Raw genomic sequence first — 57,381 nt, forward strand, 5'->3', positions numbered from 1 at the left:
CGCAACGAGAAGACCGCCTGCGTACGCACGTCGCGGCTCTTGGTGATCGAACCCGAAGCCGAATTACCCTCGGTGATGAAGATCATCGACTGTTCGGCCAGCTCATGCTTGTCGGTGCGGTGTATCTTGCAGTCGCGCAGTTTCTTGTTGTTGAGCGACACCTTCTTGGCCGTCTCGCGGGCCTTCTTCTGGATGCCCGAAATCGCCTTGCGCTCCTTTTCGTTCTCGACGATCTTCTTCTGGAGAATCTGCGCCGTCTCGGAGTGCTTGTGCAGGTAGTCGTCGAGGTGCTTGCCCAGAAAGTCCACGACGAAGTTGCGCATCGACACGCCCGGCTCGATCTCCTTCGAACCGAGCTTGATCTTGGTCTGCGACTCGAAGACCGGGTCGGTGACCTTGACCGAAATGGCGGCGATGATCGACGTGCGGATGTCCGAAGGGTCGTAATCCTTGTGGTAGAACTCCTTGACGGTCTTGGCGATGGCCTCGCGGAACGCCGCCTGATGCGTGCCGCCCTGCGAGGTGTACTGGCCGTTGACGAACGAGAAGTAGCTCTCGCCGTAACCCGTGCCGTGGGCGATCGCCACTTCGATGTCGTCGCCCGAAAGGTGGATCGGCGGATAGAGCGGCTCCTCGGTCATGTTTTCGTTCACGGATCATCTGCTCGACGTATTCGAGGTTGTAGGCGTACTGCCCGAAAACCTCCTCGTCGACGCGGAACGAGATGAAAGTGCCGTTCTTCTCCCTCACGCCGCTCTCCCACGTATCGCTCTGTTCGAGTCCCTGCGCGAAGGTCACCGTGCGGGCTTCGCCGTCGCGGACCGAACGGGCCGTGAATTCGCTCGAAAGCATGTTGACGGCCTTGACGCCGACGCCGTTCAGGCCGACGGTCTTCTTGAAGGCCGAGCCGCCGTACTTGCCGCCGGTGTTCATCTCGCTGACGGCCGCCGCGAGCGACTTGAGGGGAATGCCGCGGCCGTAGTCGCGCACCGAAACCACGTTGTCGGCGATCGAAATGTCGATCTGACGGCCGACGCCCATGATGAACTCGTCCACCGAGTTGTCCACGACCTCCTTGATGAGGACGTAAATGCCGTCGTCGGCCTGCGCGCCGTCGCCCAGCTTGCCGATATACATACCGGGCCGCAGGCGGATGTGCTCCCGCGGCGAGAGGGTGACGATGGCGTCGTCGCCGTAATTGTCGTTCGGATTCGTATTGAGTAAATCTGCCATAGTCTATTTTTTGTTTCGGATCTCGGCGAGGGCCGCGCACATGGCGTCGTGCACCTCCTGCATCAGTTCGTGCGTCTCGGCCGCGGCGACCCGCCCGGCGGAGACGGGGGGCAGCACCCGGATCGTGATCCGGTTGCCCCAGTTGAACAGCGCGTTCTTTTTGATGAGCGTCTTCGTACCGTCGAGCACCACGGGAAGAATCTCCACGCCCGCCTCCTTGGCCAGCGTGAAGGCCCCCGCCTTGAAACGGTGAATCTCGCCGTCCTTGGAGCGCGTACCCTCAGGGAATACGGCCACCGAAGCGCCGCGCGAAATCCATAGTTTGCCGTCGCGGACCATCTGCTCCAGCGCTTCGGAAGCGCGACCGCGGTTGATGCAGATGTCGCCGTGCAGGACGAGGTACTGCCCGAAGAAGGGGGTCTTGAAGACCTCGCGCTTGGAGACCCAGCGGAAATTGAGCGGAATGTAGTAAAGCGTCGGGATGTCGATCACCGTATTGTGGTTCAGCACGATGACGTAACTCTTCTTCCGGTCCACGTACTCCCGGCCGATCACCCGCTGCCGCCACCGGGGAGGCACGGCGAAGAAGATGCGGACCAGAATGCGCGACAGTTCGTGCACCACGCGGCGGCCCTTGTCGAAAGGATAGCATACGACCAGAGCGACGGCCGACAGCACCATGAAAAAGGTGCAGAGGAAGACCAGAAAGATATAGTAAACTGCGCTTATCATAAAATCAGTCTTTAAGGCCCGGCCGCCACACCCCGCCGCACCCGTCCGGACGCCGTATCGGGCGGAAAACGGCATAGCGGAGCGTTCGGAATAACATCAGGGGACAATGAGCCATAATAATTCAATCTGCAAATTTAGGAATTATTCGCAGGAATCCTAAATCGGGGAGCAACGATTTTTCAACAAAATATTCACGATGACCGTCGGGCCGGACCTTTTTTTCGCAGGCCGCCGAAAAAAATAATGCGAAACAGTTGACCCGCCCCCAAGGTCAGGGTGTATCTTTGCCGCATGAACACTGCGCAGAGTTTACGAAGACAACGAAAATCAAATTCAAAATCGGAGAATTTTCCAAGCTCAACCGGGTTACCGTCAAGACATTGCGGCATTACGAAGAGATCGGGCTGCTCGTACCGAGCCAAGTGGACAAGTGGACCGGATACCGTTATTACGACGTATGCCAGCTGGGAAGGATGAACACGATCCGCGACCTCAAGGAGCTGGGATTCACGCTCGAAGAGATCGGAGAGCTGTTCGACGAGGGGCGGACGCGCCCGTCGCCGGAGCTTATCGCGGCCACTTCGGCTGGAGCGGCGCATGACGGAGCTGGAAAGGCTGGGAAAAGAACTCGCAAAACCGAAGAAAATGGAAAAAGCATTTATCAAAGAGCTGCCGGCGGTCGTCGTCGCCAGCCACCGCCGGGTCGTCAGGGGCTACGACGAACTGTTCGACCTCTGCCCCAATGTCATCGGACCGGAGATGGCGCGGCTGGGTTGCGAATGTTCCGAACCGGGCTACTGCTTCACGATCGACCACACCTGCGAATTCAGGGAACGGGACATCGACATCGAATACTGCGAAGCGGTGACCGAACGGAAAGAGGAGTCGGAGCTGATTGAATTCAAGGAGCTGGAGGCCGTGCCGACGGCCGTGTGCATGTATCACCGCGGAAACTACGACACCCTGCCGCAGACCTTCGCCGAGCTTTACGCATACGTCGAAAAAGAGGGATACAAGCTCGCGGGAAGCCCCCGGTTCAGCTATATCGACGGCATCTGGAACAAGGACAGCGAGGAAGAGTGGCTGACCGAAATTCAGATTCCGGCAGGCAGGTAACCCCGCCGTCCTACCCTTTCGGACCTCCGTACCCTGCCGGTACGGAGGTCTTATTTATATATGTATCAAAATTTTCTGCAAAAATACAGTACTATGCATTGCAAAGTATAAACATTTTTACATATCTTTGCCACGTCAACTAAAATGCTACGCAGATTACAATTAAACGCAGAATATTATGAAAAAACTTATCCTCCTTATCCTGCTGCTCGCAATGGCTGCGGCGAACGCAACAGCGGCCCGCATGTATCCGGCCGGAGGCCGCGTCGTGGACGCGCAGGGACAGGCCGTGGAGTATGCGACGGTGGTACTGCTCAGGGGCGGCGAGCAGGTGGCCGGCATGGCGACCGACGACGCCGGACGTTTCGAGCTGAAGGTCCCGACGGGCGAATACACCCTCTCGATCCAGTATCTGGGTTTCGATCCCGTCCTGCGGCAGGTGCGCGTCGATGCGGACAACGATCTGGGCGACATCGTGCTGAAAAGCTCCTCGACGCAGATCGAGGGCGTGGTGGTCAAGGCGCAGCTGATCCGCCGCGAGGCCGACCGCTTTGTCGTCGATGTGGCCAACGCCCCGGCGGCGATCGGCAAGGATGGCATCGAACTGCTGGAGCGCGCTCCGGGCGTATGGGTGGACGACGAGAAGATCTCGATCAACGGCAAGAGCGGTTCGAAGGTGTACGTCAACGACCGCGAGCTGCGCATGGAACCGGCGCAGCTGCTGACCTACCTGCGTTCGCTGCGCGCCGACGACATCCAGAAAATCGAGGTCGTGCCCACGACCGGCGCGGACTACGATGCGGATTCGTCGGGCGGCATCATCCGGATAACGCTCCGCAAACGCCGCGAAAACGGCATGGAGGGGTCGCTGTCGGTCGATTCGCGGCTGGGCCGCTGGGTGCGGTCGGTCAATCCCCGTGCGCGCGTCAACTACCATTCGGGACGGCTCGACCTCTACGGGCTGGCGTGGTTCAACCTCGAAACCGACGAATTCGAATCGGACGAAAACACCCGCTACACGTCGGGGAGCAACAGTCTCGAAGCCCACTCCGAAAAATTCGAACGCGACCGGAATTTCGGCGCGAGCTTCGGTTCGGTGTACGAGATCAATTCCCGCCAGAGCGTCGGCGCGGAGTTCGAATACTGGCGCAACCGCGAAAAAGGTCCCAACGACTCCTACACGGACTTCACGGCCGAAGAGGGGGTGACCCGCACCGACAGCCGCTATGACAATTTCACAGCGCGCAACAACTACTCGCTGACGTTCAACTACATCTGGAAGATCGACTCGCTGGGTTCGACGCTCAAGGTGCTGGCCGACTACAACCGCCGCACCACGGACGCCGAGAACGACAACTTCAGCCGCATAACCGCTCCGGCCCCCGCGCCCGCCGCAGACTCGGCCTACCGCGACAATTCGGTCTCGGTCTACAACGTGACCACCGCCACGCTGGCCTTCGACAAGAAATTCTCGCCCCGCTGGTCGCTGCGGGCCGGCGCCAAGTACACCTACAACGACATGCACAACGACGCGCTGTACGAATACCTGAAAGACGACGCATGGGCGCGCAACGACAACCAGAGTTTCACGATCAACTACACGGAGAACATCGCCGCGGCGTACGGCATCGCGTCGGCCAATCTCGGACGCTGGAGCTTGGTGGCGGGAGTGCGCGGCGAGTACACCCGCACCGAAGGCAAAGGGCACGGCATCGCGCAGAATTATTTCAGTCTGTTCCCCAACGCCAACGTCTCCTATGCACTCACCAAGGACGGCGCCTATTCGCTGATCGCACAGTACGCCCGCACAATCGAGCGGCCTCGGTTCTGGACCCTCAACCCGCAGCGGTTCCAGATTTCGGACTACACCTATCAGACGGGAAATCCGGAACTCGATCCGGCCTACAAGCACGACGCGAGCCTGACGCTGGTGCTGAAACACAAATACACGCTTACGGGCGGCACCGTCGTCCAGACCGGCGAAATACAGCAGACGATGCGTCCCGACGCCGACGACCCGAAGCGGCTGTGCATAGCGTGGGTCAATTACGACACGACGAAGAGTTATTACGTCTCGGCCAATGCGCCGTGCCAGTTCGCCAAATGGTGGACCATGAACCTCAACGCCACCTACATCCGTCAGGGCCAGCGCGTCGACCAGCATACGCCCGAAGCGCATTACAACTTCTATTTCGCGAACGCTTCGACCACCTTCACGCTCCCCGCGAAGTTCTACATCGACCTGTCGTACCGCCTTCAGGGCCGCATGGACTTCGGCAACTGCTGGGTAAAACCGCTCCATTTCCTGAACGCAGGGATCAAGAAGCGTTTCGGCGACAAGTTCACCGCCGCATGCTCGGTGCGCAACCTGATCGACCGCCCGCAGCACGTCGGCGCACGCGGCGAAGGATTCGTCCGCAGGGTGGATGTGTCCCAGCAATGGAACTGCCGAGAATTCCGCATTTCGCTGAGCTACAACTTCAAGTCGGGCAAGGCCTTCAAGCGCAGGGCCGTCGAGGCGGGTTCGGCCGACGAGAAGAGCCGGGTGTAGATCGTCCGCGCGGCAACCACCCCTGACGACCATGGCGGACAGGAAAAAGAGAACGCGGCTTAATGCCGCATTCTCTTTCATACTCCGCCACTACCCTACCGCGCCCGGCGGAACCGCAGGTGCGGGAAAGGAATGTGCAATGACCGACCGGCGATGATGAGCGTCACGGCAACCAAAATCAGCACCACGCCCAGCACGATGCGCAGCGTGAGCCGTTCGCCGAAGACCACGACGCCGAAAAAGAGGGCCGTAAGGGGTTCCAGCGCACCGAGGATCGCCGTGGGCGTAGAGCCGATAGCGCGGATGGCGGCGGCCATCGTCACCAGCGACACGATCGTCGGAAAGAGCGCCAGCGAGACGGCGTTGATCCAGAGTCCGGGCGTGGGGATCGCCTGCAGGTCGGCGCAGAAGCGCAGGCGCACGACATAGACGCTCAGGCCGAACAGCAGAGCGTAAAAGGTGAGTTTCTCGGTCGGCAGGCCGCGCAGCGACGAGCGGTTGACGCCCACGATGTAGACCGCATAGCAGAGCGACGAGAGAAAAACCAGCGCGACGCCGAGAAAGGAGAGCGGCTCACCGCCGCCTTTGTAGAGCATGGCGATGCCGGTGAAGGCCAGCAGGATCGAGAGCATGGTGATCCGGCTCACTTTCTCGTGGAAACCGACGGCCATGATGACCGCGACCAGCACGGGATAGAGGAACAGGATGGTCGAAGCGATGCCCGCGTCCATGTGGTTGTAGCTCTCGAACAGGAAGAGCGACGAGAAAGAAAAGAGCAGTCCCATGACCGCCAGCGGCACAAGGTCGCGGCGGCGCACGGCGAACGACTGCCGCCGGACGAGCATCAACGCGCCCAGCATCGCCGCAGCCAGCAGATAACGGTAGAAAAGCACCGAATCCACTCCCATGCCCGCCCCGTAGAGGGGCAGCGTGAAGAGCGGATTCAATCCGTAACTGGCGGCGGCCACGGCACCCAGCACGCAGCCGCGCGACTTAGCGTTCGCCATTTCCTTTAGAACTGTACCTGCGGCGCGGCTTCGGAGCCTTCGGCCGACTCGAAGTAGGGCTTCTGCTCGAAACCGAACATTTTGGCGACGAGGTTGGCCGGGAAGCGGCGCACGGAGACGTTATAGGTCCGGGCCACTTCGTTGAACTGCTTGCGGGCCACCGAAATACGGTTTTCGGTGCCTTCGAGCTGCGCCTGCAGTTCGAGGAAGTTCTGATTGGCCTTCAGGTCGGGATAGCTCTCCGACACGGCGATCAGGCGGCCCAGCGCCGAGCGCACCTGCGCCTGCGCCTGCTGGAACTCGGCCAGCTTTTCGGGCGTCAGGTCGTCGGCCGACAGGTTGATCGAGGTGGCCTTGGCGCGGGCTTCGGTCACCTCGGTAAAGGTCTGCGTCTCGTGGGCCGCATAGCCCTTGACCGTATTCACCAAATTGGGAATCAGGTCAGCGCGGCGCTGATACTGCGTCTCGACGTTGGCCCATGCGGTCTTAACGCCCTCTTCCTTGTTGACGAATCCGTTGTACGTTGCATAGAAGAAGATCACCACAAGGGCGGCGACTCCAATCCAAATCCATTTTTTCATAACAAACTGTTTTAATAAATAATCAACTCATTTCGTTCCGGACCGCCATATCCGCGGCCGACAGCCGCGCTTAGAAGTCCGCCCTGTGCGGCATCATGCAATTGCCTTTAAACACCCCGTTACCACCGCGATCCGGCGCCTCCGCCCCCGAACGACCCGCCGCCGAAACCGCCGAAACCGCCGAAGCCGCCGATGATCGTCCCGCCGCCACCGCCGAAATTGTCGTCGCGCAGATTTTTGGCCCGCCGCTTCACCACGGCCCCGCAGTTGGAGCAGACGTAGGTGTACTCGACCAGCCGGTAGCTGGGAGTCACCTGCAAAATACGGTTCGACTGCTGCCGAAGCGTCGGTTTGTGGCACTTCGGGCAGCGTTTGCGGGCATAATAGCCGAGCATGACGACGCCCAGCGGCAGGACGACGAATCCGACGACGATCAGGAAGACGGCCCACGACGGAAGCTCCCCGTCCGCGGTATCCGTACCGCCCAGATCCAGTTCGCTGCCTTCGAGCAGCTGCGCCGCGGCTTCGACGCCCGCGACCATGCCGCGGCTGTAGTCGCCCTCGCGGAAGGCGGGCAGCATGTATTTCAGCTGAATCCGCTTGCAGACGGCGTCGGGAAGCACGCCTTCGAGCCCTCCGCCCGTGACGAAGCGGATTTCACGCCGGTCCCTGACCAGCAGGATGCCCAGCCCGTTGTCGTTCTCGGCGCGCCCCACGCCCCACTGCGTAAAGAGATCGACGGCGAAATCGAAGACGTCGCCGCCCGCAATGTCGTCCACGGCCACCACGGCCACCTGAGCAATCGCCCGGTCGCGGAGCGCCCCGCAGACCGAGTCGATACGCGCTACGGCGCCGGGCGAAAGGATACCGTCGGGATTCGACGTACGGTCGGCGCGCTGGACATTGGGGATATCCTCGGCGCGGTAGCTCCGGGCCTGCGCCGCAAGGCTCGCAAAGAGCAGCAGGCAAAGAATGATAAAGCGTCTCATATTCATCGGCAAAAATAACAAATATTCCGGAACCGGAACGGATTCCGGCAGGAAGTTACCGGACAAAATGCAAAAAAAAGGCCGCCCTGTCGTGCGGCGGTCTTTTTTCGGCGGCGCAGAAGCGTCAGCGGGTCAGGATGCGGTAGCTCCACGGCGCCATATCCTCCTCGACGTGGCCGCGGAGTTCGCCGGGACGGCCCGTCATGGCGTCGGTATACATGCCGGCGTAGATGCCCGTATAGTAATCGGCATGGATCGCATAGGGCGAGAGGTTCATGACCGCGACGACGCAGTTGCCCTCCGCCTCGCGGACCGCAATCATCAGGCAGTCCTCGGCGTTGTTGCGTATCTCGATCATCTCGCCGCCCCGTTCGCCCGATGCGAGCGCCGGATTGGCGTGCCGCAGCGCCGTCAGACGGCGGTAGAACTCCGAAAAGGGATTGGAGCCGTAGGCGGGAAGCGGGTCGCGGTCGAAGAAGGCGAACGAATGGTCGTAGCCGATCTCCTGACCGGTGTAGATCAGCGGCAGGCCGCGCGGCACGACGAAGGTGAAGACAGCCATGATCTCGCGGGCGGCGCCCATGCGGGCGAACTCCGAGCCGTTCCACGAATTCTCGTCGTGGTTGGAGGTGAAGGCCAGCCGCATGGCCGAACGGGGATAGCGCCGGCGGTCGGCATAGATGTAGTCGCGCAGCGACGTGACGCGGACCCTTTGCTGCGCCACGTCGTTCATCAGGTGGTGCATCTCCCACGCATAGCAGGCGTCGAAGGCTCCCCCGTCGAAAAGGTAGGTCTCCTCGGCTTCGGCCAGCATGAACAGATCGGGCTTCACCCGCCGCAGGCGTTGCGCCGTCTCGTTCCAGAATTCGATCGGAACCAGCATCGCCATGTCGCAGCGGAAGCCGTCCACGCCGTGTTCGCGGACCCAGAATTCCATGGCGTCGCCCTGCGCGCGCCACACTTCGCGTTCGGCATAGTTGAGTTTGGCCGTGTCGGTCCAGTCCCAAGGCACGGCGGGCGCTCCCGAAGCGTCGCGCTCGTACCACGAAGCGGGCTTCTCGGTCACCCAGCGGGCGTCGCGCGCCGTATGGTTGGCGATCCAGTCCAGCAGCACCTTCATACCCAGCCGGTGCGCTTCGGCGACGAAGGCGTCGAAATCCTCCATCGTGCCCAGACAGGGATCGACCGCACAATAGTCGCGGACCGAATAATAGGAGCCGAGCGAGCCTTTGCGCCCCTCGACGCCGATCGGATAGACGGGCATCAGCCACACGGCGTCGATGCCCATGTCGCGCAGGAAGCCCAGTTTCGCGGCCGCGGCGCGCAGCGTGCCTTCGGCCGTCAGCTGGCGCACGTTCATTTCATAGAGCACGGCCTGATAACTCCATTCGGGATGTAACATTTCCATAGCTTAAATAAAAAGGTCGGTTTTCGGGGTGTCAAATGTACGTTTTTTTCCGGACAAACGCTCCGCCCCGATCAAAAACAGGCATAATTCGACGGAAATAGCTGACTCAGGGCGCATTTATTTCATGGAAAATTCTTACCTTTGCGCACGATTATAAAAACGCCTTAATCAAATATGAAACATTTACGTCTCCTTATGCCGGTCGTACTGACGGCTCTACTCGTCACGTCATGCGCCTCGCAAAAGCGTGCATGGTACCTGCAGGATGCCCAGCCGTTCACGCCCGAACAGATCGCAGAAAACGGCCAGATACGCATCAAGCCCCTCGACAGGCTGACGATCGTCGTCAACAGCAAGGACCCCGAACTGGCCGTGCCGTTCAACTCGTCGTCGTCGCTGAGCTCCCTGACCGGAGCGACCAATTACGGAAGCGCCACCAACCAGTCGCTGCAAATCCGCACGGTGGATGAAAACGGACAGCTCGAAATGCCCGTGATCGGAAAGATCGAGTGCAAGGGCAAAACCCGGAGCGAACTGGCGCAGGCCATAGCCGACAAGATCGTCGAGGGCGGGTATATCAACGACCCGACGGTAAACGTGCAGTTCGCGGACATGAAGATTTCGGTAATCGGCGAGGTGGCACGTCCGGGACACTACGACGTCACGCGCGACAAACTCTCGATCTTCGACGCGCTGGCCATGGCCGGCGACCTGACGATCTACGGTATCCGCACCGACGTGGCTGTGGCCCGCGAAGTGGACGGCGTGCGCACCATCGAGTACCTCGACCTCACGTCGAAGGAGCTGTTCAACTCCCCCGCGTTCTACATCCAGCAGAACGACGTGATCTACGTCAAACCCAACAAATACAAGGCGCAGACCGGTGAAATCAGCCAGAACCGAAACTTCTACCTTTCGCTCGTGGGTACGGCAATTTCCGTGGCGACGCTCATCATAACCCTGACCAAATAAGACCGGCCATGACAGAACAGAACATCAATCCGCATCTGCTGAACGGAGAGTCCGAAAACACGAACGGCATCACGCTCCACGACCTGATTCAGATGGTTCTGGCCAACTGGTACTGGTTCGCGCTCTCGGCGATCATCTGTCTGGGAACGGCCTATTACTATCTGGCAAGCACCCCGAAAATATACAGCCGGACGGCGACCATCCTCGTGAAGGACAGCCGCAAGGGCGGCGACACGGATCTGGGCGCGTTCAGCGATCTGGTGGGATTCCAGAACCGCCGCAACGTAGACAACGAGGTCTATATCCTCCAGTCGCACCGGCTGATGTCGGAGGTGGTCAAGCGCCTCCACCTGACGGTCAACTACTCGGTGCGGGAAGGGCTGCGCACGGCGGACCTGTACGGCCGTTCGCCGATCGAAGTCGATTTCATCAACGACAACTCCAAGCAGAAGCTTTCGCTGGAGGTCACCCCGCTCAGAAACGGCAAGATCGAGCTGACGGACTTCGAGGACAAGTTCGTGACGCGGCAGGAGACCAAGCGGGTCATTCTGGCCGAATACGGCGATACGGTCGCCACGCCCGTCGGGCAGGTGGTCGTGCACAAGACCCTGTTCATGGACTCGACCTATCTGAAAAAACCCATCACCGTAATCAAGAATTCGCTCGCGGCGACGACCAACGCCTACCGCGCCGCCGTGAAGAGCGACGTGGCCAACAAGCAGGCCTCGATCGTGACGATCTCGATGAACAATTCGGTGCCGCGCCGCGCCGAGGACGTGATCAACACGCTGATCGCCGTCTATGAGGAAGACGCCATCGCCGACAAGCGCCAGCTGTCGGTGGTGACGGCCGACTTCATCAAGGAGCGCATGCAGGTAATCGGCCGCGAGCTGGGAGACGTGGACCGCGACATCGAGGACATCAAGAAGAGCAACAAGATGATCGACATCACCTCGGAGGCGACCCGCACCATCACCGAGAGCACGCGCTACAAGGCCGAAAGCCTGACGATCGAGAATCAGATAAGCGTCGCCGACTTCATCCGCGAATACCTCAACGACCCGTCGCATGCGGGCGACCTGATCCCGATGGTGGCCTCGATGACCAACAACGGCATCGTCGCGCAGATATCGGAATACAACGAGGCCATCCTGCGGCGCGAGAAGCTGCTGGAAAACAGCTCGGAGCGCAGTCCGGTCATTCAGGACCTAGACAACGGGCTGGCCGCCGTGCGCCGCTCGATCATCGCCTCGCTCAACTCCCATATTTCGACGCTGGAGATACAGCTCGAAACCATGCGCAAGGAGGAGGCGCAGGTCAACCGCCGCATCTCGACCATGCCTTCGCAGGAGAAGGTCATGCTCGACATCATGCGTCAGCAGAAAATCAAGGAGGAGCTGTTCCTCTACCTGCTCAACAAGCAGGAGGAGACGCAGCTCAACTACGCCGTGGCCGAGAGCAACTCGCGCACGATCGACATGGCGTACGGAAGCGCACGCCCCGTATCGCCCCGCTCGACGATCATCCTCGGCATCAGCCTGCTGGCAGGTCTGGCCATTCCGTTCGGCATACTCTACCTGATCGGCATGCTCGACACGACCATCCGCGGCCGCAAGGACGTGGAGGAGAACCTCAGCGCACCGTTCCTCGGCGACATACCCTTCCTCGAAGGGGACAACAAGGGCGGCGTGGTGGTCCGGGAAACCGGACGCGACGCGCTGTCGGAGGCGTTCATGAACGTCTCGTCGGGCAAGGAGATCAAGTGCGTGCTCTTCACCTCGTCGGACCCCCATGCGGGCAAGACGTTCGTGGCGATGAATCTGGCAATGACGCTGGCCATGGCGGGCAAACGGGTCGTGCTGATAGACCTCGACCTGCGCCGTCACGCACTCACGACGCACTTGGGACGCAGCAACAGCAAGAACGGCATGTCCGGTTATCTGGCCGGAACGATCACCGACATCGACCAGCTGGTGACGAACATGGGCTTCCACGAGAACCTCGACGTGATCTGCGCCGGCATACAGCCGCCCAACCCCACCGAGATGCTGCTCTCGAACCGGCTCGACAAGCTGGTAGAGCAGTTGAAGGAGCGTTACGACTTCGTATTCATCGACAGCACGCCGGCCATGTCGGTAGCCGATGCGGTGATTACGGACCGTCTGGCCGACCTCTGTATCTATATCGTGCGCGAAGGCGTGCTCGACCGCCGTCAGTTGCCCGACATCGAACGGCTCTACCGCGAGAAGAAGTTCCATAACATGTGCATCGTGCTCAACGGCACACGCACACGCCGCCATGGCTACGGGTACGGATACGGCTATGGTTACGGGTATGGATACGGTTACGGATACGGCTATGGCGACGACCATCAGGAGGTAAGCTACCGCAAGCGGATCAAACTTTTCTTCAGCAAACTCGCACGTAAAGTAAAGAAATAATATGGCTATACACAATGCATTGATCGCCGTGGATTTCGACGGCACGGTGGTAACGCACGCCTACCCCGAAATCGGGGACGATGCAGGCGCGGTTGCCGTACTCAAAGAACTCACCGACAACGGATGCCGGCTGATACTCTACACGATGCGTTCGGGCGCACTGCTCGACAAGGCAGTCAAGTGGTTCAGGGACCGGGAGATTCCGCTCTACGCCATCAACGAAAACCCCTCGCAGCAGCGCTGGACTTCGTCGCCGAAGATTCATGCGGACCTCTATATCGACGACAGCAACTTGGGCTGTCCGATCCGGTTCGTGGACGGCGTGAAACGGCCGGTGGCGGACTGGACCAAGATCAGGGAGCAGCTGGTACGGGAGGGATTTCTGGACTGACCGGCCGGCCGCAGGTTGTTCGACGGCTGCGCAACAGGTTCCCAACAGTTGTTAACCAAAGATAAAAACAGGACTTTTCGGAGTCCTGTTTTTTTATTTTGCGGAACGGATGAAAGGTACGGAAGGTCCTGCCCGGACGGAATGGCGCCGGAAAAGGCGGCGGGATAACAGCTGCGAAAGAAACAGCAGACGAGAAGCGGCAGACGGAAAGCGGCAGAAAAAACGGCAAGACAACCGCGGACAAAGACAACAGGGACAGGCAGCCGAAAAGACGTCGGAAAACAATAGGACAATGCGGGACAAAAGATAAGGGGCGGCTTTCGGGCCGCCCCTTATTATAACGCCGGGAACTAAGCCCAGAGATTGCGGGGGTATTTGCCCTCGGCGATCATCTTCTCGATCGAGGCCATCAGCGCGGGTTTGTCCTCCTTGTAGGTGACGCCGTGCCACTGGGCCGCCGAACGGAGCACGCGCAGGGACGCCGCGCCCTCGCCGATGAGTTTGTTGACCATCGTCGGGATGTAGAACTCCGATTTGAGGTTCTCGCGGTTCTCGGCGAGCCACGTCTTGAAATACTCCTTCGAGTAGGCGAAGAAGTCGGGCGTGAAGCCGAAGAGGTTCATCGAAACGGGGGTATCCTCGGCAAGCTCTTCGTCGGCGCCGCCGTCGTGGAAGAGAATTCGGCCGTCGGGCATGCGCTCGATCTGCGTACGCTCGACCATCGACGTCAGGTTGCCGTCGGCATCCACGCCGCAGACGCCGCGCGATACGGTGCCGTTGTCCGAAAGGGTCCGGTTCAGGTCGTAAGCGACCATGCAGTAGCGGTTTTTGCTGTCACCGAGCTGCGAAAGGTAGTCGCCGATGGTCTGGTAGGCTTCGGCGCCGTAGAAGTCGTCGGCGTTGATGACGGCGAACGGCTCGTGCACGGCGTCGGCAGCCATCATCACGGCATGGTTCGTGCCCCACGGCTTGACGCGGCCTTCGGGAACCGAAGCGCCTTCGGGCAGATAGTCCAACTCCTGAAAGACGAACTCGACGGCGATGCGGCCGCCGAAACGCTCGGCCGAAAAGACCTCGCGGAACTCCTTCTCGAAGGAGTGGCGAATGACGAATACGACCTTGCCGAAACCGGCGCGGATCGCGTCGTAAACCGAATAATCGATAATGGCCTCGTTATTGGGGCCGACCCCGTCCATCTGCTTGAGCGAGCCGTAGCGCGAACCCATGCCTGCGGCGAGGACCAGTAATGTAGGTTTTACCATATTTTTTATCTGTTTTTGGCGTTAAAATCAAAACGATTACAAAGTTAAAAAATTCACCGCGTTCCGCAAAGGTTTTCTATGAAATTGGTTATCTTTGCATGGATAATTGCAATGGTTTGATGAAATTTTTAAAGAACATACGGGCATGGCAGCGCAGCTTTTTCCGCAAACGCCGCTTCAACATGCTCAACGCTACGGACAACAGCGAAGAGTGGCACATGCACCTCTCGCCGGCCAGCATCTTCGCAGCATTCGTTTCATTCGCACTGCTGCTCTTTATCCTCATCCTCACGCTGGTGGCGTACAGCCCCGTGCTGGAATTCCTGCCGGGCTACCGCACCGAAGCCGACCGCTCGCGCGAAAGTCTGGTGCAGAACATCATCCGGCTGGACTCGATGGAGCGCATGATGAACGACATGCTCACCTACAACCAGAACATAGCCCTGATCATGGAGGGCAAGACGCCCGTGGCGCGGGTGCTCGCCAATTCGGACAGCACGCGGGCCACGAAGGTGCTGGTGATGCCCTCGCCCGAAGATTCGGTGCTCAGGGCGCAGATGGAGGGCGACGGCGAGTACGCTGTCACGGGCCGCAGCGGCGGCTCGCGGCGCTCGGTGCGTGAAGCGATCGAGCTGGCGACGCCCGTCGAAGGCATCATCACCGACCGGTTCGACATCCGCAACGGCAACTTCGGCATACGTATTGCGGCGGCGGCCAGCGACCGCATAGCGGCCGTGGACAACGGCACGGTGGTGCTGAGCCTCTGGACCCCCGAAACGGGCTACATGGTCGAACTGCAGCACGCCGGGAATCTGCTGTCGGTCTACAAGGGACTCTCGCAGTCGCTGGTGACCAAAGGGCAGACCATCCGCGCGGGCGAGCTGATCGGCTACAACGCCGAAGCCGAGCAGGGCGAGGTGAGACTCTTCGAATTCGAACTCTGGAACAACGGCAAGCCCGTCGATCCCGAAGGATATATCGTCTTCCAATAGATCCGCATGAAACAACGATTGGCAATACTGGGTTCGACCGGTTCGATCGGCGTGCAGACGCTCGACATCGTACGCGAGAACCCCGATTTTTTCGAAGTGCGCGTGCTGACGGCCAACAGCAACTGGCAGCGGCTGGCGGCGCAGGCGCGGGAATTCGACGCAGACACGGCGGTCATCGCCGACAAACGATATTACACCCGGCTGCGTGACGCGCTGGAGGACACCGACGTCAAGGTTTACGCCGGAGAGGAGGCCGTGGCGCAGGTCGCGGCGGGCGGCGACACCGACGTAGCAGTCAATGCGCTGGTCGGCTACGCGGGGCTGGCGCCCACGGTGGCCGCGCTCGGAGCGGGCAAGAAACTCGCGCTGGCGAACAAGGAATCGCTCGTCGTGGGCGGCGAATACGTGATGCGGCTGGCGGCCGAGAAACGTGCGCCGATCCTGCCGATCGACTCGGAGCACTCGGCGATTTTCCAGTGTCTGGCGGGCGAACAGGCCCCCGTGCGGCGGCTGATAATCACCTGCAGCGGCGGCGCGCTGCGTGACCTGAAGCGCGAAGAGCTGGCCGGAGTGACGGCCGAGCAGGCGCTGCGCCATCCCCAGTGGGAGATGGGCGCGAAGATCACGATCGACTCCTCGACGCTGGTCAACAAGGGGTTCGAGGTGATCGAAGCCCACTGGCTGTTCGGCACGCCGGCCGAAAAAATCTCGGTGGTGCTGCATCCGCAGTCGATCGTCCATTCGATGGTCGAATTCGAGGACGGGGCGATCAAGGCTCAGCTCGGAACGCCCGACATGCGCATGCCGATCAGTCTCGCGCTGATGTATCCCCGACGGGCGAACCGTCCCGGCGAGCGGTTCGACTTCCTGAAGCATTCGCAGCTGACATTCGCCGAGGTGGACCGGGTGAAATACCCGGCGCTGGACATCGCCTACGACTGTCTGCGGCGGCGCGGCACGGCGGCCTGCACGATGAACGGCGCCAACGAAGTGGCCGTCGCGGCGTTCCTCGGCGGCAGGTGCGCATGGCTCGACATCGTGCGCGCCATCGAACATGCGCTCAATCGCGCATCGTTCGCTGCGGCCCCCACCCTCGCGGACTATGCGGCGGCGGACGGCGAAGCACGCCGGCTGGCCGCGGAATTTTTAGCCTTGTAACCAAAACACGAACATGGATATTATCATCAAGATCATTCAATTTTTCCTCTGCTTCACCATTCTGGTGGGCATTCACGAACTGGGACACTTCCTCATGGCGCGGGTCTTCAAAATCCGCGTCGACAAGTTCTATATCTTCTTCGACCCGTGGTTTTCGCTCTTCAAATTCAAGCGCGGCGACACCGAATACGGGCTGGGCTGGCTGCCGCTGGGCGGATACTGCAAGATCGCCGGCATGATCGACGAGTCGATGGACAAGGAGCAGATGAAACTGCCCCCCAAGCCCGATGAATTCCGCACCAAACCCGCATGGCAGCGTTTTCTGGTGATGATAGCCGGCGTGGTGATGAACGTTCTGCTGGCCATCTTCATCTACATCGGAATCTGCTACACGTGGGGCGACAACTACTTCTCGAACGAAGATGCGCGCTGGGGATACACCTTCAACGAAGCGGGCCGCAAGCTCGGATTCCAAGACGGCGACAGGATCGTTTCGATCGACGGCGAGGCGGTGGACAACGTGAACAAGATCGTCAATGCGCTGATTATCACCGAAGGCGAACGCCGCGTGGTGGTGGAACGCGAGGGCCGGCAGGTCGAGCTGACACTGCCACTGGGCGAGCTGATCGAAATGCGCCAGAACAAAGGTTACGAAGACCTGCTGGCGCTCCGCATGCCGTTCCTGATCGACAGCGCGGTGTACGAAACGGCGTCGGCGCTCAGGCGCGGCGACGAGATCGTGGCGATAAACGATGCGCAGGGGCTGGAATACCCCGCTTACAGGGAATACCTGAAGGCCCATGCGGGAGAGGATGTGACGCTGACCGTCAAACGCGAAGGCGACATGCTGCTGGAGCTGGTCGTTCCGGTGTCGGACGAGGGAAGACTGGGCGTGACGGCGCTCAATCCCTACAAGCTCCGGACGCAGAAATACACCTTCTGGCAGGCGATTCCGGCAGGAATCAGCAAGGCGGGCAAGGTGATGTCGTCCTACTGGGAACAGCTGAAGATGATCGTACAGCCCAAGACCAAGATGTACGAGGAGCTGGGCGGCTTCATCGCCATCGGCAGCATCTTCCCCGGAGACTGGAACTGGGAGGATTTCTGGATGAAGACGGCGTTTCTGTCGATCATCCTCGCCGTGATGAACATTCTGCCGATACCGGGACTCGACGGCGGGCACGCCATCTTCACGTTCTGGGAGATGATTACGGGCCGCAAGGTGAGCGACAAGATACTGGAGGGCGCGCAGTACGTGGGGCTGTTTATCATCCTGCTTCTGCTGTTGTACGCCAACGGCAACGACATATACCGGTTTTTCATAAAATAAGATGAAAATAACAAATTGCGCAGATGCCTTGCGGCGGCACCATTTCGAGGTTGAGACGGTCCGGGACACGGACGAAGCTTTCGCCGTAATAAAGGCCGCCGTCGAAACGGAGCGGCCGGAAACGGTATCGTTCGGAGATTCGATGAGCATGCGCGCCACGGGCGTCATCGAATGGCTGCGCGGCGACGAAAGGTACAGGCTGCTGGACGGATTCGACCCCGCGATGACGTACCCGCAGCGGCTCGAAATACGCAGGCAGGCGCTGATGTCGGACCTCTTCATAACGGGCGTGAACGCCGTGACGGCAGAAGGCACGCTCCACTGGCTCGACAAGGTGGGAAACCGCATCGCTCCCGTGGCGTTCGGCCCCCGCAAGGTGATTATCGTGGCGGGACGCAACAAGATCGTCGCAAACCGGGACGAGGCCGAAGAGCGCATCCGCACGATCGCGGCGCCGCAGAACATAGCGCGCCACCCCGGATTCCGCACGCCCTGCGCCAAGACCGGCGTATGTTCGGACTGCAATTCGCCCGACCGGGTATGCAACACCCGCATGGAGATGCTGCGCTGCTGGCCGGACAAGCGCGTGCTGGTGGTGCTGATCGACCAAGATTTGGGACTTTAGCGATAATACGGACTATGGGAAAACTGAAAATACTGACAGCGCTGCTTCTCGCAGCCGCACTCACGGCCTGCGGCGACGATTCGGACGTCTTCTACACGACCTCCTACCCCGTCGCCCGGATCGAGATATCCGTAAGCCTGAGCGAACCGGAAAAGCCGGATCCTGAAAACCCTGATCCGGAGAATCCGAACACAGGAACTTCGCAGACGGAAGAGCCGGAGAATCCGGAAGAACCGGAGAATCCGCTGCTGGAGGAGATCCGGAACGACGCGCTGGCCAAGGCTCCCGTGCAGGCGGGCGGCGGCTACCGGCTCGACTTTACGCACCACAACGGCGGTCCGCTCGTCGTCCGGCCTGCGGCCGACGCCGAAACCGTCACGGGTACATTCATAAAAGAGCCGGACAAACCGGAGGAGCTGCACTTCACGTTCGGAGAACAGGCCTACACCTGCAAGGTTTCGGGCTATACGGACACCGACGACCTACGCAAAACGCTGTTCAGCGTCGATCTGACCGAGGAGTACAAACAGCTCTATCCCGATGCGGGCGTCACGCAGGTGATCCGGAAGGAATACACGTCGCACCCCTATTAACCGACACGCGATGGCAAAAGTCAAAAAGGCATACTTCTGCAAAAACTGCGGATTCGAAGCCCCCAAATGGCTGGGGCGCTGTCCCTCGTGCGGCGAGTGGAACACCTTCACCGAGGAGATCGTCGCCCGCGAAAGCGGCTCGGTGCCGGCCAATGTCGCAGGCTCCCTGCCCGCAGCCAAGCCCCAGCGCGTACGCGACATCCGCGAGAGCGAACACCGCCGCATGGACCTCGGCAACAGCGAGGTGAACCGCGTATTGGGCGGCGGCATGGTGCCGGGGTCGCTGATTCTGCTGGGCGGAGAGCCGGGAATCGGCAAATCGACCCTTTCGCTGCAGCTCGCGCTGGCGGCGAACGGACTCAAGACGCTCTATGTTTCGGGCGAGGAGTCGGCCGAGCAGATCAAGATGCGCGCGGGACGCATCGGCATCGGCAACGACGAATGTCTGATCTATCCCGAAACGCTGCTCGAAAACATCGTCAACCAGATCGGCGAACACCGGCCCGATCTAGTGGTGATCGACTCGATACAGACCATCTACACCGACCTGCTGGACTCGTCGGCGGGAAGCGTGTCGCAGATACGCGAATGCGCGGCGACGCTGCTCAAATACGCCAAATCGACCGGCACGTCGATCTTCATCATCGGCCACATCACCAAGGACGGAACCATCGCCGGCCCCAAGATTCTGGAACATATCGTGGACGTGGTGCTGCAGTTCGAGGGCGACAGCAACAACATATACCGCATCCTGCGCGGCATCAAGAACCGTTTCGGCGCAACGTTCGAAATCGGGGTTTTCGAGATGCTCGACAACGGACTGCGCGGCGTGGACAACCCGTCGGAGATTCTGCTCACGCACTACGAGGAGCCGCTGAGCGGCATCGCGGTAGGCGCTTCGGCCGACGGCGTGCGCCCCTACCTGATCGAAGTGCAGGCGCTGGTGAGCGGCGCGGCGTACGGCACGCCGCAGCGTACGACCACGGGCTACGACACCAAGCGCATGAACATGCTGCTGGCCGTGCTGGAGAAGCGCGTGGGAATGAAGATGTTTCAGAAAGACGTCTTCCTGAACTTCGCCGGAGGATTCAAGGTCGCCGATCCGGGGCTGGACCTCGCGGTCGTGGCGGCGGTGATCTCCTCCTACTATGACCGCCCCGTGGCCGAGGGCGTCTGCTGCGCGGGAGAGATCGGGCTTTCGGGCGAGGTGCGCCCCGCACCCCGGACCGAACAGCGCATCAGCGAGGCGGCACGGCTGGGTTTCAAACGCATCATCGTCTCCGGCTACCTCGGCAAGGGCGGCAAACGTCCCAAAGGAATCGAAATAGTCACGATAAACAGCATCGATCAGCTGCCCCGCGCGCTCTTTGTGGAATAGATTTTGCTCTGTACTCCTGCAAAAAGGAGTAAAAGATGCAAAAGCGAATTGTCATATTGGGCGGAGTGGGATTTATCGGCACACACCTCTGTCTGCGCCTTCTGGAAGAGGGCCACGAAGTGTTTTGTGTCGATATCCGCGACGCCGTGAATTCGCCGCTGCTGCGCAGCGTACTGCAGCATCCGCTGTTCCGGTACGTCCACCACAACATCATCAATACATTCGGAATCCGCTGCGACGAGATTTACAACCTCACTTCGTCGTCGCGCGTGCGCTACAACAAGGCGCTGCCCGTCGAGACGCTCCGGATCAACATGCAGGGCACGATAAACGCCCTCGACACCGCGCGCATGGAGCATGCGCGGATATTGTTCGCCTCGTCGGGCTGCGTATACGGCGCGGGATACCGCGATCCGGCGACCGATCCAGCGGCGGGATATTCGGGGCAGTACATTCTGAGCGAAGGCAAGCGCGCGGCGGAAGCCTTGCACCGGGCCTATCAGGAGGAGCTGGGCGTGGACGCACGCATCGCACGCATCTTCAACACATACGGAAGCGGGGCCGACATCATGGACCAGCGCGTGGTGATGAAGATGATCGTGGCGGCGCTGCAGAACCGCGACATCCCGGTCAACGGCAGCGGCGAACAGATGCGCACCTTCTGCTGGGTCGAGGACATGGTGGACGGACTTGTACGGATGATGGAAGCCACGCCTTCGGAGCAGACCCACACCTTGGATCTGGGCAGCAACCACGAAATCTCGATACGCGCGCTGGCCGAAAAGATCATCTCCCTGACGGGAAGCCGCTCGCGGATCGTACACCGGGCGGCACGTCCGGACGATGCGCGGCGGAGGATACCCGACATTTCGGCCGCACGCCGCGAACTGGACTGGACGCCCCGCACGCCGCTGGCCGAGGGGCTGCGCCGCACGATCAGCTATGCAGAAAAAGAGTTGACAGACAAGGTCTACACGGAGCTTACATGGGCGGAAATGAACTAAACACGACAAATATGACAGCAACGGATTTTGACAAGATTATCTGGCGGGACGCACTGACGTTCGTGGATTTCTTCGCAACATGGTGCGGGCCGTGCCAGATGATGCACCCCGTCATAGACCGGTTTCAGGAGAAGATGAACGGCCGCGTGGATGTCTACAAGGTGGACATAGACGACCGGGACATGCTCGAAATCGTACACCGCTACAACATCATGTCGGTACCGACGCTGATGTTTTTCCGCCGCGGCGAGGTGCTGTGGCGCGAAAGCGGCCGCATCGGCTACGACCATCTGGCGAACGTACTCAGGGAGTTGGAACAGCGCGAGCAGGTGGGGCAGCGCTGACAGGCGGAAGCTATGCTTCCAGACGCCAAGTAAGCTCCTCGTGGACGTAGTCTTCGGCAGGGAGCTTACCCAGAGAACCGGCTGCGCGGAGTACCGCCTGCCGGTTCTCCTCGTTCAGGCCGCCGACGGCAGACAGCAGCGCGACGGCCCCCTGCGCGATCAGGCGGGCGGCCGAAGATGCGGAAAGCGGAGCGGCGGCAGGCTTGGAGAGGGATTCGGCGGCGCATACGGCGGCGCGGCGGACCGCTTCGACGGCGGGCGCGATCCATGCCGCCGTAAGAAGATCGCTGCGGGCGGCGGAGTGCAAGGCGGCGTATCGAAGCAGCGGATTCGGGTCGGCGATCCATGCGTCGAACAAGGCCGGAAGCGCTGCGGAGCGGCTCAGGAAAGCGAAAGCGGCTTCTTCGGCGACTTCGGAATTGACGATCCCGGCCGCCCATGCCGGAAATTCATCGGGCGTAAGCGATTCGGGCCGGGCGATATGCAGCGCCGCAAGGCGCAGTTCGCGGACCTCCTGCAAATAAAGATAACGGGCGAAATCGTGGTCGGGAGTCTCGGCGCGCGCGAGTTTGCGCAGCGTCGGCAGGCTCACGCCGTAGTTGAGACCGTACGGTGCGCCGTAACAGCGCATCGCATCGGCGACGGCGCCGTTCCGCTCGCGGCGCAGCTCGCCGAGCAGCGCCACCATACGCGACGTGAAGTCCATGGACGGGATTATTTGCGGCGGGGAAGCGCCACGTTGATCGTACGGCCGAACTCGAAGAGGGGCAGCACCGCACGGGCATATTCGCGGCCGCCGGCGATGACCGTGCAGACCGAAGGATCGGCCACGCGGCATGCGACGACGTTGGTCTCCTTGGCCGAAGCTTCGAGCGCATTGGAGGTGTTGCCCGAAGGTTCGATCTGCAACAGCACCATGTCGCCCGAAAGATCGCTCTCAGGGAGCAGACCTGCGGCCGGGCTGAAGCGGCAGACGATATACTGCTTCTTGTCGGCCTGAGGATAAACCACATAGCGGCGCGTTTCGGTGGTCACGATGCGTTTGCCGAGAAACAGCTCAAGATAGCTCTGCTCCAGACGGTCGATCTCCTCCAGCGCGGCCTTCAGGCCCTCGCCGAAGACGTTCTCGCCCGCTTCGCCCGTGACCAGCTCGATGCGGTGGCGGCGCAGCGAGAAGATTTGCGCGGCGGCGGTGCGCGCGGCGTCCTCCAGCGCGGGCGTCGTCATGTCGGTCTTGTCCGGCTGCAAGCGCGCGAACTTGTTTTCGGAGGCGGTGTGCGACAGCACGCGGGTCGAGGCCGGAGCCGGAGCCGCGGCATTGAGGTAGGTGTCGCCGTCGAGCAGGGCGATCTGCGCCCCGGTGACGCTCCACACGGTCTTGTCGGTGAGCGGAGCGCGCACCCCGAGGTATTTCTGCGCATAACGCGCATAGGGTCCGCTCAAGGTGACGTCGTGTTCGACGGTGACGTCGACGGCGAGGATCGTGCGCGGCTGGGCGACGGTAAGGCCGCCGGCGGTTTCGTTCGCGCCCTGAAGGGAGATGTATGGGTTCTGGGCCGAGACGCCGCCCGAAAGCAGCAGGGCAAATGCCAAAAGTCTGAATTTCATGGTCCGAAAATTTTATTGCGGTTTCACAAATGTAGCTTATTTTCGCGTGCCGTCAAAATTTCAGGTAAAAATCACGGGTCAGGGCGCGGTATTCGGGCGTGTAGCATTCGTGCTCTCCCGTGCCGACGACCAGTTCCGAGACCTCGGGCACGGCGGCGGAACAATCGGCAGAACAATCGGCGGGGCGGTCGGCGGAACAATCGGCGGGAGGGTCGGCGGGGCGGTCGGCGGGAGAAGCGGCGCGGACGAACTCCATCAGCGCCCGTTTGGCCGGGCGGCGGGGCGTGGTGCGCACGTCGGTGCGGCGCACGAGGGCCAGTCGTCCGGCACAGACCGCGAGGAAACGCTCCGCTTCGGCCGTGGGAAGGATGACGGCAAACCGGCCTCCGGGAGCCAGCAGGCGGAGGACGGCGTCGCGCAGGTCGCCGAACGGCAGGTGCACGGCATGGCGGGCCGCGGTGCGCCCCCGATCGGGGCAGGTGAGCGAGTCGACGAAAAACGGCGGGTTGGAGACGATCAGATCGAACGGCTCCGGGGTCTCGAACTCCTGCACGGGGCATTGAGCGAACGCCACCCTTCCGCTCCAGGGCGAAGCGGCGGCGTTCTCGCGGGCCTGCCCGACATCGTCGATGTCGACGCCCGTGACATGCGCCTCCGGGGCGCGCTGGGCCAGCATCAGGGCGATCAGCCCCGTGCCCGTGCCGATGTCGAGCATCCGCCGGTCCTGCGGCCGCACCGCGGCCCATGCACCCAGCAGAACGCCGTCGGTCCCGACCTTCATCGGGCAGCGGTCCTGACGGACCGTGAATTGTTTAAACCGAAAGATAATTGTGAATTTTGAATTATGAATTGTGAATTATTCTCGCAGATAGCCGTCCATGCCTGCGCCGAACAGCGAAAAATCGTACCGCGCGGGGTCCTCCGCATCGAATGCGCGCAGGGCGTCCGTCAGCTCCTCGACGGCCCGCCAGTCGTTCTGGCGGCGGCCGAGCAGTCCCAGCGCACGCGCCGTCTCGCCGACATGGACGTCCAGCGGCAGGTAGAGGGCCGACATCGGGATACGCCGCCACAGACCGAAATCGACACCCCGGTCGTCGCGGCGCACCATCCACCGCAGATACATGCACAGCCGCTTGCAGGCCGCGCCGCGCTCGACGGACGAAACATGCTTCTCGCAGCGCGGAGCGTGCTCCCCGGCGAAAAACTCGCGCCGGAAGTCGGCCAGCACGGCGGGCATGCTCTGCGCGGCCTCATAGCGCGTCTCGAAGAAATTCCCGATGCCGCCGTGACGCTCCTCCATACGCCGCAGGGCCAGCACGAAATCGCGCAGGTCCCCGCCGTTGAACGTGCGGTGGACGTAGGACGAAAGCAGCGCCAGTTCGCGCTGCGAGGCGTTGCGCACGAAATCCGCCGGAGCGTCGTCCATGAAGTGCATCATGCGGTGGCCGCTGCGGACAATGGCCTTACGGTTGCCCCAGGCGATGGTCGCGGAGAAAAATCCCGCGATCTCGCGGTCGGCGCGGTCCGTATAGCGGTGCGGTACCGAAATCGGATCGTCGGCGATGAAGTCGGGGCTGTTGTATTTGTCGTGGAGCGCGTCGAGCAGCTCCTTCAGATCGGTGTTCGTCATGGCGTGCGGAGCATTCGGAGCAAGACATCGGTTTGCGGGATGCCGTAACCCAGTTCGCAGCCGGGAGCTGCGGCCCGCGTGCCGGAAGCGTGCAGCAGTCCGATGAGTTCGCCGCGTTCCATAGGACGGTATTCGAGCAGGCAGGCGCAAAGCCCCGCGATAACCGGCGTCGAAAACGAAGTTCCCAACGACGAGGCTCCGGCGACGAAATCGGGCTTCACATAGCCGGCATCTTCGCGTCCGACACCACTGGAGCGGGAGCGGGAAACACCGTCGGAATCGCACGAACCGACCGTGATGACCTGCCGGACATCGGCCGGAAAGGAGACATTGCGCCACGCCTTGTCGCCCTCGTTGCCGGCGCTCTGCACGAAAACGAGCCCGGGACGCGCCGTGAGCAGGCTGTCGAGGTAGCGCGAGAGCGTCGAGGTGCGGCCGTCGAGCATCGCGGGCGTATAGCCGCTGAAATCGTCGAACGTCGTATAGCCCAACGACGAGGAGATCACGTCGACGTCATGCGCCAGGAGCCACTCGATGCCGCGGATCAGCTGCCGCTCCTCGGCGCGAGGCTCCACTTCGGCGCGGTCGGTTTTCGCAAGATAATACTCCGCGCCCCATGCCAGCCCGCGGATCGTATCGCCCGAACGGCCTCCGAGGTTGGTGCAGACCCTCGTGCCGTGATCTGTGGCGTCGTCGAAGAATGCCGTCTCGTCGCCGCCCGTGAAATCGCGCCAGGCGGCGACGTGCAGCCCCCGCGTCCAGCGGTCGGTGCGGAAGCCCCCGAAACCCGCGTCCAGCACCCCGATGCGGACGCCCCGTCCGGAGAGGTTCAGCGAATCGAACGCCCGGGACATCGTCTGCCCCACGGCGCGCGAATAGGTCCGGGAGTAGTCCGAGGTCCACGTCCCGCGCACCTCGCGCACGAGGTCCCACGCACCGTAGGCGGCAAGAGCCGGAAGAAGCAGCCAAAGCAGTTTTTTCATGTTACCGGACCGTTTCGCAGCCGAGGATCAGACCGTCGGACATGGTGATCTTCCGGTCGGCCATTGCGGCGAGGTTTTCGTCGTGGGTGACGATCACGACGGTCTGGCCGAGCCGTTCGCGCAGGTCGAAGAACAGGCGGTGGATCTCGTCGCGGTTGTGCGAGTCGAGGTTGCCCGAGGGTTCGTCGGCCAGCAGCACGGCGGGCGAATTGACCAGCGCACGGGCGATGGCCACGCGCTGCTGCTCGCCGCCCGAAAGCTGTCCGGGCTTGTGGTCGCGCCGCGCCGCGAGGCCCATCATGTCGAGCAGTTCGGAGGCACGGCGTTCGACATCGGCGCGCGGACGCCGGCCGATCAGCCCCGGAATGCAGACGTTCTCGAAAGCCGTGAACTCCGCAAGCAGGTGGTGGAACTGGAACACGAAGCCGATGCGCTCGTTGCGGAACTGCGACAAGGCCCGATCGCCCAAGGCCGAGACATCGCGGCCGTCGATCTCCACGCGCCCGCCGTCGGGACGCGACAGCGTGCCGATGATCTGCAAAAGCGTGGTCTTGCCAGCGCCGCTGGCCCCCACGATGGAGACCACCTCGCCCTGCGCCACGTCGAGCGAAACGCCTTTCAGCACCTCCAGCGTGCCGAAACTCTTGTGTATGTCGGTAACCCGTATCATTGGCGGAACATATTGAACAGTTTGACCGTGTCCACAGCTTCCCGCACGTCGTGGACGCGGAGTATCGCCGCACCCTGGCGCAGGCACTCCCAGCCCAGGGCAACGGTTCCGGCGAGCGATTCGGCGGGAGTGGCGTCGAGAACCTTATAGATCATCGACTTGCGCGAAAGCCCCGCCAGCACCGGGTAACCCAGCGCGCAGAGGCGGTGCAGACCCGCGAGCAATTCGTAGTTCTGCTCCGTGGTCTTGGCGAAGCCGAAGCCGGGGTCGAGGATGATGTTTTCACGCCGGATGCCCGCGGCGAGCATCTCGTCGGTGCGGCGGCGGAAATAGCCGACGACCTCGGTGACGATGTCGCGCCGGTAGTCGGTCTGCGACTGCATGGTTTTCGGATCGCCCTTCATGTGCATGGCGATGTAGGGTACGCCGCAGTCCGCAACGACGGAGAGCATCGCGGGGTCGAGTTCCCCGGCCGAAATGTCGTTGACGACGAGCGGCCCGAACGTTTCGACAGCCTTCGCCGCGACTTCGCTGCGGAACGTGTCGACCGAGACGGTCATGCCGGGCGCCAGCCGACGCACGGTCCCGACGCCCAGCCGGACGCGACGCCACTCCTCGTCGGCGGGGACTTCGTCGGCCCCGGGACGCGAGGAGTAGCCCCCGACGTCGATCAGCTGCGCCCCTTCGGACACGGCTTCGCGGACGCGGCGCTCGACGGATTCGGCCTCCGGAGTGCGGCTGCCGGCATAGAAAGAATCGGGGGTGACGTTAAGAATCGCCATCACCTGCGGCGAGGAAAAATCAATGTTCATGGGCTTCATGGCTGAAAATTCGGTGCAACTCCGCGACAGCGGGTTCAAGGTCGGATTCGAGGATGTTGACAAGGGTGTAGTCGGCCTTCGCGCTCAACGTATCGTCGTCCGTCTGGGCGGCGATGCGGAGGCGGACCTCCCCGGGTGTGCGCCCGTCGCGGCGGCAGGTGCGTTCGATGCGCAGCGCCTCGGGGGCGAGGACGGCAACCGTGCGGTCGACGCAGGCATCGAACCCCGCATCGAAAAGAAGGGCGCTTTCGAGGATCACGTAGTCGCCCTCCTGCTGTTCGGCCCACGCCGCGAAATCGGCCCGGACGGCCGGGTGGACGATGGCGTTCAGGTCGGCGAGGGCCTGCGCCTCGGAGAAGACCCGCCCGGCAAGGTAGGTACGGTTCAAGGTCCCGTCCGCATAGGCTTCGGCCCCGAAACGGTCCGTGATGCGCCGGCGCAGCTCCGCATCCTCCGTCATCAGCCGTTTGGCCCCGGCATCGGAGTCATAGACCGCGACGCCCAAACGCGCGAAAAGACGGCAAACGGTGCTTTTGCCGCTGCCGATGCCGCCTGTGATTCCGACCTTCATCATGGGTTACGGGGAACGTCGATTTCGGGAATGTCCCCGATGGAAATGATCTTGATGTCGCTGAACCGCGGCGCAAGGGCGTTTTGCAGCGACTGGGGGTCGATGATGAGTTTACCCTCGTGCCCCTCCTCATACGAACGCTTCGTCTTGAGTTCCGCAAGCGGAATGCGCAGCGTCTTGTTCATGTAGACCCGGTAGCCGAAAAGGTTCGTACCGACGCCCTCGACCACGCAGGTAACCTCGAAAGGCTGTCCGTCGACACTCACCCTCACGGTCTGCTCGGTGGTGTACGTATAGCTCAATTTCGCGATATACCAAAGGATGAACGACGCGACGAGCAGCGCCAGAAAAACCGGCGACACGTAGCGGTGCATCCATTTCAACCAATTTTCCATCATGGGAACCTATAATATCCGTATGACAAAGATAGTGCAAGGCGGGGCAATATCAAATTTATTTTGCACATTGCCGAGCCGCAGCCTGCCCAAGCGGGCGTCTGCTTGCCCGCAAAGATAGTGCAAGCCGGCCGCAATGCCAAATTTATTTGAAAAAACGGACCGCACCTCTCGGTGCGGTCCGTTTTTGTCGGATCGGGAGTCTATCCATTACTTCTCCACGTCGGTCTTGGCGCGCTTCGTCATCAGATCGTAAGCGATCGGCGTCGCGAGGAAGATCGTGGCGGCCGTACCTACGACCACGCCGATGATCAGCGCGAAGATGAAGCCGCGGATCGTCTCGCCGCCGAAGAAGAAGATGGCCAGCAGCGTCACGAGCGTCGTGCCCGAGGTGTTGATCGTACGCGACAGCGTCGAGTTGATGGCGTTGTTCACGGTCTCCTTCAGGTTGCGCTTCGGGTAGAGACCCAGGTACTCGCGGATTCGGTCGAAGACGACCACCGTGTCGTTGATGGCATAGCCGATGATCGTCAGGATCGCGGCGATGAACGCCTGGTTGACCTCGAGGTTGAAGGGCAGCAGACCGTAGAACATCGAGAAGATGCCGATGATCAGCAGGGCGTTGAAGGCCAGGGCCGCCGTGGCGCCCGAAGCCCACTGCCAGCGCTTGAAGCGGAACGTAATGTAGAGACCGATGGCGATGAGCGAGAAGAGCACCGAATAGATGGCGTTCCACGTCATGTCCTTGGCGATCGAGGGACCGATCTTGTCGGCCGTCAGGATACCGTTGGCGTCGGTCTGCGTATTGCGGAACTGCTCGAAGGTGATGTCATACGAGTAGAGCGGTTTCAGAGCGTCGTAGATGATCTGCTCGACCTCCGAGGTAGCCTCGTCCGACGTGTCGTCGTAGCGATACTGGGTCACGATGCGCATCTGGTTCTCCTTGCCGTACTGCTTCACCTCGGAACTGATCGACGAAGCGTCGGCATCGGCGAACTGCGAGAAAGCCTTCTCCACATTCTGACGAACCTCTTCGGCCGAAACGGGCTTGTCGAAACGGATCACGTAAGCGCGGCCGCCCGTGAACTCGGCGCCGAGGTTCAGACCGCGGGCGAAGAACGAAACGCACGACAGAACCATCAGGGCAACGGCGATGCCGTAAGCCAGTTTGCGCTTGGCGATGAAGTCGACGCGCGTGTTATTGAGGAAGTTCTCCGACCAGCGGCGCGAGAAGGTGATGTGACCCCATTTGCCGACGATCCACTCGATCAGCAGGCGCGTGATGAAGATGGCGCAGAAGAACGAGGTGATGATACCGATGATCAGCGTCGTGGCGAAGCCCTGAACCGGACCGTTGCCGAAGATGAACAGCACGATACCCGTGATGATCGTCGTCAGGTTACCGTCGATGATGGCCGAATAGGCCTTCGAGAAACCGTCCTTGATGGCCAGCGAAAGACCCTTGCCGCCGCGAAGCTCCTCCTTGATACGTTCGTAGATGATCACGTTCGCATCGACGGCCATACCCATCGTCAGCACGATACCCGCGATACCCGGAAGGGTCAGCACGGCGCCGAACGACACCAAAACGCCCATCAGCAGGAAGACGTTCGTGAGCAGCGCGACGTCGGACATCCAGCCCGCCGTCTTGTAGAACAGACCCATGTAGAGCAGCACGAGGATGAAGGCGATCACGAACGAGATCATACCGGCGTTGATCGACTCCTGGCCCAGCGAAGGACCTACGACCGTATCCTGGATGATCTTGGCCGGAGCGGGAACCTTACCCGAATTGAGCACGTTGGCCAGGTCCTTGGCCTCCTGGATGGTGAAATCGCCGGTGATCTGCGACTGTCCCTTGTCGATCTTCGAGTTGACGCGGGGAGCCGAATAGACGTAGCCGTCGAGAACGATGGCGATGCACTTGCCGATATTTTCGCCCGTCATGCGCGACCACTCCTGCGTACCTTCGGCGTTCATGGTCATCGAAACCTCGGCCGTGGCGCCGCGCTGGGCGTACTGCTCGGTGGCTTCCGTAACGACCGAACCGTCGAGCGGAGCCTTGCCGTCGGGCGTAGAAACCTTGATGGCGTAGAGGTAGAAACGACCGTCGATCTTGTCGTCGCCCTTGACGCCCCACTTGAACATGATGTCGGCGGGGAACAGCTCGCGGACGGCCGGCTGGGCGAGGTACTCGTTGACGGCTGCCATGTCGGCCTTGTAAGCGGCTCCGATGGAGGCGCCGCCTGCGAAGCGGGGATTGAGGACTGCAAAGAGCGGGTTCTGCGAGTGGTCGAAGTTGCCTTCCTGAACGGCGGTCTCGGCCGTGGCGGTCGAATCGGCGGCGCCGACCTCGGCGATCAGGCCCTCGGCCTCGGCGGCGGGAGTCCCGGCGGCAACGGCAGCCTCGGCGGCAGCGGTCTCGGGCGCAGCGGCGGGAGCCTGCGCCAGTTCGGCCTTGATGAGTTTGTCGGCAGCGGAAAGCGCGGGGAAGATCTCATTGGCGTCGTAGGTGGTCCAGAACTCCAGCGAAGCGGTTCCCTGCAACAGGTCGCGGACGCGCTGCGGCTCCTTCACGCCCGGAAGCTCGACCAGAATGCGGTGCGAGTTCGGGAGGCGCAGGATGTTGGGCTGCGTAACGCCGAAGTGGTCGATACGGCTGCGAAGCACGTTGAACGATGCGCCGATGGCAGCCTCGGTCTCCTTCTTGAGGATCTTCTCGACGTCGGCGTCCGAGCTTTCGAGCGTGATGTCCTTGCGGTCGGGGCTTACGAAAAGCTCGGCGATGGGACGGCCGTTCGAAAGGCGCGAATACGCCTTCACGAAGTCGGAAATATAGTCGGTCGAAGAGCCTTGCTTCATCGCCTCGTTGGCCACGCCGATCGCCTCGATGAAAGCCGGGTCGTTCTGGCTGTCGCCGGCCAAAGCCTTCACGACATCCTCGACCTGCACCTCCAGCATGACGTTCATACCGCCCTTGAGGTCCAGACCCAGGTTCAGCTCCTTCTCCTTACACTCCTTGTAGGTGAACTTGCGGAAGCCCAGGTTGTAAACCGGCAGGTTCTGCACCGAATCGAGGTAATGCTGTTCGGCCTCGCCCTGCTGGTCGAGGGGGAACTGCGCGGCATAAGCGGCCGCCTGCTTCTCTACGCCACGCGTCTTGAACGTAAACGAGAGCTGATAAACACACGCGAGAGCCAGCAGGACCGCAATGAGTTTAATAAAACCTTTACTTTGCATTTGAGTGAAAAATAGTTATTGTTATTTGTTGTAATTATTGTCATTACGCACAATAGCACGCAAAGATAGAAAAATAAAGTGAAAAGTGAAAGGTGAAAGGTGAAAAGTAGTGCGCCGGCGCAAAAAAATCCGTATTTTTGGAGCCGTATGATAAAATATACGGAATACAAATACCACCTCGCGGCGTTGTTCACGGTGACCGTATGGGGCGCGACGTTCGTTTCGACGAAGGTCCTGATCGCTAACTCGCTGACTCCGGCGGAAATTTTCCTGCTCCGGTTCGCGATGGCATACGTCTGCATCCTGCCCTTCGCCCGCGGGCGCATGTGGGCTGCGAACCTGCGCGACGAACTGCTGCTGGCGGCCGCGGGGTTGAGCGGAGGGTCGCTCTATTTCCTTACCGAAAACATGGCTCTGGAGTACGCCCCGGCCTCGAACGTTTCGCTGATCGTCTGCACGGCGCCCGTGTGGACCGCCGTGGTGATGAGCCTCTTCTATCGCGGCGAGCGGATGTCGCGGCGGCAGATCGCAGGCTCGGCGCTGGCATTCGCGGGGATGGTGCTCGTGGTGCTCAACGGGCATTTCGTGCTCCGCCTCTCGCCGCGGGGCGACATGCTGGCGCTCTCGGCGGCGATGCTATGGATGGTTTATTCGCTGGTGATCAAACGCCTCGGAGGCCACTACCCCGCTATCTTCATCACCCGGAAAGTCTTTTTCTACGGACTCGTGACGATCCTCCCGGTCTTTGCGTTCCGGCCTTTCGGCGCGGACTGGGAAGTGCTGTCGCGGCCCGTCGTATGGGGCAACCTGCTCTTTCTGGGCGTCGTGGCCTCGATGCTCTGCTACGTGCTCTGGAACGCCGCGATGCACCGTCTGGGAGCCGTCAGGACAACCAACTACATCTATTTCAACCCGCTGGTGACGATCGTCGCGGCGACGCTCTGCATCGGCGAGCGGATCACCCTCGCCGCTTTGGCCGGAGCGGCGCTGATCCTCTACGGGATGTGGCGGGCGGAGCGGGCCTAATGCACCATCTTCAGGCCGACGATGCCGACGAAGACCAGCGACAGGAAGAACATCCGCCAGAAGGTCACGGCGTCGTGGAAGAAAACGATGCCGAGGACCACGGTTCCCACGCCCCCGATACCGGTCCAGATCATGTAGGCCGTACCCATCGGGATCGTCCTCTGGGCCACGTAGAGCAGCCAGCCGCTCACGCCCATAGACACGACCGAAAGGGCCAGAAAAAGAAAATGGTAACGCGGGCAGAGGTTAGCAAGTTTGAACCCCAGCGGCCACCCCATCTCGAAAAGTCCTGCCAGAATCAGATACAGCCAAGCCATCGGAAACGATTTTTACGGACGAAGATAGCAAATTTTACATCCCGGGCAAAATAAAGAGCGCGACTCCCGCAGGAATCGCGCTCTTTCGCGTCGAATTAATTCTTAATTTTTAATTGGCGAAGCCCTACTTCACCTCTTCGAACTCCACATCCTCGGGCTGCCCGTCGCCGCCGCCCTGCTGGCCGCCGGCGTTCGACTGCGACTGCTGACCGGCATCGGCTCCGGGCTGTGCGCCCTGCTGTGCCTGCTGCTGCGCGTAGATGTCCTGCGAAGCGGCCTGCCATGCGGCATTAAGCTCGGCCATCGCCGTGTCGATGGCGGCCACGTCGGCGTTCTTGTGCGCCTCCTTCAGCTTGCCGAGCGCCGTCTCGATGGCGGCCTTCTTGTCGGCGGGAAGTTTCTCGCCGTACTCCTTGAGCTGCTTCTCGGTGGTGAAGATGTTCGAGTCGGCGGCGTTGATCTTGTCGATGCGCTCCTTCTCGGCCTTGTCCTTCTCCTCGTTGGCCTTGGCCTCGTCGCGCATGCGCTGGATCTCCTGCTCGGTAAGGCCCGAGGAGGCCTCGATGCGGATCTTCTGCTCCTTGCCCGTGCCCTTGTCCTTGGCCGAAACGTTCAGGATGCCGTTGGCGTCGATGTCGAACGTAACCTCGATCTGCGGAACGCCGCGCGGTGCGGCGGGAATGCCGTCGAGGTGGAAGCGGCCGATCGACTTGTTGTCGCGGGCCAGCGGACGCTCGCCCTGGCAGACGTTGATCTCCACCGAAGGCTGGTTGTCGGCAGCCGTCGAGAAGGTCTCCGACTTGCGCGTCGGGATCGTCGTGTTGGCGTCGATGAGTTTGGTCATCACACCGCCCAGGGTCTCGATACCCAGCGACAGCGGCGTAACGTCGAGCAGCAGCACGTCCTTCACCTCGCCCGTGAGCACACCGCCCTGAATGGCGGCGCCGATGGCCACGACCTCGTCGGGGTTGACCGAACGGTTCGGGGTCTTGCCGAAGAACTCCTCGACGATCTTCTGGATCGCGGGAATACGCGTCGAACCGCCCACGAGGATCACCTCGCTGATCTGCGAGGCGTCCAGACCCGCGTCACGAAGCGCCAGCTTGCAAGGCTCGATGGTCTTGCGGATCAGGTGGTCGCACAACTGCTCGAACTTGGCGCGCGTGAGCGTCATCACCAGGTGCTGCGGAATGCCGTTGACGGGCATGATATACGGCAGGTTGATCTCCGTGGTGGTCGAGGACGACAGTTCGATCTTCGCCTTCTCGGCGGCCTCCTTCAGACGCTGCAAGGCCATCGGGTCCTGACGCAGGTCGATCTGGTGCTCGGCCTTGAACGACTCGGCCATGTAGTCGATCAGCACGTGGTCGAAGTCATCGCCTCCGAGGTGCGTATCGCCGTTGGTGGACTTCACCTCGAAAACGCCGTCGCCCAGTTCGAGAATCGAAATATCGAACGTTCCGCCGCCCAGGTCGTACACGGCGATCTTCTGGTCGCTGGACTTCTTGTCGAGACCGTAGGCCAATGCGGCGGCCGTCGGCTCGTTGATGATGCGGCGGACCTTCAGACCAGCGATCTCGCCCGCCTCCTTCGTAGCCTGACGCTGCGAGTCGGAGAAGTAGGCCGGCACCGTGATCACGGCCTCCGAAACCTCCTGGCCCAGATAATCCTCGGCCGTCTTCTTCATCTTCTGGAGGATGATGGCCGAAATCTCCTGCGGGGTGTACTGACGTCCGTCGATGTCCACGCGCGGGGTGTTGTTGTCGCCCTTGACGATGGCATAGGGAGCGCGCGCGATGTCGGCCGAAACCTTGTCGTAGGTCTCACCCATGAAACGCTTGATCGAGAAGACCGTGCGCTTGGGGTTGGTGATCGCCTGACGCTTCGCGGGGTCGCCGACCTTACGCTCGCCGTCGGCCGTGAAAGCCACGACCGAAGGGGTCGTGCGGTGTCCCTCGGAGTTGGGGATTACAACAGGCTCGTTGCCCTCCATCACTGCCACGCAGGAGTTCGTGGTTCCTAAATCAATACCGATAATCTTTGCCATAATAGTAATATGTTTTAATTGTTTATTTTTCGGTTTCGTATCCGCCGGTCCGGGCTTTTTCCGACTCCGGCCGCCGGTTACGCCCTCGAACCGAACAAAGGTCGTGCCGATCGGCAATCCCTGCCAAATTGTCAGCCCGATGGCAGAAAAATGCCGTGCAACGTCATGGCGCACGGCATTTTGTCACCCGCCTGAAAAGCGGTTTTCGAGGGGCGCGGCGCACTCGGGGGTGTTCGCAGTCCGGCGACTTGCGTTTTTTTGCCGCTTTTTGGTCAGCGGTTAACCGCGGTCTCGGCCCGCAGAGTTTTTTGTCCTTTTGGGCCGCAAAAAACTGCTAACCGCGGTCTCCGCCCGCGGAAACTTATGTACTTTTTGACCGCAAAAAGTACCAAAAACTCCCCGGCAGATGCCTCCGCCTACTTCGTCCCGTCTAACGTTCGAAACGGGCGCCTATTCGCGGGTTTGCAAGCAAACCGGCCCCGTTTCTTACCACTTTTAGCCGGGCCTTCGTTTCTCGGCTTCGGCATCGGGCCGGGATCGTTCGCCGCGAAACGCGGCGGGAGGGATGCGTCCGGGACAAGCAGAAAGCACAGAAGCCTACGATCGCCCCTGGAAGCGGGTTTCAACCGCCGCATTATCGCTTGGAGCGGAAGAAGAACAACCGACAGCCCGCGTGCCCGGAGCGGGAGGCTGTAAAGGCTTGATCTTACTGCGCCCGCTCAACGCGGGCCGGAGGTTGTTCCCGCGAAAAGCGACATGCGGATGGTTTTGGTACTTTTGCCATCAAAAGTACAGAGAAAGCCGCGACGATGTCGCGGGTGTTTTGTACCTTTTTTCCGCAAAAAGGTACCCAAAAACTCCCCGGCAGATGCCTCCGCCTACTTCGTCCCGGCTAACGTTCGAAACGGGCGCCTATTCGCGGGTTTGCAAGCAAACCGGCCCCGTTTCTTGCCACTTTTAGCCGGGCCTTCGTTTCACGGCTCCGGCATCGGCACAGAAGCCTACGTTCGCCCCCAAGGGGGGGGGCTGGGGAGAACGAAACGGCAGCAAAAAACCCGCAGGTTGCCGGGCTGCAAACAACCCGCGCCGCTCAAACCCCGCCGCTCAAGCGGACGCTCCCAAGGGCTGGGGCGAACGAAAAGACTAAAAGGACCCGCCATCGCCGGACTGCGAAGATCTTTGCCACCAAAAGACAGCGATACCCCGCGGGCGAGGACCGCGGAATGTTTCATGTACTCTCGGTGACAAAAGCACAAACAAAAAGGCCTGCAAAACGCAGGCCCTTCTTCCGGCGGATGCCGGACAAATCGCTATAACTCCGTTACTGCTCGCTCAAGATGCGCATTGCAACATCGAGAATCGTCGTATCGTCCAACGTAACGACACCCCCGTCCGGTCCCGGTTCGAAGTGCACGCCGACGCACTCCTTCGATTCGTGCTTGCCGCCGAAGTAATTGCGGACAGTGTCTACGTCGATTCCTAACTCATCTGCAATGCGCTGCGAGCTGCCGCTGGGCAACCGGTCCTTGATACGGCGCAACTCGTTAAATGTGATAATCATATCCGTTGAATTTTTGGTTGATGGTTCTACACAACTAAATTAATACAATTTTACGGAACTGCAAAATTTCTGCCTGAAAAAGTGTAATAAAAATGCAACGCGAAAGAAAAGAAGCGAAAGTCCCCTGTTCCAAAACAAAAGCCCCCGCCGAAGCGGGGACTTTTCAGATTTCACGGTGCATTCCACACCGCCGGAAAAGCGGATCATTTGCCGTCAGGCTCGATGTAGATCTGGAAAATCAGCGGCGAGAAGGACGGAATGTCGGTATAGACCTTGGTCGTGGTCGTCGTCTCGCCCGAATCGTAATTGCCGCCGTAGCCCCCGTAATAACCGCCGTAATAGCCGTAGTTGCCCAGACCGCCGTAGCCGTAGTAATCGTTGTAATAACCGCCGTAATAGCCGTTATTGCCGTAATACATCTGCGAATAGTTCAGGTAGTTCAGGTAATCGTAATAGCTCGACGTGTAGCCGTTCGAGGAGGTCGACGTACTCGAACCGCCGCTCTTGCCCGTCGTGCCGTAGGCATTGGTCGACGTGGTGACCAGCGTCGCCCACTGCCCGTATTTCAGATGCGGGACGATGTAATAGAACGCGGTTATCAGATCGGGATTCTGCACGTCGTACGAGTGCGCCGAACCGGTTTTGCGCACCTCGCCGTAGATGATCTGCTTCACCTCGTCGATGTTCGTGTCGAAGATGAACCCGTCGAGGAAACGGCCGATATACCAGATCTTGGCCGTGCCTTCCATGCCGACCGAATCGGCATCGAGGTCCGCAACGCCCTTGTAGGCTTCGTAGTCGTCGCCCTCGCCGTGGAAACGCTTCACGAGCGCCTCGGCGATCTTCTTCTCCAGATCGGAGCCGTTGTAGGGTTCGAACCCGACGTTATACGGCTCGTTGCGTTCGCTGCCGACGGGAAACGAGAAGGTGAACCTGTCGCCGGCAAGTTCCTTGGCCGGGTCGTAGCGCACGTCGACATAGAGCTGCGCTACGGTATCGCAGGCGCTCACCCACCGCTCCGCACGGTTGTAGGGATGTTTCGCATCCTCGGGATCGGTCGGGCGTTTCTCCGAATCGTCCTCGCCGTCCTTGGTGAACATCACCATTCCGCCGTTGGCCTCGCAGAAGGCGTCCACCAAGGAGCCTTCGGCCTCCAGCGGGTTCTTCACCGTATCGCAGATCTCCATATCGACGATGAGCGGACGCTTGGCGCTCAAGTCGAACTGCCCCTCGTAGCCGCCGTCGCCCTCCACGCCGTTGCCGACGATGCGCGAGGGAAGGTAGAGCCGCACCCTGGAGCCTTCGCGCAGCAGGAACTCGGGATCGACACCCTTGCCGGCGGCATAGTCCGGATCGAGGTGCAGCGTATTGCGCATGGCCAGGAAAGTGCCCTCCATCAGGCTCGTATTCTCCGTGCCGCAGTAGCGGTAGAAGGGAACGTAGTGGGTGTATTTGGTGAACGTGCCGAGCTGGCGGGCTTCATTGGCACGGCGCGTAAGCACGATGTTGCCGCTCAAATCGCGGCCCGAGAAGTCGAACTTCACCCAGCAGGCAGTGTCGTTCACCGGCTTGGCGTCGGGATTCCCGGCAGCGAGGATTTCGACGTAATAGCCGCCTTCGGGCTGGTAATTTTTCAGCAGCTCCCGGCGGTTCTGCGTCATCCACGCCTCAAGGGCCTGGTTCTCGAATTTGTCATACGACTCGGTCTGCTCCTTGGCGCAGGATGTCAGCAGCATGATGCCGGCTGCCGAGAGGTAGAGAAAACGGGTGATCAACTTCATATCTTGTTATACAATTCTATAAATTCGGTGTTCTGTCTATTCGTCGTACTCCACGCTTTCGACCGTGAAAAACCACGCGACGGGGCTTTCTCTCGGAATCGTGCTCACATATTTGTCCCCGTAAGCCATATTGTAGGTCATGTAGGCTTCGACGACGTCGCCTTCGCGACAACCAAGTAACGCATGCCGCAGCCCGTTTAGTATGTCGCCGCGCATATCGAGCGTCAGCGGTTCGAACGACCACGCTCCGGGCGTCAGCCCCATGTCCTCGTAGGCCTGCTGCAAGGCGGGATCGTTCGAGTAGAACGGAAAGGTCGAATCGGTGATGTTCGAGAAGGCGAAGACGTAGGCCCGGAAGGTGATGGTCGCTTTCGCGGCGGCGGTGATCTCCGGAAGCTCGTTCCGCCCGTCCCGGTAGAAATTGTCGATATACCGGTAAACCGTACTGCCCGACATGGAGTAGAACCGCTGCTGACTCCCAGCCTCGACCTGCGACTCCGGGATCAGCGCCGGGGAGTGCGTCCTCTCAAGATACGAGACGATCTTCTGGCGCTGTTCGGGAAGGATGTCCTCCTCCTCCGAGCAACCGCAGAACAGCAGGGGCAGGGCGAAAATCAATGTGGCGAATATTCGTTTCATCGGCATATAATCGTGCAAATTTACAAAAACAATCCGATTTACGAACAAGAAACGTAAAAAATCGCCCGCTTTGCATGCGGGCGTACTTGAAAAGATCAGAAAAACCGGCTATCCCTTTTTCCGGTAATAGTCCTTGTGCGGGTCCTTGAGCCGCTGCAACCTGCGCTGCTTCCACACGATAACGATGGCTGTCAGCACAATAGCCGCGACAAAGAAGCCGAACAGAATCAAAATGAATCCAAGCGGAATGTCTTCCATAGAGGCGAATTAAAATGAGGCGTTTTGTTAGGCGACGCAAATATAAGACAAAATAGATCCAAAACAAAATGCCGGGAGACTTTCAGACCTATTTTCCAAAAGTTTACGGTTTCCGACCACACATGCGGCATATCCGCACTTCCGGAATGGCGGATTCAGAGTTTTTTCAACGCCATTCGGATCAGCTCCTCGACCGGAGCCGCGGGAGATTCGCGCAGAACGCCCCGCAGAACCTTCTCGGCCGGGGCGCGGGCGAAGCCCAGCATGGACAGCGCCGCAAGGGCCTCGTCGAAGCTCCCGCCCGCCCCGGGCTGCGCCCCTCCGTCGTCGGCGCCCGGCGCCATGAGCTTGCCGCTCAACTCGACGATGATCTTCTGCGCCGTCTTGAGGCCCAGCCCCTTGACGTTTTTCAGCAGCACGGCGTTGCCCGCCGTGATGATTCCCTGCAACTCGCGCGGCGAATAAGTCGAAAGGATCATACGCGCCGTGTTGCCGCCCACGCCCGAAACGCTGATCAGCAGGCGGAACAACTCGCGCTCGGCTTTGGTCGAGAAGCCGTAGAGCAGCTGCGCATCCTCGCGCACGACGTAATGGACGTAGAGCCGGGTCTCGGTCTCGTGTTCGATCGCGGAGTAGGTTTCGAGCGAAATATGGAGGTAGTAGCCCACCCCGCCGACGTCGATAACTGCGTAAGCGGGAGCCACTTCGGCGACTGTGCCCTTGATGTATTCGTACATGTGTTTCAAATTTTGCTGCGGGTTGGGCAAAAGTAAAGATTTTTTTTTACCTTTGTGTCTCAAATGCTGAATAATTAACTAAACAAACCAAAAAACGATATGAAAAAAACTCTCTTTCCGGCGCTGGCTGCGGCTCTCGTCCTCGCGGCCTGCGGCACGAAGACCACCGGGCAGGCCGAAGTTGCGGCCGAGGCGGCGGCGCAGCAGGTTGTTTCGAGCGACATCGCATACGTTCAGGTCGAAGCCGTGCTGGCCCAGTGCGACCTCTACAAGAACGAAGGCGTAGCGCTTCAGGAGAAGACCGAGAAGGCGCAGAAGAGCTGGGCGCAGCGCGAACAGAACCTCCAGGCCGAAGCCGCCCAGTTGCAGCAGAAGTACGAAAAGGGACTGATCACCTCGCGCGACGCGCAGGCACAGCAGGAGAGCATCCAGAAGAAGGTGGCCTCCTACCAGAGCAACGCCCAGAAGGAGGCCCAGACGCTCGACGAGGAGAACTACGTATTCACCAACCGCGCCCAGGACCTGCTGCACCGCGCCGTGCAGGAGATCAACAGCGGCAAGAAGTACAAACTGATCCTCAACGCCTCGGCGCTGATCGACGCGGACACGACGCTCAACATCACCCCCGCCGTGCTGGCGAAGGTCAACGAGCTGTATGCCGCCGACAAAAAGGCCGAGAAGAAGTAGCCCCGCCCGCGAAAAACAAAAAAACCGGCTTCCCCGCACGGCGGAAGTCGGTATTTTTTATATCTTGGGCGTCGTAACGACACTGTCGGGAAGTCGCGGCGTTTTGCCGAATCGCATGCGGTCCGGTTTTGCAGCGGCCCAACTTTTTCGTATCTTTGTCCGATAACTGAAACCTGATAAATTTTCTGATACACGATGGGATTCGTTCCGTTCACATTCGTCGACCTGATAGACATCATTCTGGTGGCCGTGATCATGTACTGGATTTACCGCATGACCAAGGGGACCAATGCGCCGTACATTCTCTCGGGAATCATCGCCGTCTACCTGCTGTGGGTGGTCGTCCGGGCGCTGAACATGGAGCTGCTGTCGACGATCCTCGGACAGCTGATCTCGGTGGGAGCCATCGCGCTGATCATCGTCTTCCAGCCCGAACTGCGGCGCTTCCTGCAGATGATCGGCATGCGCCAGAAACATTTCAACTTCATCACCCGCATCTTCTCGACGGGCGAGGACACCGTGCAGACCAACGTCGTGCCGATCGTCACGGCCTGCCGCGAGATGTCCGAGACGAAGACCGGGGCGCTCATCGTCATCGGTCAGCAGAGTGACCTGCGGCTGATCGCCGAAGGCGGCATCGCCCTCGACGCCAAGGTGTCGACGTCGCTGATCAAGAACATCTTCTTCAAGAACGCCCCGCTGCACGACGGCGCGGCGCTGATCGAGGGCGACCGGATCGTGGCGGCCAAGTGCATCCTCCCGGTGACGCAGAGCGACGTGCCCAAGTCGTTCGGCACGCGGCACCGCGCGGCGATCGGCATGAGCGAGATTTCGGACGCCATCATCGTCGTCGTCTCGGAGGAGACGGGCGACATCTCGATCGCACAGGGCGGCGAAATCCGTCTGAACATCGACCCCGTGCGGTTACAGCAAACCCTGCAACGCTACCTGACGATCAACACGCGCAAACGCTCGAAAAAGGAGGTCGCCGAATAAGCGGCGCCGGATTCAGGGGCGGCAGAAGGTTTCCGGACCGGCCATTCCGTTCCGCGCTTCCGCGACACTCCCCGAACACCCAAAACAAGCAAGTATGCTTTACCCGTCCCGAACGGCCCGCCTCGCACTGCGCGCATGGCGGGAGGAAGACCAGCCGGCTTTCGCCGCCATGAACGCCGACGAGCGGGTCATGGAGTATTTCCCCGCGACGCTCACCGCCGAAGAGTCGGCCGACCTACTCGACCGCATCCGCGACGAGTTTTCGACCGAAGGATTCGGTCCGTATGCCGTCGAACGTCTTTCGGACGGAGAGCTGCTGGGATTCACCGGACTGCACCGCGTGACGTTCTCCGGCGGGCTGGAGGGCCAGGTCGAGATACTCTGGCGGCTGCGGCACGACGCCTGGGGCCAGGGTTACGCCACTGAGGCGGCCCGGGCATGCATCGCACACGCCGCGAAACTCGGCATTCCGGAACTGGTCGCCTTCACGTTCGTCGGAAACGGGCGTTCCCGGCGCGTGATGCAGAAGCTCGGCATGACGTGCGTCGGAGAGTTCGACCACCCCGCCCTGCCCGAGGGGCATCCCCTGCGCAGGCACGCCCTCTATCGCATCCGGACCGAACAATGAAAAAGTCCGCGACCTGTCAGAGGTCGCGGACTTCTCCTTTCCGGCTGCGGAATCATTTCAACTCGAATTCCACCGTGCCGCGAATATCGTCCGACGCGGCGCCCACATAGGCCGTGAACGCGCCCGGCTCGGCCACCCACGCACCCTTTGCGTCGTCGTAGTACTGCAACATCCCGGGGGTGATCTCGAAAGTCACGGTCTGCGTCTGCCCGGGATTCAGCGAAACTTTCTGAAAACCTTTCAGCTCCTTCACGGGACGCGGCAGCGACGACTGCTCGTCGCCGATGTAAAGCTGCACGACCTCGGCGCCCGCACGGTCGCCCGTGTTGGTCACGTCGGCCGAAATACGGATGCTGCCGTTCGGGGCGAGCGTCGTACGGTCGGCCTTCACGTTGCCGACGGCGAAGGCGGTGTAGCTCAACCCGTGGCCGAAGGCGAACAGCGGCTTGAGCTGCTCCTTGTCGTGCCAGCGGTAACCGACGAAGATGCTCTCGTTATACTTCACCTTGTCCGCGCCCGGGTATTCGCCCAGCGCATGCGCGCCGTTGTCCTCCAGCCGCACGGGGAACGTGAAGGGCAGCTTGCCCGAAGGGTTCACCGCACCGAACACCACGTCGGCAAGCGCATTGCCCGCCTCGGAACCCGAGAACCACGCCTCCAGCACCGCCGGAACACGGTCGATCCACGGCATCGCCACGGCGTTGCCCGAGACGATCACCACCGCCAGATTGGGATTGGCTTCGGCCAGCGCCCCGATCACTTTGTCCTGCGCATACGGCAGGCCGTATTGCAGGCGGTCGTCGCCTTCGCAGTCCTGGTGGTTGCTCTTGTTCAGCCCCCCGACGAAGATCACCGCGTCGGCCTTGCGGGCCGCGGCCGCGGCATCGGCGATCAGCTGCGCCTCGGAACGGCTCTCGCTCAAATCCTGCCCGGTCTTCACCCCGTTGTAGTCGCCCGTCACGTCGCCGACGTAGCCGCGTTCGTAGATCACCTCGGCTTTGCCGGCCGCAGCGGCGCGGATGCCTTCGAGCGGCGTATATTCGTGCCGCACCTTGAGCGACGAGGAGCCGCCGCCCACGGTCATCATCTTGATCGCATTCTCGCCCACGACGGCGATGGTTTTCGCACGCCCGAGGTCGATGGGCAGCACCCCGCCCTCGTTTTTCAGCAGCACCATGCCCTCGCCGGCGATACGGCGCGCAGCGGCCAGATGTTCGGGCGAATTGAGCGACCCGAACGGTTTGCGGGTGTTCATCGCCGTGCGGAAAATCAGCCGCAGCACCCGGCGCGCCTTGTCGTCGAGCGTCGCCGTCGAAGCCTCGCCCTTGCGGAGCATATCGAGGTAGGGGGCGGCGAGGTAATAGTTGTCGTAGGCGTTGCTGGCACCCCAGCTCAAACCGTCGGTCCACGAACCGAACTCCATGTCGAGACCGTTCTCGGCGGCCTGCTTCGTGTCGTGCGTGCCGCCCCAGTCGGAGACGACCACGCCGTCGAAGGCCCAGTCGCGTTTCAGAATGTCGTTCAGCAGGTAGCGGTTGTGGCAGCAATGCTCTCCCTTGTATTTATTGTAGGCGCCCATGACGGCCCATGCGCCGCCCTCCTGAACGGCGGCTTTAAACGCCGGGAGGTAGATCTCGTTCAACGCACGGTCGTCGACCTCGACGTCGATGCCGTGACGGTGGGCCTCCTGGTTATTGAGTGCGAAATGTTTCACGCAGGCGGCAACGCCGTTCTTCTGCACCTCCTCGATGTAGGGAACGACCATCCGCGAGGAGAGGTAGGGATCCTCGCCCATGTACTCGAAATTGCGGCCGTTGAGCGGCGTGCGGTAGATGTTCACGCCGGGTCCCAGCAGGATGTCCTTCTCGCGGTAGCGCGCCTCCTCGCCGATGGATTTGCCATACAGCGCCGACATTTCGGGATTCCACGTCGCGGCAAGGCACGTCAGCGCCGGGAAAGCCGTGCAGGAGTCGTTCGTCCAGCCGGCCTGGTCCCATTCGTCCCACAGGACCTCGGGGCGGATGCCGTGAGGGCCGTCGGTGCACCACACCTCGGGAATGCCCAGGCGCGGAACGCCCGCCGACGAGAATTTCGACTGCGCATGCAGGATGGCGACCTTCTCTTCGAGGGTCATGCGCGAAAGGGCGTCTTCGACCCGCTTTTCGATCGGCTGCGACTCGTCGAGGTAGACGGCGACGCTGCCCTGCGGCCCCGGCCCGCCTCCGCAGGCGACCGCCGCCAGGGCGCACAGCCCGGCGAGACTCTTCAACAGAATTTTATTTTTCATGTCTGGAATGGATTAGTGCATATTCACAAACGGAGTGCACAGTCGAGAGGCCGCGCACTCCGTTTGCAAAATTAACGATTATTTCTTAACCAGCGACAAAACGGGGTTGTCTTTTCCCGCCGTCACGTCGAGTGTCAGACGATAGGTCGCGCCCTCCTCAAGGGTGACTCCCGAGGCGATCTCGATGTTGCCGTTCCCGGCGATCGAGAAGAACGCCTCGGCGCCCGGCGCCAGCGTGAAGGCTCCCAGACCGTCCCAGCCGCGGTTCCGGAAGAACTTGCCGCTCCAGCCGCTCACGCGGAAACGCTGTCCGAGGGTCGTGCTGCCTTCCAGACCCGCCTGGGCCGTCATCGTGTAGATGCCGGGAGCGGATTCGGGCACGCAGACGCCCTTTTCGGTGGTCCAGCCCGGTTCGTTCACGGCCGCGGGCGAACCGATGCCGTAGCCGATGAAATAAACCGCCCCGTGGCCGTCGTCGCTCAACGTGGCAAGCCCCGAGCCGTCGGCGTTGAGCACCAGCGCATCAATCACCCGGGTCGCCAGATTGGCCGTGATGCGGTATTTGCCCGTGACGGGGACCAGCTTGACGCTCGTCGCGGAGGCCGCCTCGAAGAAGTCGGGATTGATCCACGCCGGCGTGAAGGCGTCGGCGCCGCCCAGCGTCAGCGTCTGGCCCTGCGTCAGGTCGAGGTCCAGCTGGTAGTTGTCCACGTCGAGCTGAGCCATCGGCGTTCCGTTGACAGTGATGTCGGCCGGCGGAAGCTGTTGCTCGCCCACCTTCTCGACGGTCAGCACGGCCGCCGTATTGCCGCCCGTGATGTCCACCGTGAAGCGGTAGATGCCGCCCAGGTCGAGCGTCTTGCCCTCCACCAGGCCCAGGTTGCCCGAATCGCTGATCTTCACCAAATCGCTCGCGGTCGAAATGTCCTTGCCGCCGAATTCCCCGCCCCAGGTCTTCTGGTGGAAGAACTTGAAGTCGAACGAAGAGGCGTTGAGCGAGATTCCCGCAACGAGCGTCAGCTGGTACTTCTTGTCGGCGACGCGCGCCAGACACAAGCCCCCGTCCTCGGGACTCCAGCTGGCGGCGTTTTTCAGCGTCGGCTTGCCGACCTCCATGCCGCCGATGGCCCAGATGGCTCCCGAACCGTCGTCGTTGAGCGTGGCAAGCTCCGTCGCCGACTTCATGGCCTCGATCTTCAGGTAGCGGTGCTTGAAATTGGCCGTCACCTTGTACATGCCCGTCATCGGCAGGAAGGTCAGCGTCTCGGGATCGGAAACATCGGCGCGTTCGAAGAAATCGCGGTCCACATCCCAGTCGGCGAAGTCCGAAACGCCCGTCAGCGTGTAGGTCCGGCCCTTGGTCAGCGTGGTGACGATGCTGTAATTGTCATTGTCGACCATCGTCATCTCCGTCTCGCCGAAGAGCAGTTTGATGAAAGGAGAACCCTCGAAGGTCAGCAGGTTGAAGGTGATCGTGAACTCCCCGGCATTCGAATTGGCGAAGGGAATGGCGTCGGTGGAATCGGAGACGATGCCGCCGGCTCCAGAGTCGTAGCCGAAGGTCACCACCGAGCCAGCGGCGTCGAGTTCGGGCGTCGCGATATAGCCCTGCGGCTTCTGCGGGAACTCGTCCGTCACGGCGTATTCGTAGTCGTTACCCGTAGGCTCCATGCGGTACTCCGCGTCATCGAGGAAGAACGTCAGGTAGGCGGGCTTGGGACGCGATACGGCGAGCGGCCGGTCGACGGTCGTCGTTCCGAAGCGCACGTTCTGCCCCACGAAGCGCAGCGTGGCCTCGCCGTCGGGAATGTTCTTGTAGAAGGGAAGCGTCACAGCCCCCGTGTAGGTTCCGTCGCTTTTGGTGCGGATCACCTCCTCGGCGACCATCTCGTCGTCGAAGAATACCTGCGCCTTGAGCGTCGAGAGCGCATAGCGGTCGGTCATCGTCACCTCGAAGTCGACCTTGCCGCCGTAGACGCCCGACGCATCGGCCGAAACGACGGTCATCTCGGGACCGACGTCGGTGGTGAGCAGTTCGGGATCGTCCTTGCACGCCGTCGTCGAGGCAGCGACGAGCAGCGACAGTGCGATGTATTTCAGCGTTTTCATGTTCTGCGAATTTTAAAGGTTAGTTTTCGGCTCCGGCGCCCCAGCGGAACGAGGCGATCGACTTGGCCGGGATGGTGTATTTGAACGAACGGTCGGCGTTTTCATACACGGCGACGGTCTGTTCGCCGGCGCTCCTGTTGAGCGCCACGAAGGCTTTCGATCCGTCGGGATTCCGGAAGGCCAGGTAGGTCAGCCCCGACGCCGTGTAACCCGACGCGCCGATGCGCACGGCACCCGGCCGGATGACCTTGGCGCACTGGGCCAGGTCGTAATAGTGGCTGTTGTACTTGAGCGTCTTGTAATCCGACGAACTGATCTCGATGGCCCCGTAGCAAGTCGTACAGCCTCCGGGGCGGTTCGGAGCGCCCTTGTCGTCGAGCATCAGGTTCCACAGCAGAACCCCTTTGCCGTAGCGGCTCAACGTCCCCAGGAAGATCGACTCAAAGTCGTCGATCACGCAGCTCTCGAAATTGTAGTTCCACGTGCCGATCGAAGCCTCGGTGAAGTAGATCGTCTTGTCGGGCGCGGCGGCGCGGATGTTGTCCAGCTCGCTCACGCTGCCCCCATAGTTGTGCCAGGCCGAGCCATCGACCCACTGCGCAGCATCGGCGTCGGCGTAGATGTTGAGCGGGTAGTTCTGCTGGCCGGCGACGTTATCGTAGTTGTAGTTGTGGTCGTAGCAGAGGATCTTGGTGTCGATGCCCGCCTTGCGGAATGCCGGGCCGAGCTTCTTGACGAAGGCCAGCTGGTCCTCCCACGGCATGTAGAGCGACATCGAATTGCCCTTGTTCAGCGGCTCGTTCTGCATCGTGATGGCATAGATCGGGAATCCGTACTCCTCCATCTCGGTCACCCACTGCACGAAATACTCGGCGTAATCGTCGTAATAGGCGGGATTGAGACGACCGCCGGTCCACGAATCGTAGGGTTTCGAGGGGTCGGCGACCGTGCCCTTCATCCATTTGGGGCACGACCACGGCGAACCCATGATCTTGATTTCGGGATTGATCTCCAGAATCTCTTTCAGCACCGGAAAGATGCCATCCTTCTCCACGGCGGGAATGGCGAAGAATTCGATGCCCTCCCGGTCGCAGCAGGTGTATTCGTCCATCGAGAAGTCCGAGCCGCCGATATGCACGCGGATAAAGCTGAAACCGGCTCCGGTCTCGGGGTCGAAGCACTTCCGGAGGATCGCCGTGCGGTCGGCCTGCGACATTTGCAGCAGGTTGTAGCACGTGGCGCCGGTGATGGCCGGGCCGAAACCGTCGACGGTCTGGTAGGTCGTCGAGGGGTCGATCGTGACCCGGTAGGGCGACATCGAGACCTTCGAGTAGTCGAGTCCCTCCTCCGTGAACAGGCGGTTGCCGTCGGCCGAGGTGACGTAGGCGAGAACATCGCCCGTCACGGGCGAGGGATCGGGGCCAGGACCGGGAGCCGGCGTGTCGCCATCGTTCCCGCTGGAACAGCATACGGCTCCGGCGAGCAGCAGCGGGCAGGTCAGCAGGCGCAGGTTGTTATTGATCGTAAATTTCATGGCAGAATCGCAATTTTAAGGTTAATAGCCCAGGTTTTGTTCGATGTTGGTGTTATCCTCCAGCACTGAAGTCGGCACCGGCATCAGCACGCGGTTGTCGTTCATCGCGCGGCGGGTCTGGAAGTAGGAGTCGTAGGACGCCGAGCCTTTGATGTTGACGCCGTCGCAAATTTCGAACAGTTTCGAATAGTCGTCGCCGTAACGCATCAGGTCGAACCAGCGGAAGCCCTCCATGGCCAGTTCCAGACGGCGTTCGTGGAGCACGGCTTCACGCATCAGGTCGGCCGACGCGCGCTGCGCCGCAGTCAGCTTGCCAATGCCGGCGCGGCCGCGGATCTCGTCCACGATGTCGGCGGCGCCTCCCGGATCGTCCATATTGGCCAGCGCTTCGGCATGCAGGAGCCGGATCTCGGCCAGACGCATCAGGTAAACCGGGGTCACGTTGGTCGGGAACTTGTGCATGAAAGCGTATTCGTCGCTCGGATAGTGGTACGACCAACCGCATTCGTCGTAGACGACCGACGCATTCTTGCGCTCGGTGTCGCCCTCGGCGTCGTAAGCCTTCGTCAGGTTACGCGACGGCGTGCACCACTTGGCCCACGAGAAACTGTCGCCCGGGACATAGGCGTTGCGGTGGAACATCATCCACATCCACGAACCCGAGGTCTGGCTGGTCCACTGCACCTCGAAAATCGACTCGCGGGTGTTCATCGCAGCCATGCCCGTATCGCCGGTGGTGTAGGCCCACAGGTCGCCGTACTTGTCGCAAAGGCTGTACCCCATCCCTTCGACCGCTTCGCAGGCCGAGACGACCTTCGACCAGTCGCGGAACTCGCGCATGGAGTAGAAACGGGCCATCAGGCCGTAGGCGAAGCCCTTGGTGATGCGGAATTTGTTCGAAGCGTCCATGTCGGGGGCGTATTTGCAGGCATACTCCTCGATGTCCTTGACGATCTGCTCGCCGACGGTCTGCTTCGACACGCGGGCCGGGAAATATAGCGGATAGACCTCCTCGACGTTCCCGGCGTTGATGGCGGGCGGGATTTCGGTCAGCATCGGGATTTCTCCGAAAAGCTGCATCATGTTCATCCAGATATAGGCGCGCCAGCAGAGCGCTTCGGAGAGCCACTCCTGGTACTCCTTGTCGGTGAGCGACGGATCGTTCTCCTTCACCAGATCGATGTTGCAGATGACCTGGTTGGCATAGTCCACGGCGTTCATCGAGTAGTTCCACAGGTTCGAGGCGAATTCGTTGTCGCTGTCGATGTGGTTCGACTCGACGCTGACGACCTTCGTCTCGGCCATGTTGCCGCCGTAGGCATTGTCGGCGCGCGCCTCGGCGAGCGTGGTCAGCTGATACCAGTAGGTCTGGAGGTCGCCCTTCATGTAGTTGTACATGGCCGTAAGCTGGCCTTCGAGCAGTTCGCGGGTGTTGATGGCCGTCTCGCTGTCGCCCGTGCCGGAGGTGTTGTTCTCGGCATACATCGTCTCGGGGAATTTCTCAAGGCTGCACGACGTGGTGGCAACCCCCAGCGAGAGACCCGCGGCAATTAAAAATATCTTTTTCATAATCGGTTCTTTTTTCAGCGGTTAGAAAGTAAGATTCAGACCCACGACGACCGTGCGCACGTTGGGATAGGTTCCCCAGTCGATGCCCATTTGCGTGGCGCTTTCCGACTGGCTCACCTCGGGATCGTAGCCCGAATAGCCGGTCCAGGTGATGAAGTTCTGGAGCGAAATGTAAGGCTGGATGCGCGTGATGTTGATGCGCGTGAGCTTCGGCGAGGTGATGTCGTACGACAGGGTGATGTTCTTCACCTTGAGGTAGGAGCCGTCCTCGACCCAGTAGGACGAATTCTTCACGTTCCAGGCGGGGTTGTCCGAGCGGAACACGTCGGTCTGCTGGCCCGGAATGCGCCAGCGCCGCAGGACCGTGGTGGTCTGGTTGTTGGCCGAAGCCATGCCCTCGGTCTCGATGCGCGAGGCGTTGAAGATGTCGTTGCCGTAGGAGCCCGTGATCAGAATGTTCAGGTTAAGCCCCTTCCACGAGAAGTTGTTGGTCATGCCGAAGGTGAACTTGGGATTGGCGTTGCCGATCCAGGTCTTGTCCAGCGGCGTGATCTCGCCGTCGCCGTTGCGGTCCTCGTAAACCAGGTCGCCCGTCTCGGGATCGACCCCCTTGGAGACATAGCCCCAGAACATCGAAAGCGGGTGGCCCGGAGTCATGCGCACGACGTTGTCGTTGGTCGCGTCGGAGGTCGTGGCGTAGTAGTATACCTGCTTCAGGTTGAGTTTTTCGACCTTGTTGCGGTTGAGCGAAACGTTCAGGTCGGTCGACCAGTTGAAATCCTTCCGGGCGATGTTGACCGACGAAAGGGTGATCTCGAAGCCCTGGTTCGACATCTCGCCGTCGTTGCGCGTGATGTTGGGATAGGGCGAGGGCAGAGGCACGCTCATCAGCATGTCCTTGGTGTACTTGTAGTAATAGTCGAGCGAGAGGCTCAAACGGTTGTTCAGCAGCGCGAAATCGAGTCCGACGTTGGTCTGCGAAGAGGTCTCCCACGTAAGGTCCTCGTTCTTGATGTTGCTGCGACCGCCGACCGTCGGCACGGCCTGCGCGTTCTCGGTCAGCGTCCAGTCGTAGTAGTTGGTGCTGTACTGCTGCATCCAGCCGTACTCCGCCAGACCCGCCTGGTTACCGGTCTGTCCCCAGCCGGCGCGCAGTTTCAGGTCGTTGATCCACGACACGTCGCGCAGGAACTTCTCTCCCGAGATACGCCACGCGGCCGAGAACGAGGGGAAGTAACCCCAGCGGTGGCCGGGAGCCAGCTTCGAGGAACCGTCGGCGCGGAAATTGGCCGTCACGAGGTACTTGCTGTCGTAGTTGTACGACACGCGCGCCAGATAGGACATGATCGACCACTCCGATTTGCCGTAGCTCTGGCCGCGGACGCCGCCGTTGTTACCGCCGTTCAGGTTGGGAATGGCGTTGTTGTTGGTCGAGGAGAAATAGGAGCGCGAGCCGCTCAACTGCTCCCACACGGAGGTCGTGGCCGACGTGCCGGCCATCACTTCGAGGCTGTGGCGGTCGAACGATTTGTTCCAGGTCAGGATGTTGTCGTAAATCATGCGCATATCGTCGGAACGGGTGTCCGAGGCGGTTCCGTGCTGCGTCCGTCCGTAGGAGGTGCGGATCGGGTCGAGGAACGACGACGAGTGGACCCAGCGGCGGTCCATCGAAACCGTCGACTTGAAGGTCAGATCCTTGGCCAGGTAGAACGTCAGGCCGCCGGAGAGCAGCAGGCGGTCGGTGACATCCTGGTTGTAATCCGTGCGGGCCATGTTCTCACGCGGCGAGGTGAGGTTGGCGCCGTAAAAATTATTGTAGAACTGCTGGGGATTCTCGGGGTCCCAGATCGGCGCGTAGGTCGGGGTCGTGATGGCCGACACCACCACGCCGGCGCGGTTGGCGCCCTGCCCCGAGATGATCGTGCCCTTGGTGGTGTAGTGCGAGAAAGTCGTCGAGGCGTTGGCCGAAACCCATTTGAAAATCTTCTTGTCGAAGCTGGCCTTCACGTTGTAACGGTCCGAAGAGGTGGTGTTGATGATGCCCTTTTCGTTGGTGTAGCCGCCGCCGAGGTAATAGGACGAGTTTTCATCGCCGTTGGAGACCGAGAACTGGTAGTTCTGGTTGACGCCCGTCGAGTAGGTTTCGTCGAACCAGTCGGTCCGGTCGGTCAGATCGGCCGGAAGCCCCGACACGGCGCCGTTCTCCTCCATCAGGTCGCGGTACTGCCGGGCATTGAGCACGTCGTAGCTCTTGGTCACCTTCGAAATGCCGACGAAGGTCGAGAACGAAATCTCGGGGCCCCGTTTCCGGCTGCCCTGCTTGGTGGTGATGAGCACCACGCCGTTGGCGGCGCGCGAACCGTAGATGGCGGCCGACGAGGCGTCCTTCAGCACCTGCATCGACTCGATTTCGTTGGGAGAGAGGTAAGCGATGGCGTAGTTTCCTTCGCCCACGGGAACGCCGTCGACCACATAGAGCGGGTCGTTGCTCGACGAGATGGACGAAGCGCCGCGGACGCGGACCACCATGCCCTGTCCGGGCGAGCCGTTGGGCTGAATGACCTGCACGCCGGCGGCTTTGCCCTGAAGGGCGCCCGAGGCCGAGGTGATCGGGCGGCGGGCCAGGTCGTCGGTCTTGACGACCGAAACGGCCGTCGTGAGGTCCTTCTGCTTGACCGTGCCGTAACCGATCGCCACCACGGCGTCGAGGGCCACGGCGTCTTCGGCGAGTTTCACGTCGATCTTCGTGCGGCCGTTCACGGCGACCGTCTGCGAAACGAATCCGAGCGACTGGAAAATCAGGTTAGCAGAATTCCCCCCCCCTCGCAGTTTGAGGGAATAAGAGCCGTCCACGCCCGTCGTAGCGCCGTTCGTAGTTCCCTGCTCGATGATCGTGGCTCCGATAACGGGCTGTCCCGACTGGTCGGTGACCGTTCCCGTCACTGTCGGCGCCGACTGGGCGAAGGCCGCCGGCGCAAAGACGATCAGCATCGCCGTCAGTGCCAGCATCCACCCTCTCCGGCAGTCCGCTTGCAGTTTCTTGCAAAAATGTGCCATAGGAATTTAAGGTTTTTAAGTTTTAAGTTAATATTATAAATAGGTAAGGCGCAGTTCTTAAAAAATCGACACTTCATCGCCTTATTTCCGTTTAAATAAAAGTAACTATCCTCCGCGACATGAAAAAAATTTAAACAGCAAATTGTAAACTCAAAACCCGTTTATAAAAATATACCTACTTGATATTCAATATATTAATTATTTGATGATTGCAAAAAAAAGTAGATTGATCGGAATTTTCACAACCGCCTCGGAACCCTGGAAACGGCATATAATAAAATATTTTAAATAAATCCGGCTCCCGGAGCACGTTCCGTTCGCCGGGCCGGCCGCCTGTCCTGCCGGGAAAAACGGCCGGACGGTCCGACCGGCGGAAAGCGCGCCGCCCGGTATTGATTTTCCCGGGATTATTCCTATCTTTGGTGCCGTAACGACACTTTTATCAGCCGGAAAGTACCGCACCGTACCCGATTCGGTCTTGGAACCATCCGTCCTTTTTCCGATCTTTGTCAGGAACAAACCGTGAACCGTCCGCACATGAGAAACCTTCTGTCAACCGTACTGCTGCTCGCCGCAACGCTCGCCGCCTCGGCCCAAAACGACCTGAAAAGCGTGCTTTCACAACTCGACGCCACCCTTTCGCACCGGGACTCCTACATCGCCGGACGCGAACAGCGGATCGAATCGCTGAAAAACATCCTCCGGAAATCGGATTTCTCGGACGCCCAGCGCTACATCCTCAACCAGCAGCTGATCGACGAATACACCCCTTACCAGGCCGATTCGACCATCGACTACCTCTACCGCAACATCGCTCTGGCGACGCGCATGAACGACGCGGGACACCTCAACGAGAGCCGTATCCAGCTGGCATACCTGTACAGTTCGGCGGGTATCTACCTCGAAGCGGCGAACATGCTGAAACTGGTCGACACCACGGCGCTGGACCGCAGGCAGCTGGTCGACTACTACATCGCCCGCCACAAACTCAACGACGAACTCCAGCTCTACTCCCACGACTCGGCGCAGGGACACGAATCGTGGCGGCTTACGGTGATCTACGCCCAGCTGATCGTGGAGAACACCGAACCGGAGTCGGTCACGCACCTCAACTTCCGGCTCCGCCAGGCGATCGGCGCCCGCGACTACCCGCAGGCCGTGGAGATTTCCGAACGGCTGTGCAGCACCCTGCAACCCCTTTCGCGCGAATATGCCGAGGCGTCGTACATGCGCGCCCTCGTGGCGGAGCTGATGGACGACACGCCCACGGCGCAGGTATGGTTCGCACGCTCGGCGATGACCGACATCCAGCTGGCGATCCGCGACAACGCCGCACTGAAAAGCCTCGCCAACACGCTGCTCGACGACGACAACATCCAGCGCGCCATGCGTTACATGCGGATCGTGATGGACGACGCACGGTTCTTCAATTCGCGGCTCCGCCCGTGGCAGGACGCACTGGCGCTGCACGTCATCGAAGAGGCCTACCGGGTCCGGCGGCAGCGGATGGACGCCATGTACAACATCTTCGTCGTGTCGATCGGCTGCTTCATGCTGCTGGCCCTCGGGGGCGTGGTCTTCGTCCTGCGGCAGAACCGCAAGCTGAACCTCGCGCGGCTCGAATTGCAGCAGGCCAACAACCGGCTCAACATCTCGAACAAAGACCTCCAGCACATCAACAAGCGACTGGCAGGACTGAACAGCCAGATTTCAGAGGCCAACGAAGTGAAGGAGGAGTATATCGGCATCTTCCTGACGATGTGCTCGGAGTACATCGACAAGATCATCGACTCGCGCCGCCACGTACGCCGCCTGCTGCGCGACGGCCGCGTCGACGAACTGCGGAAGGAGTACTCCCCGACCGACGGCGACAGCCGCGAACTGGAGGAGTTTTACCGCAACTTCGACACGACGTTCCTGCAACTCTACCCCACGTTCATCGAGGATTTCAACTCCCTGCTGGACAAGGAGGCGCGCATCGAGCCGAAAAAGGGCGAGCTGCTGACGACCGAGCTGCGCATCTTCGCGCTGATCCGGCTGGGCATCAACGACTCGTCGAAAATCGCCGCGCTGCTGCGTTACTCCGTGAGCACGATCTACAACTACCGGTCGAAGATCAAGGGGCACACGCTCGTCTCGCGCGACGATTTCGAGGAGCGGATCAAGACCATCGGGGCTTTCAGTCCGCAGCATCTCTGACCGTTTTCGCCCAGGGGGGGGGCTCCTCCCGGAGCGATTCGAAGCGGCACAAAAAAAGCCCGCGGAGCATCCCGCGGGCTTTTCCAATACATGAATCGGAGAGGTTCCGGCCGGGCGCAAAACACGGGCGGGAATTCACCGTCCCGTTCCGGGAGGCAAACAACCTCGGATATTGCAAGGCGGCCCCTCCGGGGTCTCTGTTGCGGGACCGTTCCGGCCCCCGATGAATCGTCCCATGCGGGACCTCCTCCGGACGGGCGAAAAAAAGACCGCGGAAAGAATCCACGGTCTTCTATAACGGCGAAGTCTCCCCCCCCTCCGGCGTTCCGGACGGAGCGCGGAGGCTACTCGGCCTGCTGCTCGGTCTGTCCGGCAGAGGGAATCTCGGCCTGCGGCATCGTAGCGGCGGCCTCGGATTCGATGACCCGCTCCTGAAGCGCCTTGGCGTCCTTCGAAATCTCCAAATTGCTGTCGGCGACCAGACCGCGGTCCATGGCCAGCGTAGCCGCAAGGCTCAAAACCACGATGGCAATAGCCATCGACCAGGTGAATTTCTCCAGGAAGTTCGTAGTCTCGCGCACCCCCATCACCTGGTTCGACGCGCCGAAATTGGCGGCCATGCCGCTCTTGGGGTTCTGCACCAATACCGCCAGGATCACCAGTACGCTCGCAACGAGTATCAGGGCAATGCAAATCGTGTATAACATATTACCTTAAATTTTAATATTGTTTTCTATTTTGCCAATAAGTTCGGCAAAGTAAACACTTTTTTCGGGATTTCGCAAACTTAATTTGCGATAAATCGCCACGGACTTGTCCCGAAGGCCTTGAGCGAGATAGATTTCGGCCAGCTCCTCGGTGACCACCTCGTCGTCGTCGTCCAGTTCGGGCTGCAGAACGACCTCCTCCTCGGGTTCGCCCTCGCCGGCGACGATGCGCAGGTCCTCTTCCTGAAGGAAACGGTCGATGATCTCCTCCGAGGAGAGCTGCGTGAGCGCCGAGGCGTCGACGGCGGCCCTGCGCAACGAACTCTCGGCCCGCCACGGGGCCGTCAGCGCCACCCGCGGATCGGATTCGCCCGTAAGCGTCTCGCGCAGGATACGCCCCGGAAGGAACCACGGGAAGCGCACCGCAAGGTCCCCGGCTTCGGCAGCGGAAGGCGTCTCCGCCCGGCCGGGCGCCGCAAAGTATGTTTTCAGGTCGGACATCGCGCGTCGGAATTACCAGTTGGAGGCCGCGGCCTGGAAAATGTCGGTCACGATCTTGTCGACGATCTGGGGGATCAGCTCGCCTTCGACCTCCGTAAGCAGTTTCGTGGAGTCGTAGTCCTCGTAGGCCTGGAAGGTGCGGTTGAACGACATCTTCTCGTCGAGGGCGTTGGTGAAGCGCACCTTGACGGTGATCGTCAGGCGGTTGAGCAGGGCGTAGTCGTCGCTCGAAACCGAAGCCGTCGTCGAGGTATAGTTGACGATCTCGCCCTCGAAGGCGAAGTCGCCGCCCTCGTCGACCTGCATCAGGCGCGTGCGGCGCGTGAACATGTCGACCAGCGCCTCGGTGAGCGTGGAACTCAAAATCGGCGACACCATCGTGGCGTTGTTGGGGAAGTAGGCCACCGAAAAGGTCTTGGCGTCGGGCGGAATCGAGGCGCCCGACAGCGAGTATTTGATGGACACGCCGCAACCGGTCATCACCGCGGCGATAGCCAGCAATGAAAAACGGAAAATGAAAAATGAAAAATTATCTCGGAATCTGCGCATTCTTTTAATTCTTAATTTTTAATTGGAGTCAGGAATTGTCTTCAATTCCTAACTCCTTTATCTTGCGGTATAGTGTGCGCTCCGACATAAAAAGTTCGGCAGCGGCCTCGCGGCGGCGGCCGTTGTTGCGGCGCAGGGCGCGGATGATCTGCTCGCGCTGCATGTCG

The 57,381-nt window shown here is 60.8% G+C and carries 50 protein-coding genes and 2 pseudogenes (1 of these 52 cut by a window edge); 19 read left to right on the plus strand and 33 right to left on the minus strand.

Annotated features, from left to right (window positions below; genetic code table 11):
• Positions 1-1,233 (minus strand): annotated as a pseudogene (locus BHV64_RS05920) (ATP-binding protein); the annotation flags it as partial.
• 3 nt (positions 1,234-1,236) lie between these two features.
• Positions 1,237-1,965, minus strand: coding sequence for a lysophospholipid acyltransferase family protein (locus BHV64_RS05925; protein WP_195290684.1), 729 nt, complete (start codon positions 1,963-1,965; stop codon positions 1,237-1,239).
• A 380-nt stretch (positions 1,966-2,345) separates the two neighbouring features.
• Here BHV64_RS05925 and BHV64_RS05930 point away from each other — a divergent pair.
• The 3 genes and pseudogenes from BHV64_RS05930 to BHV64_RS05940 form a co-directional block, all read left to right on the plus strand.
• Positions 2,346-2,492: pseudogene (locus BHV64_RS05930) on the plus strand (MerR family transcriptional regulator); the annotation flags it as partial.
• Positions 2,493-2,610: 118 nt separating this feature from the next.
• A complete protein-coding gene (locus BHV64_RS05935; RefSeq protein ID WP_288115646.1) occupies positions 2,611-3,081 on the plus strand; it encodes a GyrI-like domain-containing protein in 471 nt (156 codons plus the stop codon).
• A 178-nt stretch (positions 3,082-3,259) separates the two neighbouring features.
• Positions 3,260-5,632: an outer membrane beta-barrel protein gene (locus BHV64_RS05940; RefSeq protein WP_288115647.1), complete on the plus strand. Its 2,373-nt coding sequence runs from the start codon at positions 3,260-3,262 to the stop codon at positions 5,630-5,632.
• A 95-nt stretch (positions 5,633-5,727) separates the two neighbouring features.
• Here the strand turns inward: BHV64_RS05940 and BHV64_RS05945 are convergent, their stop codons facing one another.
• From BHV64_RS05945 to BHV64_RS05960, 4 genes are all read right to left on the minus strand, one after another.
• Positions 5,728-6,639, minus strand: coding sequence for a DMT family transporter (locus tag BHV64_RS05945; protein ID WP_130062770.1), 912 nt, complete (start codon positions 6,637-6,639; stop codon positions 5,728-5,730).
• 5 nt (positions 6,640-6,644) lie between these two features.
• Positions 6,645-7,220 (minus strand): LemA family protein, encoded by a 576-nt coding sequence (locus BHV64_RS05950; protein ID WP_009596617.1) that lies wholly within the window; start codon positions 7,218-7,220, stop codon positions 6,645-6,647.
• A 119-nt stretch (positions 7,221-7,339) separates the two neighbouring features.
• A complete protein-coding gene (locus BHV64_RS05955) occupies positions 7,340-8,209 on the minus strand; it encodes a TPM domain-containing protein (RefSeq protein WP_288115648.1) in 870 nt (289 codons plus the stop codon).
• Between the two features lie 124 nt (positions 8,210-8,333).
• Entirely contained in the window at positions 8,334-9,617 is a 1,284-nt protein-coding gene (locus BHV64_RS05960) for an alpha-amylase family glycosyl hydrolase (RefSeq protein ID WP_009596567.1), read from the minus strand.
• A gap of 174 nt (positions 9,618-9,791) precedes the next feature.
• On the opposite strand from BHV64_RS05960, the gene BHV64_RS05965 reads away from it, so the two are divergent.
• The 3 genes from BHV64_RS05965 to BHV64_RS05975 are packed head-to-tail and all read left to right on the plus strand — an operon-like array spanning position 9,792 to position 13,421.
• Positions 9,792-10,589 carry a polysaccharide biosynthesis/export family protein gene (locus BHV64_RS05965; protein WP_130063174.1) on the plus strand — a complete coding sequence of 266 codons (798 nt, stop codon included), beginning with the start codon at positions 9,792-9,794 and terminating at the stop codon, positions 10,587-10,589.
• A gap of 8 nt (positions 10,590-10,597) precedes the next feature.
• Positions 10,598-13,030 carry a GumC family protein gene (locus BHV64_RS05970; protein WP_288115649.1) on the plus strand — a complete coding sequence of 811 codons (2,433 nt, stop codon included), beginning with the start codon at positions 10,598-10,600 and terminating at the stop codon, positions 13,028-13,030.
• 1 nt (position 13,031) lies between these two features.
• A complete protein-coding gene (locus tag BHV64_RS05975; RefSeq protein WP_009596573.1) occupies positions 13,032-13,421 on the plus strand; it encodes a hypothetical protein in 390 nt (129 codons plus the stop codon).
• A 350-nt stretch (positions 13,422-13,771) separates the two neighbouring features.
• On the opposite strand, the gene BHV64_RS05980 is transcribed toward BHV64_RS05975, so the two are convergent.
• Positions 13,772-14,683, minus strand: a complete 912-nt coding sequence (locus BHV64_RS05980) for a nucleotidyltransferase family protein (RefSeq protein WP_009596562.1) — start codon at positions 14,681-14,683, stop codon at positions 13,772-13,774.
• Positions 14,684-14,802: 119 nt separating this feature from the next.
• Between BHV64_RS05980 and BHV64_RS05985 the strand changes: the two genes are divergently transcribed.
• The 8 genes from BHV64_RS05985 to BHV64_RS06020 are packed head-to-tail and all read left to right on the plus strand — an operon-like array spanning position 14,803 to position 22,107.
• A complete protein-coding gene (locus BHV64_RS05985; RefSeq protein WP_009596604.1) occupies positions 14,803-15,675 on the plus strand; it encodes a murein hydrolase activator EnvC family protein in 873 nt (290 codons plus the stop codon).
• Between the two features lie 6 nt (positions 15,676-15,681).
• Positions 15,682-16,833, plus strand: a complete 1,152-nt coding sequence (gene dxr, locus BHV64_RS05990) for a 1-deoxy-D-xylulose-5-phosphate reductoisomerase (protein WP_288115650.1) — start codon at positions 15,682-15,684, stop codon at positions 16,831-16,833.
• A 13-nt stretch (positions 16,834-16,846) separates the two neighbouring features.
• Entirely contained in the window at positions 16,847-18,163 is a 1,317-nt protein-coding gene (rseP, locus tag BHV64_RS05995) for an RIP metalloprotease RseP (RefSeq protein WP_009596564.1), read from the plus strand.
• A 1-nt stretch (position 18,164) separates the two neighbouring features.
• On the plus strand, positions 18,165-18,788 hold the full coding sequence (locus BHV64_RS06000; protein WP_227042378.1) for a lactate utilization protein: 624 nt from the start codon (positions 18,165-18,167) through the stop codon (positions 18,786-18,788).
• A gap of 14 nt (positions 18,789-18,802) precedes the next feature.
• Complete coding sequence (locus tag BHV64_RS06005; RefSeq protein WP_288115651.1) at positions 18,803-19,381, plus strand: hypothetical protein; 579 nt, start codon at positions 18,803-18,805, stop codon at positions 19,379-19,381.
• Positions 19,382-19,391: 10 nt separating this feature from the next.
• On the plus strand, positions 19,392-20,759 hold the full coding sequence (gene radA / locus BHV64_RS06010) for a DNA repair protein RadA (RefSeq protein ID WP_009596568.1): 1,368 nt from the start codon (positions 19,392-19,394) through the stop codon (positions 20,757-20,759).
• 35 nt (positions 20,760-20,794) lie between these two features.
• A complete protein-coding gene (locus BHV64_RS06015) occupies positions 20,795-21,763 on the plus strand; it encodes an NAD-dependent epimerase/dehydratase family protein (protein WP_014776284.1) in 969 nt (322 codons plus the stop codon).
• Positions 21,764-21,774: 11 nt separating this feature from the next.
• Positions 21,775-22,107, plus strand: coding sequence for a thioredoxin family protein (locus tag BHV64_RS06020; protein ID WP_009596611.1), 333 nt, complete (start codon positions 21,775-21,777; stop codon positions 22,105-22,107).
• Positions 22,108-22,117: 10 nt separating this feature from the next.
• On the opposite strand, the gene BHV64_RS06025 is transcribed toward BHV64_RS06020, so the two are convergent.
• The 10 genes from BHV64_RS06025 to secDF form a co-directional block, all read right to left on the minus strand.
• On the minus strand, positions 22,118-22,813 hold the full coding sequence (locus BHV64_RS06025) for a DNA alkylation repair protein (protein WP_014776283.1): 696 nt from the start codon (positions 22,811-22,813) through the stop codon (positions 22,118-22,120).
• A gap of 8 nt (positions 22,814-22,821) precedes the next feature.
• Positions 22,822-23,715: a DUF4831 family protein gene (locus tag BHV64_RS06030; RefSeq protein WP_288115652.1), complete on the minus strand. Its 894-nt coding sequence runs from the start codon at positions 23,713-23,715 to the stop codon at positions 22,822-22,824.
• A gap of 52 nt (positions 23,716-23,767) precedes the next feature.
• Positions 23,768-24,496, minus strand: a complete 729-nt coding sequence (locus BHV64_RS06035) for a tRNA1(Val) (adenine(37)-N6)-methyltransferase (RefSeq protein ID WP_254886348.1) — start codon at positions 24,494-24,496, stop codon at positions 23,768-23,770.
• Between the two features lie 75 nt (positions 24,497-24,571).
• Positions 24,572-25,345: a TIGR02757 family protein gene (locus BHV64_RS06040; RefSeq protein ID WP_015545889.1), complete on the minus strand. Its 774-nt coding sequence runs from the start codon at positions 25,343-25,345 to the stop codon at positions 24,572-24,574.
• Positions 25,342-26,328: a S8 family serine peptidase gene (locus tag BHV64_RS06045; protein ID WP_217727080.1), complete on the minus strand. Its 987-nt coding sequence runs from the start codon at positions 26,326-26,328 to the stop codon at positions 25,342-25,344. The genes BHV64_RS06040 and BHV64_RS06045 overlap by 4 nt, the downstream gene beginning before the upstream one ends.
• Position 26,329: 1 nt before the next feature.
• Complete coding sequence (locus BHV64_RS06050) at positions 26,330-26,998, minus strand: ABC transporter ATP-binding protein (protein ID WP_217727081.1); 669 nt, start codon at positions 26,996-26,998, stop codon at positions 26,330-26,332.
• On the minus strand, positions 26,995-27,810 hold the full coding sequence (gene folP, locus BHV64_RS06055; RefSeq protein WP_437177446.1) for a dihydropteroate synthase: 816 nt from the start codon (positions 27,808-27,810) through the stop codon (positions 26,995-26,997). Before folP ends, BHV64_RS06050 begins: the two co-directional genes overlap by 4 nt.
• Positions 27,800-28,393, minus strand: a complete 594-nt coding sequence (gene coaE, locus BHV64_RS06060) for a dephospho-CoA kinase (protein WP_015545885.1) — start codon at positions 28,391-28,393, stop codon at positions 27,800-27,802. Before coaE ends, folP begins: the two co-directional genes overlap by 11 nt.
• Complete coding sequence (locus BHV64_RS06065; protein ID WP_044054649.1) at positions 28,390-28,785, minus strand: hypothetical protein; 396 nt, start codon at positions 28,783-28,785, stop codon at positions 28,390-28,392. Before BHV64_RS06065 ends, coaE begins: the two co-directional genes overlap by 4 nt.
• A gap of 210 nt (positions 28,786-28,995) precedes the next feature.
• The gene (gene secDF, locus BHV64_RS06070; protein WP_256169195.1) at positions 28,996-32,025 is read right to left on the minus strand and encodes a protein translocase subunit SecDF; all 3,030 of its coding nucleotides are present in this window, start codon (positions 32,023-32,025) and stop codon (positions 28,996-28,998) included.
• 147 nt (positions 32,026-32,172) lie between these two features.
• Here secDF and BHV64_RS06075 point away from each other — a divergent pair, with 147 nt between their 5' ends.
• Entirely contained in the window at positions 32,173-33,051 is an 879-nt protein-coding gene (locus tag BHV64_RS06075) for a DMT family transporter (RefSeq protein WP_288115653.1), read from the plus strand.
• Here BHV64_RS06075 and BHV64_RS06080 read toward each other — a convergent pair.
• The 7 genes from BHV64_RS06080 to ruvA form a co-directional block, all read right to left on the minus strand.
• A complete protein-coding gene (locus tag BHV64_RS06080; protein WP_015545882.1) occupies positions 33,048-33,368 on the minus strand; it encodes a DMT family transporter in 321 nt (106 codons plus the stop codon). The two genes, BHV64_RS06075 and BHV64_RS06080, sit on opposite strands and share 4 nt — an antisense overlap.
• 124 nt (positions 33,369-33,492) lie before the next feature.
• Complete coding sequence (dnaK, locus tag BHV64_RS06085; RefSeq protein ID WP_118406514.1) at positions 33,493-35,415, minus strand: molecular chaperone DnaK; 1,923 nt, start codon at positions 35,413-35,415, stop codon at positions 33,493-33,495.
• Between the two features lie 1,321 nt (positions 35,416-36,736).
• Positions 36,737-36,976: a hypothetical protein gene (locus BHV64_RS06090; RefSeq protein WP_015545881.1), complete on the minus strand. Its 240-nt coding sequence runs from the start codon at positions 36,974-36,976 to the stop codon at positions 36,737-36,739.
• A 203-nt stretch (positions 36,977-37,179) separates the two neighbouring features.
• Positions 37,180-38,757 carry an FKBP-type peptidyl-prolyl cis-trans isomerase gene (locus BHV64_RS06095; protein ID WP_015545880.1) on the minus strand — a complete coding sequence of 526 codons (1,578 nt, stop codon included), beginning with the start codon at positions 38,755-38,757 and terminating at the stop codon, positions 37,180-37,182.
• Positions 38,758-38,793: 36 nt separating this feature from the next.
• Positions 38,794-39,396, minus strand: a complete 603-nt coding sequence (locus tag BHV64_RS06100) for a hypothetical protein (protein WP_138265601.1) — start codon at positions 39,394-39,396, stop codon at positions 38,794-38,796.
• Positions 39,397-39,504: 108 nt separating this feature from the next.
• Positions 39,505-39,654: a hypothetical protein gene (locus tag BHV64_RS06105; RefSeq protein ID WP_022061217.1), complete on the minus strand. Its 150-nt coding sequence runs from the start codon at positions 39,652-39,654 to the stop codon at positions 39,505-39,507.
• Between the two features lie 155 nt (positions 39,655-39,809).
• Positions 39,810-40,391 (minus strand): Holliday junction branch migration protein RuvA, encoded by a 582-nt coding sequence (gene ruvA, locus BHV64_RS06110; RefSeq protein WP_015545878.1) that lies wholly within the window; start codon positions 40,389-40,391, stop codon positions 39,810-39,812.
• A 99-nt stretch (positions 40,392-40,490) separates the two neighbouring features.
• Here ruvA and BHV64_RS06115 point away from each other — a divergent pair, with 99 nt between their 5' ends.
• The 3 genes from BHV64_RS06115 to BHV64_RS06125 all read left to right on the plus strand — a co-directional run bounded on the left by BHV64_RS06115 (position 40,491) and on the right by BHV64_RS06125 (position 42,702).
• Positions 40,491-41,078, plus strand: a complete 588-nt coding sequence (locus BHV64_RS06115; RefSeq protein ID WP_015545877.1) for an OmpH family outer membrane protein — start codon at positions 40,491-40,493, stop codon at positions 41,076-41,078.
• Positions 41,079-41,273: 195 nt separating this feature from the next.
• Positions 41,274-42,074 (plus strand): diadenylate cyclase CdaA, encoded by an 801-nt coding sequence (gene cdaA, locus BHV64_RS06120; RefSeq protein ID WP_015545876.1) that lies wholly within the window; start codon positions 41,274-41,276, stop codon positions 42,072-42,074.
• A gap of 94 nt (positions 42,075-42,168) precedes the next feature.
• A complete protein-coding gene (locus BHV64_RS06125) occupies positions 42,169-42,702 on the plus strand; it encodes a GNAT family N-acetyltransferase (RefSeq protein WP_022061215.1) in 534 nt (177 codons plus the stop codon).
• A gap of 52 nt (positions 42,703-42,754) precedes the next feature.
• Here the strand turns inward: BHV64_RS06125 and BHV64_RS06130 are convergent, their stop codons facing one another.
• The 5 genes from BHV64_RS06130 to BHV64_RS06150 form a co-directional block, all read right to left on the minus strand.
• Positions 42,755-44,989, minus strand: a complete 2,235-nt coding sequence (locus tag BHV64_RS06130; protein ID WP_195636555.1) for a glycoside hydrolase family 3 C-terminal domain-containing protein — start codon at positions 44,987-44,989, stop codon at positions 42,755-42,757.
• A 78-nt stretch (positions 44,990-45,067) separates the two neighbouring features.
• Complete coding sequence (locus BHV64_RS06135) at positions 45,068-47,098, minus strand: DUF5125 domain-containing protein (protein WP_217727085.1); 2,031 nt, start codon at positions 47,096-47,098, stop codon at positions 45,068-45,070.
• A gap of 19 nt (positions 47,099-47,117) precedes the next feature.
• Positions 47,118-48,632 (minus strand): glycoside hydrolase family 30 protein, encoded by a 1,515-nt coding sequence (locus BHV64_RS06140; RefSeq protein WP_138265606.1) that lies wholly within the window; start codon positions 48,630-48,632, stop codon positions 47,118-47,120.
• A gap of 21 nt (positions 48,633-48,653) precedes the next feature.
• On the minus strand, positions 48,654-50,201 hold the full coding sequence (locus BHV64_RS06145) for a RagB/SusD family nutrient uptake outer membrane protein (protein ID WP_149885969.1): 1,548 nt from the start codon (positions 50,199-50,201) through the stop codon (positions 48,654-48,656).
• Positions 50,202-50,222: 21 nt separating this feature from the next.
• Positions 50,223-53,258: a SusC/RagA family TonB-linked outer membrane protein gene (locus BHV64_RS06150; RefSeq protein WP_288115655.1), complete on the minus strand. Its 3,036-nt coding sequence runs from the start codon at positions 53,256-53,258 to the stop codon at positions 50,223-50,225.
• A gap of 537 nt (positions 53,259-53,795) precedes the next feature.
• Between BHV64_RS06150 and BHV64_RS06155 the strand changes: the two genes are divergently transcribed.
• Complete coding sequence (locus BHV64_RS06155; RefSeq protein ID WP_217727089.1) at positions 53,796-55,457, plus strand: DUF6377 domain-containing protein; 1,662 nt, start codon at positions 53,796-53,798, stop codon at positions 55,455-55,457.
• A gap of 344 nt (positions 55,458-55,801) precedes the next feature.
• On the opposite strand, the gene secG is transcribed toward BHV64_RS06155, so the two are convergent.
• The 4 genes in view from secG to BHV64_RS06175 are tightly spaced (at most 28 nt apart) and all read right to left on the minus strand, a layout consistent with a single transcriptional unit that may run on beyond the window.
• Positions 55,802-56,164 carry a preprotein translocase subunit SecG gene (gene secG / locus BHV64_RS06160; protein ID WP_138265610.1) on the minus strand — a complete coding sequence of 121 codons (363 nt, stop codon included), beginning with the start codon at positions 56,162-56,164 and terminating at the stop codon, positions 55,802-55,804.
• A gap of 6 nt (positions 56,165-56,170) precedes the next feature.
• Complete coding sequence (locus BHV64_RS06165) at positions 56,171-56,665, minus strand: hypothetical protein (RefSeq protein ID WP_118406508.1); 495 nt, start codon at positions 56,663-56,665, stop codon at positions 56,171-56,173.
• 12 nt (positions 56,666-56,677) lie between these two features.
• Entirely contained in the window at positions 56,678-57,214 is a 537-nt protein-coding gene (locus BHV64_RS06170; RefSeq protein WP_022061206.1) for an LptE family protein, read from the minus strand.
• Positions 57,215-57,242: 28 nt separating this feature from the next.
• Positions 57,243-57,381 carry the final stretch of a sigma-54 interaction domain-containing protein gene (locus tag BHV64_RS06175; protein ID WP_288115656.1) on the minus strand. The gene runs 1,085 nt beyond the window's last position, so the window shows 139 of its 1,224 coding nt (coding positions 1,086-1,224); the start codon falls outside the window, past its right edge; the stop codon is at positions 57,243-57,245.

It is taken from the genome of Alistipes sp. 56_sp_Nov_56_25 (genome assembly GCF_001915285.1).
Taxonomy (GTDB): domain Bacteria; phylum Bacteroidota; class Bacteroidia; order Bacteroidales; family Rikenellaceae; genus Alistipes; species Alistipes shahii.

Excerpts from the sequence above, each read along its gene's own strand:
- BHV64_RS05925 (WP_195290684.1), bottom strand. The coding sequence starts at position 1,965 with ATGATAAGCGCAGTTTACTATATCTTTCTGGTCTTCCTCTGCACCTTT.
- BHV64_RS05935 (WP_288115646.1), top strand. The coding sequence starts at position 2,611 with ATGGAAAAAGCATTTATCAAAGAGCTGCCGGCGGTCGTCGTCGCCAGC.
- BHV64_RS05940 (WP_288115647.1), top strand. The coding sequence starts at position 3,260 with ATGAAAAAACTTATCCTCCTTATCCTGCTGCTCGCAATGGCTGCGGCG.
- BHV64_RS05945 (WP_130062770.1), bottom strand. The coding sequence starts at position 6,639 with ATGGCGAACGCTAAGTCGCGCGGCTGCGTGCTGGGTGCCGTGGCCGCC.
- BHV64_RS05950 (WP_009596617.1), bottom strand. The coding sequence starts at position 7,220 with ATGAAAAAATGGATTTGGATTGGAGTCGCCGCCCTTGTGGTGATCTTC.
- BHV64_RS05955 (WP_288115648.1), bottom strand. The coding sequence starts at position 8,209 with ATGAGACGCTTTATCATTCTTTGCCTGCTGCTCTTTGCGAGCCTTGCG.
- BHV64_RS05960 (WP_009596567.1), bottom strand. The coding sequence starts at position 9,617 with ATGGAAATGTTACATCCCGAATGGAGTTATCAGGCCGTGCTCTATGAA.
- BHV64_RS05965 (WP_130063174.1), top strand. The coding sequence starts at position 9,792 with ATGAAACATTTACGTCTCCTTATGCCGGTCGTACTGACGGCTCTACTC.
- BHV64_RS05970 (WP_288115649.1), top strand. The coding sequence starts at position 10,598 with ATGACAGAACAGAACATCAATCCGCATCTGCTGAACGGAGAGTCCGAA.
- BHV64_RS05975 (WP_009596573.1), top strand. The coding sequence starts at position 13,032 with ATGGCTATACACAATGCATTGATCGCCGTGGATTTCGACGGCACGGTG.
- BHV64_RS05980 (WP_009596562.1), bottom strand. The coding sequence starts at position 14,683 with ATGGTAAAACCTACATTACTGGTCCTCGCCGCAGGCATGGGTTCGCGC.
- BHV64_RS05985 (WP_009596604.1), top strand. The coding sequence starts at position 14,803 with ATGAAATTTTTAAAGAACATACGGGCATGGCAGCGCAGCTTTTTCCGC.
- dxr (WP_288115650.1), top strand. The coding sequence starts at position 15,682 with ATGAAACAACGATTGGCAATACTGGGTTCGACCGGTTCGATCGGCGTG.
- rseP (WP_009596564.1), top strand. The coding sequence starts at position 16,847 with ATGGATATTATCATCAAGATCATTCAATTTTTCCTCTGCTTCACCATT.
- BHV64_RS06000 (WP_227042378.1), top strand. The coding sequence starts at position 18,165 with ATGAAAATAACAAATTGCGCAGATGCCTTGCGGCGGCACCATTTCGAG.
- BHV64_RS06005 (WP_288115651.1), top strand. The coding sequence starts at position 18,803 with ATGGGAAAACTGAAAATACTGACAGCGCTGCTTCTCGCAGCCGCACTC.
- radA (WP_009596568.1), top strand. The coding sequence starts at position 19,392 with ATGGCAAAAGTCAAAAAGGCATACTTCTGCAAAAACTGCGGATTCGAA.
- BHV64_RS06015 (WP_014776284.1), top strand. The coding sequence starts at position 20,795 with ATGCAAAAGCGAATTGTCATATTGGGCGGAGTGGGATTTATCGGCACA.
- BHV64_RS06020 (WP_009596611.1), top strand. The coding sequence starts at position 21,775 with ATGACAGCAACGGATTTTGACAAGATTATCTGGCGGGACGCACTGACG.
- BHV64_RS06025 (WP_014776283.1), bottom strand. The coding sequence starts at position 22,813 with ATGGACTTCACGTCGCGTATGGTGGCGCTGCTCGGCGAGCTGCGCCGC.
- BHV64_RS06030 (WP_288115652.1), bottom strand. The coding sequence starts at position 23,715 with ATGAAATTCAGACTTTTGGCATTTGCCCTGCTGCTTTCGGGCGGCGTC.
- BHV64_RS06035 (WP_254886348.1), bottom strand. The coding sequence starts at position 24,496 with ATGAAGGTCGGGACCGACGGCGTTCTGCTGGGTGCATGGGCCGCGGTG.
- BHV64_RS06040 (WP_015545889.1), bottom strand. The coding sequence starts at position 25,345 with ATGACGAACACCGATCTGAAGGAGCTGCTCGACGCGCTCCACGACAAA.
- BHV64_RS06045 (WP_217727080.1), bottom strand. The coding sequence starts at position 26,328 with ATGAAAAAACTGCTTTGGCTGCTTCTTCCGGCTCTTGCCGCCTACGGT.
- BHV64_RS06050 (WP_217727081.1), bottom strand. The coding sequence starts at position 26,998 with ATGATACGGGTTACCGACATACACAAGAGTTTCGGCACGCTGGAGGTG.
- folP (WP_437177446.1), bottom strand. The coding sequence starts at position 27,810 with ATGAACATTGATTTTTCCTCGCCGCAGGTGATGGCGATTCTTAACGTC.
- coaE (WP_015545885.1), bottom strand. The coding sequence starts at position 28,393 with ATGATGAAGGTCGGAATCACAGGCGGCATCGGCAGCGGCAAAAGCACC.
- BHV64_RS06065 (WP_044054649.1), bottom strand. The coding sequence starts at position 28,785 with ATGGAAAATTGGTTGAAATGGATGCACCGCTACGTGTCGCCGGTTTTT.
- secDF (WP_256169195.1), bottom strand. The coding sequence starts at position 32,025 with ATGCAAAGTAAAGGTTTTATTAAACTCATTGCGGTCCTGCTGGCTCTC.
- BHV64_RS06075 (WP_288115653.1), top strand. The coding sequence starts at position 32,173 with ATGATAAAATATACGGAATACAAATACCACCTCGCGGCGTTGTTCACG.
- BHV64_RS06080 (WP_015545882.1), bottom strand. The coding sequence starts at position 33,368 with ATGGCTTGGCTGTATCTGATTCTGGCAGGACTTTTCGAGATGGGGTGG.
- dnaK (WP_118406514.1), bottom strand. The coding sequence starts at position 35,415 with ATGGCAAAGATTATCGGTATTGATTTAGGAACCACGAACTCCTGCGTG.
- BHV64_RS06090 (WP_015545881.1), bottom strand. The coding sequence starts at position 36,976 with ATGATTATCACATTTAACGAGTTGCGCCGTATCAAGGACCGGTTGCCC.
- BHV64_RS06095 (WP_015545880.1), bottom strand. The coding sequence starts at position 38,757 with ATGAAGTTGATCACCCGTTTTCTCTACCTCTCGGCAGCCGGCATCATG.
- BHV64_RS06100 (WP_138265601.1), bottom strand. The coding sequence starts at position 39,396 with ATGAAACGAATATTCGCCACATTGATTTTCGCCCTGCCCCTGCTGTTC.
- BHV64_RS06105 (WP_022061217.1), bottom strand. The coding sequence starts at position 39,654 with ATGGAAGACATTCCGCTTGGATTCATTTTGATTCTGTTCGGCTTCTTT.
- ruvA (WP_015545878.1), bottom strand. The coding sequence starts at position 40,391 with ATGTACGAATACATCAAGGGCACAGTCGCCGAAGTGGCTCCCGCTTAC.
- BHV64_RS06115 (WP_015545877.1), top strand. The coding sequence starts at position 40,491 with ATGAAAAAAACTCTCTTTCCGGCGCTGGCTGCGGCTCTCGTCCTCGCG.
- cdaA (WP_015545876.1), top strand. The coding sequence starts at position 41,274 with ATGGGATTCGTTCCGTTCACATTCGTCGACCTGATAGACATCATTCTG.
- BHV64_RS06125 (WP_022061215.1), top strand. The coding sequence starts at position 42,169 with ATGCTTTACCCGTCCCGAACGGCCCGCCTCGCACTGCGCGCATGGCGG.
- BHV64_RS06130 (WP_195636555.1), bottom strand. The coding sequence starts at position 44,989 with ATGAAAAATAAAATTCTGTTGAAGAGTCTCGCCGGGCTGTGCGCCCTG.
- BHV64_RS06135 (WP_217727085.1), bottom strand. The coding sequence starts at position 47,098 with ATGAAAACGCTGAAATACATCGCACTGTCGCTGCTCGTCGCTGCCTCG.
- BHV64_RS06140 (WP_138265606.1), bottom strand. The coding sequence starts at position 48,632 with ATGAAATTTACGATCAATAACAACCTGCGCCTGCTGACCTGCCCGCTG.
- BHV64_RS06145 (WP_149885969.1), bottom strand. The coding sequence starts at position 50,201 with ATGAAAAAGATATTTTTAATTGCCGCGGGTCTCTCGCTGGGGGTTGCC.
- BHV64_RS06150 (WP_288115655.1), bottom strand. The coding sequence starts at position 53,258 with ATGGCACATTTTTGCAAGAAACTGCAAGCGGACTGCCGGAGAGGGTGG.
- BHV64_RS06155 (WP_217727089.1), top strand. The coding sequence starts at position 53,796 with ATGAGAAACCTTCTGTCAACCGTACTGCTGCTCGCCGCAACGCTCGCC.
- secG (WP_138265610.1), bottom strand. The coding sequence starts at position 56,164 with ATGTTATACACGATTTGCATTGCCCTGATACTCGTTGCGAGCGTACTG.
- BHV64_RS06165 (WP_118406508.1), bottom strand. The coding sequence starts at position 56,665 with ATGTCCGACCTGAAAACATACTTTGCGGCGCCCGGCCGGGCGGAGACG.
- BHV64_RS06170 (WP_022061206.1), bottom strand. The coding sequence starts at position 57,214 with ATGCGCAGATTCCGAGATAATTTTTCATTTTTCATTTTCCGTTTTTCA.